Source organism: Lysobacter sp. yr284, from assembly GCF_900107375.1.
GTDB lineage: Bacteria > Pseudomonadota > Gammaproteobacteria > Xanthomonadales > Xanthomonadaceae > Lysobacter.
In genome coordinates, this window is sequence record NZ_FNPT01000022.1 from 1 (window position 1) to 54,645 (window position 54,645).

Here is a 54,645-nt window from a genome sequence, read left to right on the forward strand (position 1 = left end):
GGTCGGCGCGATTTCGGCCGAAACGGGGCAGATCAACCCCACTTTTCTCTCTCTTTTCTCAGGGCGTTGGTTTTTTAGTCCAACGCGCGACTCCGCGTTTTCTTTTTTTTCAATGACTTAGCGTTGGTACAAATAGGGCGGTTTGATGGCATATATGCCCCTCAGAATCGGGATCAAACCATCTGCCCATGCGTGCTTGCGAGATCCTCAGACCAGGACTATAAGTGCTGTGCCGGCTCGGCTGCGCGCCCCGGTGTTTTGCCTGCATTGCCAATCGGCTCCAGGTGCCTGCTCTTCCGCTATGGCGGAGACAGGATTGCCTACCTCACGGAGCCGCTATGCCCAACCTTCAAAGTCTTCGCGAACGTGCCTTCGTAGCCCAACAAGGCCGCTGCTGCTATTGCGGTCGTGCCATGTGGCTGCAATCTCCATCCGAACTTGATCTGCGGCCGTCCAGGGCGATGTCGCGGCGATGCACAGCGGAGCACTTGATCGCTCGTCACGAAGGCGGTCGTAACAGAAGGGAAAACATAGCTGCCGCTTGCTGGCTCTGCAATCAGCGTCGGCATCGAAGAAGACGCCCTCTTTCGCCCGATGCCTTTAAAGAACTGGTGGCGGAGAGAATGGCTAAAGGGCGCTGGTGCTAACCCGTAATATGACTCGTTACTCCTCAAGCCAGTCGGCGTACGGCCTCAGATCCTCGACGTAGGGGAACAGGTCGCCGACCTCGCACTCCAGCGCGATGGCGAACTTCACGAGCGTAATGATCGACGCGGCCGACTTGCCGTTCTCGATCAGTCCGACGTGCGCCCGGTCTATTGGAATCGAGTACGCCAAGTGGTCCTGGCTGTAGCCGCGTTCCTTCCTCACCTCTCGAATGCGCGCTCCGACCAGCTTGAGCAGCTCGGAAGGGGGCGACCGGCGCTTCTTCGACGGGGGCTTCGACTTGGCCCGCGGCAGTCGGCGTTTCGGAGGGGCTGGCGACTTCGGCATCGGGGCGGCGATCTTCCAAATTTCGAAGACCGTATGGCCAGTCGGCCGGCTCTACCTGTGGCTAATCACCCTCTGTCGGCATTCCTCGCACTATAAGCTATTGATCTGTATTGACTTGCCAGTGATCCGGAAGCCACATTGCGCGCCGATGCGACGCTACGACCACGTTTCGTTCAGCTACCAGCAGGCTAAAAATGCGCGAGCGCAGACGAACAAGAATCGGCCATCCCGCCGTCAGATCATTCGGATTCTGCTGTCGGAAAAATCTGACCCCCGCTGTTTTCCAGCGTTTCGCGAAAGGCTACGCGCGCTCAAGGCCAGCAGTTTTCTCGATGGTTTAGTCGAATCGGCGTGCTCGCTGTGCCACGAAGCACATTGTTGATAGAGCAAAGGCTCGGGCTTTTCTTCGATTTTTCGAAGCGACAAACGCCCCGAGATAGGGCAACACTATCCGTCCGGCAGGAAGCCAGGGGATAACAGATACGGGAAGCACGAATGAAGTACGTCGTAGCTGATGATCATTTTTCGGTACACATGGCTGTAAAGGCGATTTTGCAAACGCACTTCGGCGCATCGAGCGAGAGCATCGTCGATATCCATGATGGTGATGCGTTACTGGATCAGATCCGGAGAGGAGGGTTTACCAACGCACTGCTAGTCCTCGACCTTTCTATGCCGGGAAGGTTCAGGCGCCTTCTGCTGGTGGAAGCCCTGCTGACCATCGAGCCGTCGCTTCGCATCGTCGTCAATACCGCCGACACCAGCGCGCATCTGGCGAGAGACCTGTTGCAACAAGGGGTTGTGGCCTATGTCACCAAAAGCCGGAGTGAGCCGCTCATCCAGGGAATCGCTGCCGGCATCGCGGGAGATGTTTACGTGGACCCGGCTATCGATCTGGAAGGTGCGGCTCGCCATCCGTGGAGCAGGCTCACCCCCAGCCAGAAGGCCGTGGTGATCGACGTTTGCCGCGATCTCAGTAACGAGGAGATTGCCTACGCCCACGGGGTTACCACCAACACGGTATCCGCGCACAAGCGGCAAGCGATGGCCAAGCTGGGGGTTACGAAGGATTCGCTTCTGTCGCGATACCTCGTTGAAAACGGATTGACGTACTTGCTAGACGAGTAGGAGCAGCAGGACATGGACGCCAAGCGGAACAACGTCGTGCCCCTTCACCGGCACGGAATACCGCCGGAGGACGCCGACGCGATCGAGATGATCATGCTGGTCCACTCCGGCGAGGAAGTAGCGATTGGGGAGATGGAGGTCACGGATGAGCCCCTCGATTCGATCTGCCGCCGCATGAACGCCGAGTCCGGCGCGATCTTTAGCGAGTCGAAGGGTTGGTGTTTTCCCGTCGCAACCTGGAAGTACCACGAGACCGGCGGGCGCCATCTAGTGCTGACCGTCATCGACCAAGGCCGCCGCAGGGTGTTCAAGCACAGCGTCCGGCGTTGACCCCAAAACATCCGTTTCAACATTCACAACTGGAAGTGGAGTCGGTATGAGCAAGAGCAATCGTCTTCCCGCGTTGCCCGCCACGGTGCTCGTGGCGATCCTGGCTGGCTTCTCCCATCCGGCGGCGGCCATCGACATCGTGTTCGACCCCAAGAACACCGCCGAAAGCATGAAGCAGTTGCAGGAGATGAAGCGCTCCTACGACAAGCTCAACGATCAGTACAAGGAACTGCAGAAGCAGTACAACCAGCAGTTGGTCAACGGTCAGTCCTATTTCGGCCGCGATGGCGTTAAGGTCAAGCTCGACCGGCGGCCGCTCGGCTATGGCCTGCCCGAGCGCTGCACCGATATCAAGAACCCCGGTCCCAAGCAGAAGGAACTCTGCACGGCGCTTGTGCAGACCCAGAATCGGCAGTTCAACGCGATGGTGGACCTGCAGGAACTGACCGAAGCCCGGGAAGGCGAATTGAAGGACATCTACAAGGAGCGCTCGGAGATCAAGCCGGACGAAGCCGGGCGCCTGCAGGCGAACAACAACCGCCTGCTGTCCTTTCAGGCGCGAACGCAGGTGGACCTCCAGAATGCGCAGAACCTGCTGGAAGCCTATGGCGGGCAAGTGCGCGTTCTTGAACAAGAGCATTCGAAGGCCGCGCAGGCGGTGATCGAAGGCGAACACACCGGCAGCAAGATCGATCTCAAGAAGCTGGGCCAGGGCGGCATGCGAGCGGCAGCGCTCAAGGCTGCGTTCGAAGTGGCCAAGCGGCGCGAGCGCTGATCAGGAACCCGGCACCTAAACGGAATTTCGAGCATGCTTGACATCATTTCAGCCGGCCTGAGCGACAGCCTGCACCTGCTTCGTGCGGGGATTCCTGACGGAGTCGATAGCCTCGGCTTTTTCGCACTGTTCAAGGACTTCCTCGACGGCGAAATCGCCGAGTACTCCCGCAACCTATTGCGACGCGTCGGCACGTTGGTTGCCGTTGGCGTTACCCCGCTGGTAACCCTGTGGATCATCTACCAGGGTTATCTCAGGGTAACCGGGCAGTCGCATGGTTCGATGGCAGCGCTGAAAGTTGAGGCCACGAGGATCGTCTTGATCGTCACGATCGCTGGCGCGTCCGCCAATTTCCAGGATTCGATCTACAAGTCGATGACGGACGGTGTCGGTCAGGTCATCAACTACGCGATCAGCGGTGAAGACAAGGCCACTGTCTACGACAACATCGATCAGGCGCTGGCTCTGATGCAACTGGCAACCAGCAGCATCGACATGCTCGACGTGGGCGAAAACCAAGTCGCCCTCAAGAAGCGAGATCAAGCCAGTTTGGTTGCCGGGCTCGGGGTCGGGGGGCCGGCGGTGGTCGGCGGATGCCTCCTCATCCTGAACAAGTTCGTGATCGCCATGCTGCTCGGCGTCGGCCCGTTTTTCGTTCTCTGCCTAATCTTCAAGCAGACGGAGGGGCTGTTCAAGGGCTGGCTGAACTCGTTGCTGGGGTCTCTAATGGCTATGGCCTTCTTGAGCGTGGCGGTCACTCTTGCGATGGACGTCACGCTCGCACTCGCAGGAGGGTTTTGGGCAGCTGAGGGACTGTCCCGCCTGCTGGGCATGGGGACCGCTTCTGAAGGCATCAACAGCGTGGTCCAGATGCAGGGCATCTTGGGACTCGTCCTCACCACGTTCATCATGGGAGCGCCACCTGCGGCGGCGATGTTATTCAGGGGACTGCTGGCCAACTTCAACCCCCACTCCCAGTTCACCGGCGGCGGTGCCCGCAGCGGAGACCGCGCCCCGTCGGGATACCCTCAGCCTCCTGCATCCTCCCCCCCGCCGCCGCCCCCGTCAGGTCAGCAGCAAGTGGTTGTTCGCTAGTCCCAGCTCACTACTAGCAGGCACGAGCAGCCGACCTCAAAGGAAGCATCATGAACCTTCGCCACTTCACCCTGATTTGCACGCTTACGGCCATTTCGCCCCTTGCGATTGCTCAACGAGGATGCCCCGAGGGGTACTACGAACAAAACTCTACGGGTCTCAATTCCTGTATCCCGATCCCAACAGGCGTCGAAGCACAGCCAACAGGACCGAAATGGATCAAAACTTGGGGAGCAATCGCGGCCGAAGCTGGCAGCGGCAGAGTAGGCGTTGCTACCGGCAAGGATTCAAAGGCAGATGCCAAGCGAAGCGCCATGAAAGCCTGCCAAACGGGCGGGCGTAACTGCGAGGTCGTGCTGACCTACAACCATCAGTGCGCCGCAATTGCAGAAGTACCCGATTCCGACACCAGCAAAATGAAGAAGCGCGGATACGCGACCGGACCGGACGAAGCTTCGAGTACTCGTCAGGCGATGTCAGCTTGCGAGGGGGCGAACCCTGGCAGTGCCTGCAAGATCGCCTATTCCGATTGTTCAAAGCCGAAGTACAGCCCTTGATAATCCAGAATTTTCAAATCGGGACTGGTGCCTAGCTATGACGACTCGATACAACGTCAGCCGGGAGGGCGACAAGTTCATCCGCCCTGTTGCGATTGCGGTCATTGTGACGCAGCTCTTTCTGATGCTCGCGTTCTTGGCGGTCCTCGCATCCTGGGCGTTTGACTTGAATCTTTACGTCGCTGCCCGATTCATGTCCGCGCTGGCAGGCACGTCGGTGATGATCGTGGCAGCACAGATATGGAAGCTCTACTTCCAGACTCGGCGTAAGTTGGCGGGACTCCGAGACACCAAGATCGTATGGCTGGCTTCGGCGGTAACCGCTGCATGCGTGCTATCCACTGTCGTAGTCGCCGCCACGGTTCCTATCATGAGCGCTGACGTTTCCCAGGAAGCGGCAGCGGCGGTAATGGCCGCTCAGTTCATCACGGTATTGACGACGGGCCTCTTTGCCGCCAAATCGACTATGGCTTTCACCGCACTTTTCGAAGCACTTCGGGTTACCGAGAGAGCCCGACTCAACTAAGCCTTACGAGCGATCTATGAGCGATAGACAGCCAACCGCTATTCGCGTCTTAAGCATGGCTTTGATGATCGCCCTGCTTTCAGTCGCCGGTTGCTCCGGAAAATCAGGAGCAAAGATGCCCACCTACGACAAGAATCCCACCCCAAAGCAGCGATACGACGTAACGGTTGTGATCGAAAATGCGCCGGGTCCATTCGCAGTCGTGCATGGGGCGGTGCAGTACGACATTGCCAACATGGACTGCCTACCGCCGGCCGAGAGCTTCTCCGGTGCACAGACAACGCCAATCTCTACATTCGTGCCCATCGTCCTTAAGCGCGTCAACGACACGACTTTTGAAGGACAGTTTGCGCTGGATGAATTGGTCGATGGTGACTACTTCGGGCGAGGGATCTGCCACTTCAAGCCCATTGGCCCTTCTTTCTCCCTTAAGGCTAGTCAGGCAGCTGGCGACACCAAATTCGTCGCGAGCCGTTGGGCCAATGAGTTGGAGCAGGCGGACCAACTAACAACCTATTACTGGCGGGCCAGCTATCCCAGGCACGCCAAGATCGAGGACTACTCGGACCTCGGATCGAGCAGCCCCGACGAGTACAAGGAATCAGTTCGTAGCGAGTTGTTCAGTGTTTCTGTCAGGACCAGGAAGGTGCCGGAATGAGCATGACCACGCAGCAGTACGCGAACCTCGCGCAGGACGCTTACAGGTCGCCGGACATGAGCAGTCTCGACAGCCGCCGTACCGTGATCGACGGGGTCGAGTACACCATTCGCGCCCATGTAAGCAAGGAGTCCGGCTACCAAGGGACGATCTACCAGCGCAACGACACCAAAGAGATCATCGTCGCCCATCGCGGTAGTGAATTCGACACTCAGCCGTTCAAGGACGGCGTCTTCGCCGATGGTGGAATGGTTGCGCGACGCGTCAACGCGCAAGCTGCGGACGCACTTGAGTTCACTCGTAGCGCAATCGAAATGGCTCAGACTAGCCGCGATGCGCGTGGCATGGAGCCTCAAGTGACAGTCACGGGCCATTCGCTCGGCGGCTGTCTCGCCCAGATCACTGCTGCAAAGTTGAACCTCAACGGCGAGACCTTCAACCCGTATGGCGCGGTCAGCCTCGGCATGCGCATCCCCGAAGGCGGCAGCAACGTGGTTAACCACGTCATGGCCGGCGACGTGGTCAGCGCCGCCAGCAAGCACTTCGGCAAGGTGCAGATGTACGCCGAGCCGGTCGAACTGAACGTTTTGAAGGCGTCAGGCTACGAGGACAACGGCAGCCAGTGGGATATCCGCAATCCCGGTAAGGCCGCGGTGACCGGCGGCGACTCCCACCGGATGCACCACTTCCTCGATGTCGATGGGAACGGCCAGCCGGACCGATCGATCCTGTCGCAGCCCCAGGCACGCGACTTGGCCGAGAAGCACCGGCCGATGATCGACAAGTACCGGGGCGACATCGAGAACATGCGAGCCGGCGTGTCCATCGGCGTCGCTGTCGCCAACGGCGCCCAGGGGATTGCCGGGGAGATCGGCCGACATCTGCCCGAGAAGTCGGAAAGCCCCTTCAAGGACGCCAGCGGCGCCCTACCCCAGCGTACCGACTCGCCCAGCGTCGATCCACGTACCCCTCGCCATCCAGACAACCCCATGTACCTGCAGATCCGCGACGGCATCGGTGCGCTGCACGGGCGCGAGGGCCGCCCCTTCGATGAAACGGCCGAGCGCACGACCGCCAGCCTGCTGGTCGCGTCCAAAGCCAACGGCCTCAACCGAGTCGATCATGTCATCCCCGGCCAGGCCGCGCAGAACGATCAGAAGCTGTTCGCCGTACAGGGCGACTTGCTCGATCCCTCGCATCGTCGCGCCCAGGTGTCCGTCGCCCAAGCAGCGCAGACGCCCGTGGACGAGTCCTTCCGCAAGCTGGAGGCCGTGGGCCAGCGGCTGGCCCAAGCGCCCGCCCAGGACCAGGTGCAGGAACACAGTCGATCCGCTCCGACCCGATCCGCCTAAACCGTAACTCCTCTCCAACCCGACCTCAGCCACACCGCTCCTTCGGGAGCGGCTAGGAGGGCTTTGTGTCCCGAATTTCAACACCGGCGATGCAACGGATGCTGCCAGCTTGGTTCCGCCGGCTTTTTACTCCCGGCGCCCCCGACACCCACGCCGCGCTCAGCTACGAGGCGAAGCTCATGGCTGCCTACGCGCGCAGCGCGCTGTGGGGGTTAAGGCCGCCCTTGTTCCACCCCGCGCCAGTCCGGCTCGGGCCAGCGGCGACGCCGGCAGTTCACCGGCAACTGGCCTGCGCCCTTGGGCATCTGAGCGAGGACTTCGTCGCCGGACAACGGTTTGGCTTGACCTTGCTGATGCGCGACCTGTTGGTGCGTGAACTGCGTGCGCCGTTGATCTACACGCTGGGTTACGTCTACCAAGGCGGACAGCGGCTCTACCACACGCCCATCGAAGGGCTAGAGCAGATGCTGCGCACGGGCATCGCGCCGGGCGCGCGCGTCAGCCTGCATGCATGGTTGACCTTGCCCAGCCACGAGATTATCGACGCCACCTTCTGGGCCGCCTTCCCGGCGCTCGCTTGTCCCGAAGAACGCCAGCAGCGCGGGTTGTTCATGCATCCCGATCAGATGCCGGGGCGCAGTTACCACCCTCAGTGGACGAGCGAGGAGTTCGTAAAGCGGATCGGCGTGGTCAAGGAGTACGAAGGATGGTGACCCCACCCGGAGCCGTCTACGACGTCGTCAATCACGGTTCACTCGGTTGGCGGATACGCCTAAACGATGAGGACGAACCCAGGTACTTCCCGAACCGTGAAGGCTGCGTCGCCGAGGCCGCGGCGCGTGCGCGCCACCAACACGCGCTGACCGGCCAACCGACCGAAGTCTGGGCGCCAGGCTACGACGGTGTGCGCCAGTGCGTCGTCCGCTACATGAAACCTTCGGATCTGGACGAGCTCCTCCGGCGTGGTACGTCGCATTTCCAGTTGCTCGGAGTCAGCTACGCCGACGGCCCGTTGTTCCTCAACGCTCAGGGATAAATCCAATGCTGGTACTAACTCGCAGGCCTTACGAGGCCATCAAGATCGGAGACGACATCGAAGTGCGCGTGTTCCGTGTGCGGAACGGGAACGTGCGCTTCGCCCTAGCCGCCCCTCGCGACGTGCTGATCCTCCGCTCGGAACTAATGAACCACCCCCGTCCAGCGGAGATCCCGTGGCGTGCATCGCGAGGCAAGAAAGCCGCTTGCCGGTTCCCCCCTGGCCCGGTAGAGCGCTGACGGCGGCGCGGCAGGCGCCCGCCGGCCAATCGGGGCCGGCGGGCAGCGCTCAACTCGCGCATCCAACAGATGGGTCGGACCAGGACCATGCCCCTATCGAGCTCCTGATCTGCCACCACCAGGGGAACGCGAATTCGTGGATGTCAGCGCGAGAATGTTCGAGGCAATGGGCCGTGCTTGGAGATCAGGTGTCCACGAAATCCCGGTATCTCCAAATGCATACGCAAGCGCCCGAGCAAAATCAGAGTTTTCCTACAGAAGCTGGTTCGTTCTATGAATAGGCTGTCGCAGCCCTTGACTTCACCATGGCGCACAGGCCCCTGCGTCGCCAGCAAACTCAGGCAGGCGCCGGATATAGCGCGCGCCATATCGCAGGGTGAGATCGCTTTTGGTGAGACTAGTCTCCGCGGGATGCGCTGCTAATGATTAATGGCAGGGCCTGTTGGCCGATAAGGATGAGCAATGACTAAAAACCTGAACTACCCGCAGCGCGGGGTTGGAAGTGCTTCCCCTCGATGGCTGCACTGTGCGATTTGCGTGGCGTTGTGGCCCACGCTCGCATGGGGCCAGGGCAACAAGGCGCCGTGGGAAGAGTACGACAAGCTCATCCAGGGACGCGGCAAAGTCGTCGCGCTAACCGCGGACCTGTTCGGCGACTCAGTCGATCTCGCCAGCGGCGCGCTGAGTTTCTCCGCAACCGACGCCAGCGTTCCGGGCAATCAAGACGGCCTCAGCGTCGCCGTCTCGCGCTCGTTCTCGGTCGGCAACCGCAAGGGCTACGGGCCGAACGAGTTGGCGTTCGCCGACTGGGACATCGAGTTGCCGCGCCTGACCGGGGTGTTCGCCACCGGCACCGGATGGGGCAGCCCGTGCACGCACCAGGGCAATGGCCAGCCGCCGTTGATCCAGCAGCCCGCGTACTTCTATCCACACGAGTATTGGCAGGGCAACCGCATGATCCTGCCCGGGCGCGGCTCGCAGGACATGATGGTCGCCAACGGCACGGTGCCGGCGACGCCGTCAACGGGCGGCCCATATCCCTGGCTGACCGCCGACCTGACCTTCTTTTCCTGCCTGCCGAACCAGAAGAACGCAGGCGGCGAGGGCTTCCTGGCGTTGACGTCGGACGGCACCAAGTACTGGTTCGACTGGCAGGCTCAGTTGCTCGAACCGACCCTGGAAAAGACCACCGCCGGTGGCAGCAGCGCCAGCGGCAATGTCACCTACCTGGGCCGTCGGCAGGTGTCGTTGTACGCCTCGCGCGTCGAGGATCGCTTCGGCAACTGGGTCAGCTACACCTACACCAATGCGGCGACCGCGCCGGTACGGCTCACCCGGATCGATGCCAGCGACGGCCGCGCGCTGACCCTGGAGTACAACGCCGCCGGCCACATCGCCAAGGTCAATGAAGGCGCGCGCAGTTGGATCTACGAGTACAGTCGCCCCAGCAGCGTCGCGACCAGCTTGTCGGCGGTGGTCCTGCCGGACGGCTCGCGCTGGACCCTGGACATGGCCGCCCTGGCCAATGCCACGATCCTTTACGAGCAATCGACCCGCCCGGAGGACCTCGTCCGCAGCTGTGGCGATCCCGGCATCGTCGTCGGTCCGGGGGATCTGAGCGCGACCCTCACCCATCCCGCCGGCGCGCGCGGCGTGTTCACGGTCGGCGTGCAACGCATGGGGCGCTCCAACGTCCCGATGGTGTGCAGCAACTACAGCACGCCCAATAACAACCCCAACGACGACGTCGCCTACTACGCGCTGGCTTATGACGGCTTCGCGCTCAAGAAGAAGCAGTTGTCAGGCCCCGGCGTGACGGCGGTGGAATGGAACTATGCCTACGGCGCGCAGATCTCGTTCGCGCCCGGCACCGGCCCGGTCTGCACCAGCGGCGATTGCGGCCAACCGCGATGCACCTCCGACAGCTGCGCCGGCACCTCGACCACGGTCGTGCAGGGCCCGGAGTCGAGCTGGACCCGCTACACCTTCGGCAACAGCTACCGCTACAACGAGGGCAAGCTGCTGAAGATCGAGCGCGGCAGCAGCGCCAGCGCCATTGCGCGCACGGAGACGTTCCGCTACGCCTGGGCGCTGCCCGGCCAGCAGTTCGCGGCGCCGCTCGGCAGTACCCAGCAAACGCGTGGCGATGGATTCGGCTCCGAGTATCGACGCCCGGAGATCGGCCGCTCGGTGTCGCAGGACGGGGTGAACTTCGATCGCCAGGTCGCTACCGTGGATGCGTTCGCGCGCCCGACCCAGACCACCCGGTCCAGTTCGCTGGGTTTCAGTCGTACCGACCTGAGCGAGTATTACGACGACACCGCGCGCTGGGTGCTGGGCCAGAGCAAGCGCCAGATCAACCAGAACACCGGCCTGGTCGTGTCGCAGGTGGACTATCACGCCGCCAACGCCTTGCCGGCCAAGGTCTACGCATTCGGCCGCCTGCAACAGGAGTTGGCCTACAACCCCGACGGCACGGTGGCGAGCGTCAAGGACGGCAAAGGACAGGCGACGGTCTTGTCGCAATGGAAGCGAGGCATTCCGCAAGCCATCGGCTACGCCGACAGCACGAGCGAGTCAGCCAGCGTCGACGATCTCGGCCTGATCGCCTCGACTACCGACGAGAACGGCTATAGCGCCGGGTACCGCTACGACGCGATGGGGCGCTTGGCCGGGCTGACCTATCCGTCCGGCGACAGCGTCGCGTGGAATCCGATGTCGAGCGATTTCGCTGCCAGCGGCGCGGCCGCGTTCGGCCTGCCGGCAGGGCATTGGAGCCAGGTGCGTAGCGAAGGCAACAAGCGCGACCGGGTGTTCTTCGATGCCTATTGGCGTCCGGTGCTGGAGGAGACGTACGACGTCGCCGACCGTGCCGGCACCCTGAGCCAGGTGGTCAAGCGCTACGACGGTCTCGGTCGGCTCGTCTTCCAGTCCTATCCGCTGCGCAATGTCGCCGACATCGGCGCCGCGCTGCCCGGCGTGCGCACGCGCTACGACACCCTGGACCGACCGCTCGCCAGCGAACAGGACTCCGAGTTGGGCGTGCTGACCACCTCGGTCGAGTACCTGTCCGGCTTCCAGCGCCGCACCACCAACCCGCGCGGCTACGCGACCAACGAACGCTTCCAGGTCTTCGACGAACCTGATTTCGGCAGCCCGGTGCTGATCGAAGCGCCGGCCGGCGTATCGACCACGATCGCACGCGACATATTCGGCAAGCCGCTAGAACTGATCCGGTCTGGGCCGAACGGCTGAGCCGCGTCGATTCCGGTCGATTGATCAAGTTAGCCGCGTCCAGGCGTGGCGTGTGCAGCATAGGTAAAGGAGCTCCGGATGAGCCGGATCAGTAAGTGGTGGCTGGGTGTCGCGTCTTACCTGCTGTTCGCCATGGCGGCATCGGCGCAACAGCCCAATCCGTATATCCATGTGGCGTTCGATTACCCGGCCGAGGGCGCGCAGTACGTCGCGCCCGCGAACGTGGCGATCAAGGCCACGGCGACCGTCCTCGACGACAACGTGTTCGTCAGCTCGATCGTTCTCAACGGCGCCAGTGGGCAGTTGCACCAGGTGCAAGGGCCCGAGTTGCAGTACACCTTGTCGAACCTGCAGCCCGGCAACTACGCGGTGTCGGTGATCGCGCGCAACAATCTCAACCGTACCGCATCGGCCACGCGCAAGTTCACCGTCATCGCGCCGGGCGAGAAACCGCCGACCGTGACTTTGCGTGCGCCGACCGGCGCGCCGTTCATCAATCCCGCGCAGATCGGCCTGACAGCCGATGCGGCCGACCCCGATGGTCATGTCGTCAGTGTGGCGTACTACGTCAACGGCCAGTCGCTCGGCACCGCCACCGCCGCACCGTATCCCTTTACCTGGAACAACGTCGGTCCTGGCAACTACAGCTTCACCGCGGTAGCGACCGACAACAACGGCAAACAGGCCACCTCGGCGGCGGTTCCGGTGACCGTTGCGCAGACGACGGTTCGCGGCAACATCGACGGCGTACACCCGTCCGGCAACGGCGAGTACCGGGTCACCGGTTGGGCGTGCACCAGCGGCCGCAACGCGCCGATCGACGTGGAGTTTTACGTGGGCGGTGGCTGGCCGCAGGGGACTCGTGTCAGCGGGCACACCGCTTCGCTGCCCAGCGATTCAGGCATCGCCGCGGCGTGCCAAGCGCAAGGCACGGCCTACCGATTCTCGATCCCGATCACGCCGGCGCAGCAACAGGCTTACGCCAACCAGGGCATTTTTATCCATGGCGTATCGCCGATTGGTGCGGGCAACCTGCTGATCGGCAACTCGGGCACTTACAAGATCCCGGCGCCGCTGCGGATCTCGCGTCGCTACGTCTACGACCAGAGCCAGCAACTGTGCAAGACCATCGAGCCGGAGACCGGCGCGACGGTGATGGAGTACGACGCCGCCGGCAATCTGCTGTGGTCCGCCGCCGGCCTGGACTTACCCGATCCGACCCAGTGCAATCGGGCCGAAGCCGCCGCCTCCGGCCGCGTCGTGGCCCGCACGTACGATGCGCGTAACCGGCTCAAGACCCTGCGCTTCCCAGACGGGCGCGGCAACCAGACTTGGAATTACACCCCCGATGGCCTGATCAAGGATGTCGTCACCGACAACGACGGCGCGAATCAGGGCGCGGTGGTCAATACCTATGAGTACAACCGGCGCCGTCTGCTCACCGGCGAGGCGGTGAGCCAAGCTGGGCTGTACTCATGGAGTCTGGGCTACGGCTACGACGCTAACGGGCATTTGACCACCCAGGCCTATCCCTCCGGCCTGGTCGTGCGTTACACCCCCAACGCCCTGGGCCAACCCAGCGGGGTTTGGGACAACGTGACTGGCGCGGTGTTCGCCAGCGGCAACCGCTACGCTGCCAACGGCGCCTTGCAGCAATTCAGCTACGGCAACGGCATCGTTCACACGATGCAGCAGAACGCCCGCCAGCTGCCAACGCGTAGCACCGATGCGGGCGTGATCGATCTGGAAACCGGCTACGACCCCAATGGTAACGTCGATCACATCCTGGATCGTCAGCGCGGCGATTCGTACAGCCGCTGGATGAGCTACGACGGCCTGGATCGGCTGACCACGGCCGGTTCCTGCAGCTTCGGCGGCGATTGCTGGCATCGTTTCAGCTATGACGCGGTCGACAATCTTCGCGGTTGGTCGTTGGGCAGCGTCAAGAACCATCGCTACGTCTACGACACTAAAAACCGCCTGACCAACATCCTCGATGGCGACGCCGGACCGAGCGTGATCGGCCTGGGTTACGACGACCAGGGCAATCTGTTCAACAAGAACGGGCAGGAGTACCACTTCGATTACGGCAACCGGCTGCGTCGGGTCGTCGGGAAGGAGGTGTACCGTTACGATGCCCATGGTCGGCGCACCTGGACTCAACGAATCTCCGACAGTCTGGCCGATAGCGGTATCTACAGCCAATCGGGACAGCTGCTGTACGAATCGAAGGGCCGCACGGGCGAGCGCAACGAGTACCTGTATCTGGGCGGCAGCTTGCTGGCGACGCGGACGAGGTCGGCCAGTGACACGGTGACGATCAAGTACCAGCATACCGATGCGCTGGGCAGTCCCGTTGCAATGACCAATGCAACGGGCCAAGTGGTAGAACGAACCGAATGGGAGCCGTACGGCAGCGCTATCGGTAAACCGAGCTACAACGGCATTGGTTACAGTGGGCATCCGATGGACGGGGCGACTGGCCTAACCTACATGCAGCAGCGCTACTACGACTCGACCGTCGGGCGCTTCCTGAGCGTCGATCCGGTCACGGCTAACGCGGTCACGGGAGGGAACTTCAATCGATACAAGTACACAGCTAACAATCCGTACCGATTCGTTGATCCCGATGGACGTATGGATCGTGACACCAAACGGCGGATTTCCGAAGACCATCGGCTGCAAAAAAAAGAATTCGAAAAAAACATTCCAATTGCAAATACTGTCAAGCCCATTAAGCTGTTGGGGCAGGTGCCTCAAGCAATTACTCTGGCCGGCCCAATCGACGCCTCGGCCGCAAAAGACGCTAAGCTGGCAGCGGAGAAATTTGAGAAGGATTCCGGACTACCCGGATCACACAATGGACCAGCAGATGCATTCAGGCACTGCACTGCAGCGTGCCTTATGGCATCTGCAATGCCCGAGGAGGATGCTCATCAGATTTTAGATAATCATGAGGCATGGGTCCCCAATCCTGCCGATGAAAATCAAATGGATCTTTTCAACAATCGTGCTGGCCGCGCCTTATCTAAAGAATATTGCCCGACTGGATGCCGCAATGCGCTCGATAATGGCGACCTAATTGTCTTGCCGAAAGATAGATGGAGTAAGGATAAATGAAGACTGGCCCTGCTTTGATTGCAGCTGCCCTAGGGTTGACGGCGTGCGCAGGATCCTCGAGCGATGTTGAAGTTCAAAATAGATCAAAATTTCCCGCTCGGGAGGTGTCCATTTCCGTTGGAGGGAATGATTTGCATATAAGCGAGATCGGCCCCGGGGAAAAGGCCAGCGTCTCTTACGTACCTAAGGCGGACTCTTCGATTTCAGCATCGTTTCGGGAGGGGGATGGCTCACTTATGAAGACGTGTGCGGCAGATGTCTATGTGACTAGCCCATCACGGGATCATTTTCTTCTGGTGATTGATGATGAGGGATGCGCAGTGCGACGAAAGTCCGGCGGGAGCTGAAAAGTGAATCGCCCAGGATTCCATAGATCTCTCGCAGCTATTCTTTAGGGCCCCGGCAACGGGGCCTTTCTTTTTGGACGACTGCTACAGCACTGACCGCCGCTGCTCCCACAGTTGCCGGCCGAGCGAGCGCATTCTCGTATCACCGAGCGCACCGGCGACGGCGCTGGCACTGATGCCCATGCGCCCGAGCCTCGCCACTTCATCCTGCAGGTCCTAGGCCATGTCGGCCAAGCCGTTCGCTTCTGCCATTGGTTCGCGCCCCACGAAGAAGGGAGGAGCGATGCCCCTCTCTCTTTTATTGATCCGTGCAGTAACTGATGCCGTCTAGTGTTAGCCATGCAACCTGCGCGCTAGGCGGAAGCCCCACGAACACCTCCCCGTTCGCTCGAACATCAATACGAGTAGGTGCTGCTACATCGCTCAGCGTCGTCATGATCAACTGCGCGGAGGGGCGCAATGCTGCAGGTAGAACGAACACCACCGTCCCGCCTGCTCCACTCTTGACCACGCCCCGTAACTGCACACGGTTACCATCCTTTCGATAGCCGACCGCGGCGAACAAATCGCCGAAGTTCGTCCAAGGCGCGTTGAGCGTCGGCGCTACCCACGCGCCCCTACGCGCATCGGCCAGCGCCGCGGCGGTACTTCGCCGGGTCTGCCCGCCTTGCACCACCGGGACGATTTCATCGCCGGCCAGCGCGCTCGCCACCGGCAGCTGGGACAGTTTCAGGTTTGCCATTTCATTCCATCAGCAGGTAGTCGCCCGCTTCGGTCACCAGCTCGTCGCTGGTCTCCGACCGCAGCAGGCCGTTCTTGAAGTCGAAGGTGTGCGCGGCCTTCTGCCAGCTCGCCAGACCGTCGCGCGTCGCGCCGATCTCGGCCCGCACGCGGTAGACGCCCTTGAGCGTGGCGGCGTAGCTGGTGCCGGCGATCGGCGCCGGGCTGTCGAGGACCGTGCCGGCAATGGCGTCCAGCAAGCGCAGCACGTAGGCGGTGCCGGCCTCCGGGCCGACCGATCCCTGGCTATGGTCGACCAGTTGGTCGCTCTGCAGGCGCCGGTCGCGATGCGCCCAGCCCACCACCAGGTCGCCGTCGACGGCGTCCGGATAGCGGGCGCCCGCCAGTTTCAGATCGCCGGGCGGGTACGGCCGCGCCTGGCGCTGCGTCAGCCTAACGCTGTCCACCGGCGCCAGCGCCGGGTCCAACTGCGCGCTCGACGTTCGCGTCAGCAGCTTAGCCTCAACGGTCTCGCCGACGCTGTAATCCGTGGAGTCGGCCGCGGCGAAGTCGTCGTAGAACCAGACCCGGACGCCCTCGGCGTGGGGCACCGGGACGGTGTCCGCGCAGCCGCGCGCCAGCGTCGCGGTCTGGGCCTGCGGGTCGATCGCCACGACGCGGACCAGCTCGTCCTCGATCCAGGCCGCGGTGCCGACCGCCACCTGATCCAGCGCGCGCCCGGCCGCCAGTAGGACGGCCGTTGTCGTCGCCGACAGCGCGCCTGCCAGGATCGCGGTCGGGCACCAATCGCCGGTGCCCGCCTCGGCGTAGGCAGCGCCGCCCACTCGCGTGGTCAGGATGTAGTTCAGTGCCAGCCCGCCCGGCTGTTCGCCCACGGCCAGCGCCACGCCCGCGTCCGCCGGCAGCGCCGCCAGCGCGGCCGGGTCGAGCGTGGTGGCCAGATCCCGGTAACCGGCCTCGAACAATCGACGCGTCGGCGCCGGCTGCGGGGTTCGGTCCGGCGGCGTCCACACGGGCGGCTGCGGTTGCAGATAGCTCGTCGCCGGCAGGCCGAACACGTCCTGCACCGCCGAGACCAGGATGGCGCCCTCGGCTAGCCGGCCGTCATCGAACGTGCCGGCGCGCAGCACCAGGGTGCCGATCTCGCGGAACGGATCGCGGATACAGAACACGCTACCAGGCGCGAGAACGCCGCCGCGGCGGTCGAGCCGGACCTTGAATCGCTTCAAGGCCGAGCAGGCGATCGACAGATCGCGAGTGCCGACCCGCGCCGCCAGCTCGGCGGTCGGCAGTCCTCTGTACTCGGTGGTGGTCGAGGCCACGCCACCGGTCGCTTGGATGCCGGCCAGATCCTGCACCCGGATCTGCCGTTCTTCATCCTTGATCGGGTCGTACCAGGTCACGATGACCTGATTGACCGCGCCGTCCTGCGCGCCGCCTTCGTCTTCCTCGATCGCCAGCAAGCCGGACTCGTAGTCGAACACCGGCAGGTCTTCGACGCGGTAGTCGTCGCGCAGCAGGCGCAGCGTCGAGCGGCCGGTGCTGCGGTCGGTGTACTGCGCGGCACCGATATGGTCGATGACGACCTGCATGAAATCGCTGATCGAGGTCTGCCGCGCCCAGCGCAGGCACAGGCCAAAGCCTTCGGCATGCAGCGTATCGGCGGCCCGGCGATAGCTGGCCTCGTCCAGCAGGCCACGGTCCAGACCGCGCCCCCAATCCCGGTTCGTCAGACACTCGACCAGGATGTGCGCCGGGTTCATCGCCCGGATGGCGCCGTCGGCGAGCCAGATCACCGCCTTCTCGGGATACCAGGGCGCGCCGTCCCACCCGGCCAGCGCGCGGCGCGCGCGCTCCTTCCACGGCTTGGGGTACGGGTTGTTCGCCGCGATCTGGCCGTCGAAGTATTGCGTGGTGCTGCCGCGGAAGGCAGGCGTGGGCGTGCCGTGCAGCGCGGCCAATGCCGGCAGCACCGCTTGGTCGGCGTCGCCCATCAGCACGTCGAGTGTGCCCTTGATGCCGCCCTCGCCCTTGTCGCCGCCGAACAGGTCGGGCTTGTTGATCAGGATGCGTCCGCTCTTGGTGATCGAGCCCTTCCAGGCTTCACGATCACCGACCCGGATCTCGACAATCTCGTCCAGCGGCCCTCGTGCGAGGCCCATGTGCAATCCGAACAGGTAGCGATGGCCGACCGTTTGCTTCTTGCGACTACCCACGTGCGGCCTCCGCGCGCGCGAACGCGGCCAGGTGCAGGCCCAGCGCATCGCCGGTCGCCTCCAGCGTCTCAGCCTGGATACCGTCGCGCACGAATGCGCTCCAGTCCAAGCCGTAGTAGGCGAACCATTCGCGCCCGCCTTGGGCGCAGAACCCCGGCCGCGCACCAAAGCCCGGCGCGCGACGAAGATGGTCCAGGGTCACGATCACTTCTTGCCACCCTTTTGCTTGATTGCCTGCGTGCGGTACTGGCCGACGCCTAGCACCATCCAATCCGAGATCCACACATCGCCGAAGATCACCGCCTGCGGCGTACCTTCGGTGGCCTGCGGGAACTGGAAGTCCCCGAAGGCCGCGGGCTTGGGCTGCGGCGGTTTCGGCCGTGCGGCCGCCGAGACGAAATAGCTGACCAGCCAGATCGCGAGCTGGACCCAAACATTCATGAGGAATCCGAAAGTCAGAAGACGGGCGTGCCGTCAAAAGGGGATTTGCCGGGCAGCCCCGGCACGCCGCCGTAGTTCGGCGCGTTGGCGAACTTGCTATGGCAGATTGCAATCGTTCGGGCGCAGCCCGGATAGGCGACGACGGCCTGGCCGACACGCAGACCATCGCCGGCGCCGAGCAAGATCAACCGCTCGCCTTCATGGAATCGGATGCCGCGCCGCTCTATCCCAGCCTCGCCCAGATCCCAGGCCAGAAATCCACCGGCCAACCAGCCATCAGGGTGCAGGCCGAAAGCGCCCGCGGTGACGACGTTGCCGGCGACCGTCGCCAGCAGCGCCGGCAGCCGATGCGCCTCGGGGTTCACCCGGCAGTTGCGGTCGTAGAGCGTGTGCGGGCAGCCGCGCGTCCAGGCCAACCGCAATCCGGGCTGACCGAGCGCGGCGTCGAGTGACTGGCAGCGCACCTCGCTCGTTTCCAGCCTGGGCCGGTTGACGCCAGCAATGCGGCCGACCCACGACACGCGGGCCTCGGTATCGCCTTCGTGGATGTCGCGGACGACCACCGCGACCTCGGTCGACGGCGGCAAGCCGCGATAGAGCCGGGCGACATCAAAGTCGCCCGGCGCGGTGATCGTCAGCACATCGCTGGCGACGTGGCCGGACTGGCGGATGCCGTCGTCGCTGATCGCGACGGCGCGGAAGGTCTGGGTATCGAGTTGGAAATCGCGGTCGCCGCCCGTGTACCGCCAGCGCTGGCCGCCGCGGACGAACTCGTACAGCCGCCGTGGATTGCCCGCGGCGGTCGAGCGCTCGTATTGGTCGAAACTCATGCCGGGGCGGGTCCATCGTCTTGGTCGGGATCGCGTACCGCGCGCAACACGGTGGCCGCGTCGGCGGCGCCGTCGCTGTCGGTGTGGTGCTCGATTTCGGTTTCGTCGCTGTCCGCGCGCGAGAGCGCCATGAAGCTGATCCGCCTCACATCGCGCGGCCGGACTTCCGCGCCCAGCGCCGCGTTGAACGTGATCCGGTCCACGGCTTCGTCCAGGCTGACCGCGGCGGTGATGCGTCGATGGAAGGCGCGACCGTCGCGCAGCTCAATGCGCAGATCGCGGCGCCCCGACCGCAGACCGCCGAACCGGGCCAGGCCGACGTTGGCCACGTCCGCCGCCGTCGCGGTGCCGGCGACGGTGGCCAGCAAGGCCAGGTCGTCGGCGTGGGTCGGCCGCCACACGGCGCGCTGGCGGCCCCGCAGGGCGTAGAGCCAGGACCGGACGCGCGCGCGCTCGGCCCGTCCATGCATGCGCCAGCGGTGCGATTGGGTCACGGCCGCCCAGTCCGCCGGGTCCAGCACGAACGGGGCGCCGAACTCGTTGTCCAGGGACAGCAAGGCGCGCTGCCATCCGGCCGACAGCGATTCGGACTCGTCCGGGCGATCGGCCAGGACGGGATGCCCGCGGTAGACGGGCGCATCGATCAGCGTCGGCCAGTCGCAGGGTTCGACCACGTCGAAGCGCACTGTGATCGACGCCGCCTGATCGGTCAGGCGTGTGACCTTGGGCGCCTCGGCGAGGCGGGCGGTCCGGACGGGGTACAAGCGGGCGCCGCGCGGCCACGCGCGCGTCGTCGGATGCCGCAGGACGATGCGGTCGGCGCCGATGCTCTCGATCTCGGCGACCTCGGTGTCGAACGCGGCCGATCCGCGCAGCAACACCAGGCCGCCCGGTCGGAAATCGCGATGGGCTGGATCGCAGGCCAGGACGCGGACCCCGAGCGCATGCTCTGCGCCCAGCCATTGCCCGTCCGGCCAGACCGGCAGCGCCCAGGTCCGTCCGCCCCAGCCGAACACGGCCAGATCCAACAGCACCCGCTCGCGGCCGTCCACGATCAGCGTCGCTTCGAACGACCGCCGCGGCGTCGAGCGCAGGCCGCGGCGTTGTTCGACCTGCAGCAGGCTGGTCAAGATGTCGGTGCGCCAGGCCAGCCGTTCCAGCACGCCGCGCGACCAGTCCGGCACGAACGCGAAGGCGACGATGCGCTGACCGGTGATGACGACCGCCAGTTCGGGGAACCCGTCGAACCGGAATGCCAGGGTGGCGCCGATCACCGGCGGGCCATCGGTGCCGACCGCGACCTGCCACGTTCGTTCCGACAGCGGGGCGAACGGCAGCGGCGGCGAACCCGGCGCGGTCAGCACTATGCCCTCGCCGCCCGACAGCGTCGCGTCGGTTAACGTCAGTGCTCGGCTGCGGAACGCATTCCACACGCGCGTCGCTCGGCGCTGCACGCTGCTGACGTTGCCGAGGTTCAGCAGCCACGGCTCCACGTGGATGCGGTCGAAAAAGTCATCGCCGAACAGCGGTTGCAGCGCACCGCGGCGTTGATCGCCGATGTACTGGGGCACCTCCACCATGCGCCGGCCATGGGCGGGCTCTGCCCCCAGCGCGCCAGAGGCGCGGCCGTCCCAGAACGGGGGAGATCGGAAGTAATCGCCCTGACCGCTGAAGGTCAGCGGCCACAGGCCATGCCACATACGATGTCCGCTAGTTACTCGGTGATGCGATAGGCATAGCCGTAGACCCCGCTGTTCGGGGTGCCGACCGGACCGTTCTTGCGGTGGACCGGAAACATCTTCCAGCGGTCGCTGCCCAGCACCAGCTCCTCGCCGGGGGCGTAGCTGTCCAGACGAATGAAGCGCAGATCGGGCGGATGGCCGACATCGGTGCTCAGGTCGCCCCCGCGCGGAACCGCGCACCACAGCGGCTGGCCGGGCGCTCGGCCGGTCAAGGTACTGTGCCCGAACTCCTTCAATAGATTGATCGGGGCTGCACGGCGGCGCCAGCCGCAGTACAGCGCGCGCGGATCACTGCCCGTATCCGAGACCGCATGCCAGCGCGGTGCCATGCCGTCGTAGTCGGCGCGAACACGTGTCGCGGTGGTGAGGTAGTTGGTAAAGCTGTCATCGAACGCGATCGCGTGGCGGCCATCGTCCGGGCTGTTGACGTAGCTGTCGTCGTAGTACCACTGGCTGCCGTAGACGTACTGGCCGGTGTTCACGATCCCGCGGGTCACCAACCGGCCCGTGCCGAAGTGCTTGAACGTGCCAGCCTGCGTTTCCAGCACCACATGCAGGTACGGCTGCGGCGCGGTTCGACCGAAGAAGTGAACCGCGCTGTAGGGGCCTTGCGCGTAGTTGGCCCAGACCGGACCGCTGGCCTCCGCTTGGACATCCGCGTTGGCATGGGTGGCGTAACCGGTATGCCCAAACGCACCGACGAACGGGCCGGGCCGCGCGCTGTCGCCTGCGGCCAGCTCCGACAGGAAGGTGACGAAAAGGGAATCCGCGTGCACGCTCAACGCCTTGCCGGCCTTCACGGTCCGGTCGCGCCAACCATCGACGCTCCAGCCGTTGCCTTGCGCAAACACGCGCAGCTTGTCCAGCAACTCGTTGGGATCGCTCGCGATCGCGGTCGTGTAAGCCATCAATCCAGCTTCAAAGCGAAGTAGTTGTCGGGGGAAATGCGAAAGGCGTTCTGGAACGTCATCCAGGCCGCGCCGTCGTGGTCGATGCGCGATTCCGAAGCGGTGCTGAAGCCCGTCGTCCAGCCGCAGCCATCGAACTCGCCCAGCGTGTGCCGTGGAGAGGTATTTCCCAGGATCAGCGGCAGCACCGGCGAAGAACCATCGAGGTTGTCGCGCAGCGTGGCGCGGTCGCCCCCGGTGGACATCGCGCTGGGGTAGACCTTGCCGGGCGTTTCGGTATCGCCGGTATCGCTCGATCCAGAGGAGTACCGGTTGGCATGTACCCGCCACACGTTGTCCGGGTAGTTCACCGCCAAGCCATAGCGCCCCGGGTCGAAGAAGCAGCGGAAGCTGGCATCGGTCGCATCCGGGGTCAGCGTCTCGACGGAGCCGCAGGCGCCGATAGCGAGGGGGTACTCGTGGATCGAGGGTGGCTCGTAGGCGTTGATGAAGCCCAGGTACGCGCTCAGGTAGACCGTGCCGACGCGCGCCACGATCACTACGCGCTGGCCGTTGATCGCCAGCCAGTAGGCGAAAGGGCCGTTGCGCAACGGCAATCCGCGTACGCCACTGGCGTTGGTCTGCGTCCGCACGCCGCGCAGCGGGTTGTGCGAGCGGAAGCCGTACCAGTTGAGGTTGTAGGCGGCGCGCGCGCTGTCCTCGTACAGCTCGGCGCCGATGAAGATCGCCTTCTGCCCGTCCAGTCCCGGCGCCTGCACGATCCATTGCGCCCGGTCTTCGAGTTCGAAATCGGCGTTCAGATCGGTGTGGAAGCTGACATCGTTGACGTCGAGCGGGTCGGCGCCGGCCGTGGCGGTGATCAGGACACGCCAGAACCGCGCCGGCGCGGACGCGCCGATGATCGAATACGTCCGACGCATGCGCGCGGTGGGCCAGACCTGGCCGCCCCAGGCTTGAACCCGCGACCAGGCCGAGCCGTCGTCGGAGCGCTGCAGTTCGAAAGCTGCCGGGCCGCGCGCGCCGCTGTCGCCGATACCCAGGGTAATCGCCTTGATGACCGCCGGACCGATCATCTCGATACTGGCGTGGGCCGGCAGACTGGCGACGGGCAAGCCGCCCCATGTGTCGGTTCGGTTGTCGAACACCGCAGCGGGATTGCTCAGGTTCGTGGTGCGAGCGCTGGCGTTGCGGCAGCCGGTGCGGCGCACCCGCGTCCAGGCCGGCGACGTGTTCAGGGTGAAGCGGTCGCCCGCCACAAATGGAACCGAGCCTGCGTTGATGCGGAATCGCAGCCGCTCGGAATCGAACGGCTGGCCGACCTGCGCGATGCCCAGATCGCCCGCGACCGCACCGGCCACCTGGAACCGCTCGGCATCGAGCGCGGTGAGGGTGAAGCCCTCGGCAACGCTGGCGCTACCACCACAGTAACCGCCGGTGGCGCCGTCCGGTCCGGTCAGCGTGCCGTTGCCGGCGCCGGCATAAAGCTGACCCCAGGCGTGGCCTTCGGCACAAAGCGTGGTTTCCAGGCGATTGAGGAAATCGTAGTAGTCGGAAGCAACGCCGGTGCGGAGAGTCATAGGCAAATAAAAACGCTCCCGGCCTGAGGGGCCGGGAGCGTTTGACGGTTGAGAACAAGGGGATCTAACCGTCGGCAAGAATTCTACCGAGGGTGGCCGCAAAACCTGAAACGAGGTTCGCGGCTCGAAAAACAAATGCGGCGTCGACATTGCGCACCACTCTTCGCGACGCGCGCCTGCCGGGATGGCTATTCTGCCTTCGGCAAAGCCTTCGCCGCTTTGGATCGCGATTGCCTTGCGGGCTTCTTTCGAACCGGGTGATAGACGTCGAGCTCCGCCGTCAGACGATGCGCCGTGGCAAGCTTCGCGGAGAACCAAGCAAACATTGGACCGATGACAGGAAACACGAGCATCATCGCGATCAATATCACCTGCGCCCAGTTCGGAAGATACAACACAAAGGCGAGGCCGCTCCATAATACAAAGAAGTACGCCACAACAATTCCAAGCGCGATGTTCGCCTGAGTTTTGAACGATTTACCCAACTGCTCGGGCCGGGCAACGAACGCTCCATCTTTCGGCAGGATGTACTGGCGCGAACGTATATACCAGCGGATCAACCCGAGAGGGTTTTCCCGCTCCATCGCCATTTCGAGAACCCTGTTGTCTACCTCGACACCAAAGGCTATCGCCGCATCAAGTTGCAATGCAATGGGCTTCTCCTTCATCTTCTCCCGAAATCTTTTGGTTCTCTGCAGCGACAGTCGTAAGCGCCCACCAGAGAACTTCTGCCAAGCAATCACGCCACCGATAACGAAAACTAATGGCAGAACTGTCGGTGCAAGCCAGGGGTAGGCTGCGAGCAATTCAGATATACCTTTGAACGGCATGGGTCACCTCCGGTGTGGGCTTTCTTCCACTATGACGCAGATCACCGGACATCCAAGGCACGTTTGTGATCCGCTAACCGAGATCCTGTCTGACTGTAGGCGCGTTCGCACGGATTGTGGACAAAATCACCTGCCGCCCGGCCTGCGATCCAATGACGTTGACGATCTCGCGCGGGTCCAGATAGAGAACGTTGGTGATTTGCGAGGATCGCGAACCGGACGCGCTGGCCGCCGATCGCTCCGAGACGGACCTACGCACGGGCGCACGGGTCGTCGGCGCTGGTAACACGAAGCCCCCGCCGGCAAACCCGCGCAGCCCATCCAATGCGGCCATGCCTACGCGGTTGAAACGCTCCAAGAAGGACCGCGCACCCGGCTGTCGCACGACCTCCCGGCGATTTACGAATTCGCCGCGATGGACGATGCCGGCCGGCGCGTACTTCGGACCGATGCCGGTGAAACCGCCCGCCGCGAAGAACCCGCTCGCTCCCTTAGTCGCATTCGCTGCGGCCAACGTCGCCGCCGCGGCCTGCATAGCGCCGGCCGCCTTGAGCACCACGCCGCCGGCCACGCCCAGTGCGACCGACGCACCCGCGATCGGGGTGGCGTAGGCAGCGCCTGCGGCCGCCGCTTGGACCGGGTCCGGCTGGGCGAGATCGGGCGTTTTATCCCCGCCCGCGATCTTGCCTACCAACGACATCAGCTTGGCGGTCGCCAGCGCCGCCAGTTGCTGCGATGCCAGCTGCGCCAAGGACCGGGCCATGTCCTGCACCAGCCCCGTAAGGGCTTGCCGGAGCGTCAACGTGCCGGTCGCCAATCCTTCTAGGGCGCTACCCAAGCCCGTCTCGAAGCCATTGGTCAGCGTCACCACTAATTCGTTCGACTGCGTCTTGAGCGCGGCGACCTGTGCCGTCAGATCCTTGACTCGCTCGATCGCTTCGGGCGAGCCGGTCTTGGCGGCCAGCGCATCCATCTTCGGCAGCAACTGGTCGACCTCGGCGGCGGTGCGGCCATGCAGATCCAGCAGTTCCCGGCGCGCGCCGATCTCGGTCAGCAGCCTCGCCTGCTGGCGGGTCTGGATCGACTGTTCCTGGCGCGACTGATCGCCGAACACCCGCTCGATCTTCGCTTCCAACTCTTGCAGTTGTGCCTGCGCCGACTCGGTGTCGATGTGCAGGCGGAGTGTCGATTCACCAGCGACGCCCAGCCGCTTCATATCCGCCAGCAGCGGCGCGTACTGCGCCGTCAGCTCCCGTTCGCGCGCCTCCCGCTCCTTGCCCTGCACACGCAGCAACGCGTTCTCGGCTGCAGCGACCGCCTCGGCCAATTCCTTTCGACGCTCGCCATCCTTCCGTGCTTGGTCGTCCCGATCCTTCTTATCCTTGGCGCCCTGCTTTGCGGCGTCCTTGCTGTCTCCTGACTTGATCTTGCCCGCGCCGTTGGCGATGGTTTTGGCGTTCGCCGCAAAATCCTGGGCGGGCTTCGGGTCGGCGCTGGTCGTCCACAGCAGTCCCAACTGCGTGTTGGCTTTGCCGATCTCGTCGGCCATATCCTCGCCGGCCGCGCGCCACGCCTCCGCGGTCTGCCGCGCCAGGCCCTTGGCCTCTTGGAGGGCCTGCTGCTGAGTGGCGAAGAACTGATCGGGTGCCGAAAAGTCGAACTGCGCAATCTTTCGCAACCCTTCGACGTAGGCGACCACCACCTGTCCGTTGAGGATGAGATAGCGCCCAAAATTCTCGACGCTGACCATCAGCGCCGCGATGACCCGGCCAATGATCTGGAAGCCGACCTTCAATCCGATCAATGCGGTGCCCACCACTCGAACGATGGAAACCAGGGCGTTGAGCTTCTGTCCTGCCATATCCGTCGTACCACCCGCAGCGACCAGGGCAGCGTTGTAGTTGGAGATGAAGGTCGCGAGCGACGACAGCTCGGTGGAGAAGGCGCCGGCCGCGCCGGTCGCGCGCTCGGTGTCGCCGATGGTGATGGTGAACGCATTGCTCAGCTGCGTCAGTGCGCCGCCGATAGTCACGGGCAGCTTCGCGAACTCCTCGGAGATCGACTTGCCCTGGCTCTGGATCGCCTGAAGCACCACCGCCGTGGTCAGCTTGCCCTCGGCCGCAAGCTTCTTGAGATTGTCCGCGCCCTCGACGCCCAGGTCTTTCAGACCCGCTTTCAGCGCCTCGGCCAACCGCGGCGTCTGTTCGAGAACCGAATTCAGTTCTTCGCCGCCCAGCCGCCCCGTCGACAAGCCTTGCCCCAACTGCATCAACGCGGCCTCGCCAGAGGCTGCGGAGGTGAAGCTCAGCGCCACCGCCTGGGAGATCGTCTGCGTCAGGCCGAGCAGTTGATCCTGGCTCAGCTTGAGCGCTTGCGTGCTGCGCTCGACGCGGGCATAGAGATCGACTGTGGCCGCCAACGGCTGACGGGTCGCCTGCGCGATCTGCTGGACACCGCTGTACGCGGTGTTGAATTCCTCCTGGCTCTTGGTCGCCAGTTTCAGGCGCCCCTGCAGGGTGATCGCTTCGTCGGCCACGCGCGCGAGCGCCTGGACGGATCGCAGCGACAGATAGCCGGCGGCGACTCCCCGAATCTCGGACTGCAAGCCCGCCAGGCTGGCCTGCGCCTTGCGCCCCGCGGCCTGGGACTCGTTCGCGAACGAGCGCACGCGGGCGCCGGCCTGTTGGAGCGCAGCATTCAGCGCCGCTGCGTTACCTCGCAGCAGCAGCGTAATCGTGGTATCGCGATTGGCCATTCAGAATGCACAGGGCGACGCCGGCCCTGCCGCACTGCGGCCGGACACTCAGGCTGGGAAAGGGAATAGGCGGCGTGGGCCGCAGAAAGCACCTCCGCCTATGCGGCGGAGGGATGCCGAGTTACCGAACGGTTCGGCGGAACGAGAAGGAGATTGAGCAGCGCAGTCAGACCGCCAAGTGGCTGGGAGCCGACGCAGTCGGCGCCTTCGCCGTGTCGCCGGGGGGCAGCAGATTGGGCGGCTTGCAGCCGGCGCAGGCGAGCAGAACCAGGGCCAGAACGATAGTGGCGCGTGCTTTCATGACGGAATCCTCTGTTGGGCGACATGCGGTCCCGGCCCGCCCGACCTTGGGCTGGCCACCGCATCCCAATGTAGCCCCGGCGGGCTAACCCGCTTCAGAGGACGGAGCGGAGAGCTTGATCCCACTCACAGATCGAGCTGGCCGACCCCTTCGATATCCTGGCCACCGCCATAACCGGTGACCCGGGCCCGGCCCGCCGCCTTGCTCCGGTAGAGCGCCTCATCGGCCCGACGCAGCAATGTCTCGGAGGAGTCCCCCGGCCGAAGGTCCGCGACACCCATCGACAGTCCCAGCGGCACGGTGGCGCCGTCGATGGCCAGCGGATTCCGACTGACAGTCTCGCGGAGCGCGCCCGCCAAGACCAACGCCTCGGACTGATTCAGTCCGATCAGCACCAGCAGCATTTCGTCGCCACCGTAGCGCGCGACCAAATGGCCCGTGGGCAGCCAGTTGCGTATCCGAAGCGCAACTATGCGCAGCGCTTCGTCACCCGCGGAATGGCCGTACAGGTCGTTGATGGATTTGAAGTGGTCGATGTCGACAAACACCACCGACAACGGCGAGCCGGCGGCGTGCGCTTTCTCGATGTTGATCCGTAGCATGTCCTCGACCGCGTCGCGCGTGATCACGCCGGTGAGCTTGTCGTAAGTCCACCGGCGCTGGGCGGCATCCCGGTCCACACGCAACTGCTCCAGCCGCGCCGTGAGGCCGAGCATCAAGCCCAAGCCGCTGGTTGCCAAGCCAATCGGGAACCCATCGATGGCCCAACCGGGCATCGCCCACCAATTTTGGTAGCCGCCGACCATCGCCACCAAGACCACCATAACCGGCGCCCATGCGAGCAGCAGATACATCGCGTCCAGTTGGCGGCGGCGCAGCGCTCGGACGATCGCAACGGCGATCCCGCCAAAGGCGATGAGCATCACGGTGTTGCCGAAGTAGGCACTGAACGTGGTTACATGAATCACCGAGACCAGCAACAGGCCGCCGAGCAGCGTGCTGCACACGTTCAGCAGTTGCGCGACACGTGGCTGCTGGACCTGCAGCTGCAGGAAGAACATGAGGAAGCGAATGCCCGTCAGGACCGCCGCTGTATTGATGACGATGTTGGTCCGCCGGTCCATCGCGAACTCGGCCAGCGCGGGGAATACGCGGATCTCGCCACCTTCGATCATTAGGTTGGCGAGCTGGGCCAGCAGCGTGATGCCGAGATAGGCGTACCCGTGTTCGCGCAAAGCGGCGAAGTAACCGAACGAAATCAGCGCGACAATGAAAAGGGCGACGAGCACGGAGGCACGGAATCGCGCGTACTGGACATCGCCAGCATGCACCGTTGCCATCGGCTCGACCGACAACTCCGAGCCAATCAAATTCGGCGAGGTAATTCGTAGGTACAGCACATCGCCCGGCTTAAGGCCCGCGTTCAACGGGACCACCAGCGCGCGAGCGGAGTGCAGCAACTCGGACTCGGGGCCGAAGGCGGTGCGGCTCGCCGGGGCACGTTCGCCGGGCTGCCACACTTCCAAGCGCTTCTGATTCGGGGGCGAAAGGACGAGCTGGGGTAGCGCCCGATCTGCGGGCAGGTCGCCCAGCACAACCCGCCACCACTGGGGCGCCGGGCGCGGGATCACGATGCTGGTGCCTTCGACCTTACGGAACTCCCGATCATAGGCGCCGGCCAGCACTTCGTCCGGCTGCGCGCCCTGGCGATCCAACCGTTCCAGCCGAAGCGGCGCCGCATGAGCACTGCCGACAAGCAGCGCTAGTAGCAGGAGCAGCAGGCTGGACCAGCATTGGGACGCAACCGTCCGCATCGAGCTCCCTCCCTGAGTGTTTCGCGAGAATAGCGGCGCCGCAGGGAGGGCTAGGTGCGCCGGGTCACGGTTCCTCGTCGGGCCAAGACGAAACCGGCGTTGACTAGCGAATGCCGTCACTTTCTTCGATTTTTCGAAGACGTTTCGCCGGCCGGCCCATCGTCATGCGACTTGGCCCCCTGCCCTTTGGTAGACCACCAGCAGAGCTTCCAGCGGCAACTCCCGCTGGCCGTAGCCGGCGTTCGGCAGCGACGCCCAGGTCTTGCGGGACTTTCGGACCGCCGAACTGATCCAGCCCTTCTTGATGTCGGCCAGCGACCCGTTCTCGCGCAGCAGTTCGATGGCGGCACAGTCCTGCGACGCCGGGCCGAAGTCCGGCAGTTTCAGCCGGATTTGAAGGCTGTTCCAGGTCCGCCATAGGAACTGATAACGGCCGGCAGCGGTGGAGCGGATTCGGTACTTCGGCAGCCAGACCTTGATGCGTGGATGGTGGGCGAAGTCCGTAAACCGATCGCCGCCCACCAGCACGTCGTACCCGCCGATGACGCTGAACCGCTCGACGCCCTCGGCGTGCGCGATCGTATCCAGGAAGGCCACGACATTCTGGCCACCCGCCTGCTCAGCGATCAGACGTGCCATCGGCGCCTCGCTGCTGGAACAGACGGCCAAACAAGCCCAGCACCAGAACGCCTGCGGTTACATACGTGGCGACCCGATCCGGTACATGCACGCGCAGGTCGTCGGGGATGTTCAGCCAGACGCCCTGCACCGCCAGCGCCAAGCTCATCGCCTGCACGCTCAAGAAGCGCCACGCATGGCGCCAGTTCTCGATCAACTTCATAAGGGTTCCCGAAGGGATTGAATAAGGGCGGTGACGTCAGCTCCGCCAGCGAAACCGGCGTTTACGTCCTCGATGCGCTCGGCGCGCAGCGCGCGTTCGCGCTGAATCGCGGCGCGATAGAACAAGGCGAGTTGGCGCGCGGTCGCGCACTCGATCCAGGACCAGTCGTGGCCGTGATCGATCAGGGTGGCGAGGACGCTGGGCCAGTCGCTGCCGGGGCCACCCGCCGCAGTTCCACCGCCGCCAGCACGCGCTGCAGAAAAAAATCCGCATTGACCGCCCAGAACGTCAGCAGCAATAGATCGCCCTGCGCGCCGGGCAGTGCCTGCACCCACTCGGCGGGCTGATCGCAGGCTTGTGCGAGCAGCGTGATCGTGGCGGTCGGATGCGCGGCGCAGACCCGGTGCAGCCGCCCCAGATCGACATTGCCGTCGTCCGTGTGTTCGACCAGGTCGGCGACCAGCGCCGCGATCTCGGCATGCAGTCGCAGGCTTTCGAAGAAGCCGATTTCGCGTACGGTGACGTTGTGCCCGCCGATAGGCAGCGTGCGATTCGGCTCCAAAATCGTCAGGTCGTCGGCCGCTGGCGCCCGACGCTTCACCTTGCGCGCCATCAGTCGGCCACCAGCTCGATCCGGCCGAAACCACCCAGCTCGGGGTCCAGCGCGCGGGATTCATCGAACAGCGCGGCGCCGGAGAGTTGCAGGCTGCCCCACTCCTCCGAGATCAACGCCAACTGCTCGATGGGATTGAACGTCAGGCGGTACAGGGTCACCTTGGCGCGTTGGCCGGTGACGGTGTTGATGCCGTCGAGGAACAGCATCCGCTCCGGCGGCGGGGTCGTGAACAGGGCGATGTTGACCGTCGCGCCGTACTGGTAGGTCGCCTTGTAGGGCTGGGTGAAGCCATCGACCTTCCGCAGCCCGATCACGCCGGCCGTCGGCGACTCGGTCCACCAGTTTGCCGGAGGGATCGTCCCCGGGGGATTGGCGCTGTCCGTCAACGACAACTCGCTGATGTGGCCGCGGTCGAGCGCGATCAGGTCGCCCGCCTTGAGGCCCGCCGGCAGCAGTTCGTTGCTGACCGCGCCGGCCTGCACCGTCGCCGGCAAGGCGTACAAGCCCTCGGCCAAGTTCTCCGGCGTCGCTTCGTCCAGCGTCAGGTTGACGTTGGCGGTCTTGGATTGGACGAGCCGGCCATACAGCAAGCGATTGCCGCTGAAGGATTCGAACTTGTCCGAGTTTTGGACTTCCAGGGCGAGTTCCAGCTGCGGGGCGTTGCCGACCCAGCGCAGCGGACCGGGCTTGCCCGTGGACTGGCGCTGGGCGAGGTAGACCTTGCCTTGGAACGAAAACAGATTCGGCGCGGCCATCGGGTCGCGTGCTCCTATATATAAGATGTCGAAGGCCGCCAGCCGGCGGCCCATTCAGCGGCGCAGCGAGCGCAGGAGTTGCCGATCCAGCTCTGCAGTGATGACGTCCAGACCCGCTTGAGCTATGCGGGCCGGGCGATCGCCCTTGCGCAGCATCTGAGCCAGCGACGGGCCGAACAGGGGTTCGATGGGGTAGCGCGGCACCCGCCGCGTCCCGCCGCTGCCGGCCAGGGACTCGCGCTCCCAGGCCTTGGCGATGCCTTGCCCCCGCCGCGCACGCACGAATCCATGGGGTTCGTGGCCTGGCCGGTTCTGGAAGATGCGGTAACGCAGGCCCGTTGGCGTCCCACGTCCGGCGAAGTTCAGCAGGCCAATACCGCGCACGCGGCCGACCAGCTCAATGCCGTCCCGGGTGATGCGCACGCTCAGGCCGTCGCGAATCCGGGCCGCCGATATTGCGTACTCGGTTTGGATGTCGCGGCGCGCGATGACCGGCCAGCGGCGACGCAGTGTGCCCAGCGCCCGGCGCTGGGCCAGCAACACGCTCGCTGGCAACGCGCTGATGACCTTGGCCGCGTTCAGCGCGCCATCGGCGTCGATGGAAACCCGCATCAGCGTCGATACCGAACCGTCAAGGTCAGCTGCACCGCGACCACCGCCAAGCCCTCGGGCCGATCGAGGAATACGATGTCCTCGACCTGCAACGGCAGCGCCTGCGGCAGCGGAATCCACGCATCGAGCGCATCCTCGACATCGGCGGCGATGGCGTGTGCTTGGGCGTGTGCGTCGTTGAGGTGGGCCGGCACCGTGGCTTCGACAATCGCCTGCAGGAGCCGATGTTGGCCGTGTGGCTTTTGGGTATCGCGCTGCACGCCTAGCGCCGCCAGGGTCAGTCCCGGCACATCGGGCTCGGCATGCTGCGCCGGCTCCAACGCAACATCGGCACCGATGTCGGTTCGATAGCCGCGGTCGGATCTAATCTCCGCTAAGCGGGCGGCGATACGCTCCAGCAGCGCCCAGGTCGGGGCCGGCTCAGCCATGCAGGACGGCCTCGTTGACCAAGCCGTCGTCGCGAACGATCGTTTCCACCGGCTGGGCGCGCCCTTCGAGGATCACCACGTCGCCGCGGCGGAAGACCCAGTCGGCATTGCGCGCCACGACATGGCGCGCCCGACCAATGACCTGCTGGAAATCCCCCAGACGCTCGACACCGTCGCGCACGACAAGGTGGATCGACGCCGAGGAGTTAGGTGGGCGTTGAACCTGCGCGACGGCGCCGAGCGCGTCGAAGATTACGGTATCTGCCGTGGAGAACTCGTCCACGCTTACGCCTTCAGCTTCACGAGCAATGCCGGGCGATGGCACATCGGTAGCGGATTCGACTGCGTATGCAGGTCGGTACCGCGGTCGAACTTACGTGGCGCCTGCTTGCTGTAGAGCAACTGGCCCAGGGTATTAACCGTCTCGTTGAAATCGGCCGGCGCAACATACGTGGAGAAGGTGTCGAGGGTGCCCAGGGGAAATGCATGGCCCTCACCGGGCTCGATGAACTTCCTCACGTTCGCGTCAGCGTCGCTCGCCTCGCCCGTGTACTCTTCGAAGCGAACGCCGGCAAAGCGGAAGTCCGTGCGCATGTCGTCTCGCAGCGCCGCGCCCTCCTGCCAGCGGTTGTAGGCGTCCTGGACCTTCTTGTGACCAGTGAGCGCGTCGAAGAAGTCGGACGACACCAGCACATGAATCGCACTCATGCGTTCGCCCAGCAGTGCCTTGCTCATGTAGCGCTTCAGATCGAGGCATTTCTTCCGAACGTCGGTGTCCGGATTGCTGAGTTGGAAATCGAACGTCTGCGGGCGGATTCCGAAGATGTCGAACAGGTTCGCGATTTCGGAGCCGTCCGAGTCCAAGATCACGCCCTTCAAAGCGCCCATCCGCAGATGCTCCAGCGTGATCGCGTGCTTGTTGCGCATGGTCTGCAGATGATCGGCCATGACGCCGGCAACGCTTTCAAGCTCGGTCTCCGTGCCGAAGGCGCGAACGCCGACCACCTCTTCCGGCAGTACGACATCATCGTGCGGGATGTGCGGAATCACGAACGCTCGCGCAGTTCGCTTTCCTCGCTTGCCCACCGTGCCCGGCGAGCCGACCGGTTGGGTCGGCAGCAGCGAGAGCACGCCGTTCTTCTCTTCGATCGTGACCTGCCGCGTGCGGACCGGCTTGATCGGGAACAGATTCAGCTCGTCCAGGCGCCCGTACTGATTCGGCAGTAGGTTGATGGCGGCGGTCAGCGCGCTAACCGAGAATGCGGGGTTGTGGAACGGATTGTTCATCGACATGGATCAGATTCCTTGACGCACAAGCACGCCGATGCCCCGCAGTTGCTGGATGCAGGCTGTGCGCTGTTCGGGGGTGATGGCCTTCGGCCAGACCAAGGCGTGGTCGGCGACGGTGGCGTGGCGTGCAACGATCAGCCCGTCCGGACTGGGCGTGTCGGCGGTGATGATCGGAACGATGACGACACCAGCGGCCTGTTCACGGCCGTCGGTCGCGGCCGGGTCGAGCGCGACCACGTGACCGGTTGCGGTGACGCGACCCACCACATGGCCCAGTTGCAGCGCCTGCTGCGCGGCCACGGTCACGCGATCGCGCGAGTACAGGTTGTCGGCTTCGAACTTGAGCAAATCGCCCAAGTTGTTCGGCTCAGACTGGGGCGGATAGACGGTGATGCCCATCTCAGCGCTCCTTCTTCGCACGCGCAACCCGCGCCTTGACGGCGTGGATCAGCGGGTTGTCGTCCAGCGATTGCGGAGCGGCGGCAGGTGCCACGGCCGGCGACAGGTGGCTGGTGATCTCGGGCGACTCGGCTCGCAGACCGAGCAGCTTGCGGCGAACGTCGGCGGTACTGAGCCGTTCGCCCAGGAACACCGCGGTCAGATCGGGACGGCCGGCGAGCGTGCACAGCTCGGCGATCGCCAGGGCATCGCCGTGCGCCTGTGCGCGCACGGCGTCAACGTCGACGGCGGGCGCCGTCGATTCGGGGGTGGACATCGTGGGGGACTCCAGGGAAAGGGGACGCGCGGTGGCGTCCAGTTCGGTGCGCATTTGCTGCACGGCGTCGCTGAGCGTGCCGATGCGATCAGCCAGACCGGCATCGAGCGCGTCCTGACCGAAGAACAAACCGGCTTCGGTGGCGCGTACAGCGTCCGCCGCGGCGCCGCGTTGCTCGGCTACGGTCAAGACGAACAACTCGTAGAGGCGGTCGACCTCGGTTTGAATCGCCGCGCGCGCCTCAGGCGTCAGCGGCTGATAGGGGCTGCCGTCATTCTTCCGGGCGCCAGCCAAGATCGGCGTGTAGCTCATGCCGGCGTTGGCATCGCGGCGCGATTGGTCAACGTGCAGGGCGATCACGCCGATGGAGCCGACACCGGCCGTGCGGGTGACGAAGATCCGCGTAGCGGCACTGGCCAGGGCGTAGGCGGCGGAGAACGCGGCATCGTTCGCGGCCGCCCAGACGGGTTTCGTCTGCCGGGCCGCGTGGATCTTGTCGGCCAGGTCGAACACGCCCGCGGCTTCGCCGCCGGGGCTGTCGATGTCGAGCACGATGCCCCGCACCACAGGGTCGGCCAGTGCGGCATCGAACTGCTGCGCGATCACCTGATAGCTCGTCAGGCCCGATAGTGCTTCGAGACCGGCCGTCCGCTGCACCAAGGTGCCGTGGATGGGGATGACCGCGATGCCGCGGTGATCCACGAACCGCGGTGCCGGCGGCATAGGCGGCGCCATTTGCGGCGGGGGCAGGGTCTGGAGCTCGAACTTCGGTTCGAGCACGCTCAGGATGACGTCCAGCTTGGCGCGCTGGATCAGCAGCGGCGTGTTGAACACGCGCGCCGCCAGGTAAGGCAGTCCGGTCATTCGATGGTTTCGGGTTCGGTCGGCGCCGGCTCAGCCGGCGCGGATTGGAAGGCGCCGTTGCGGGCGACGCGGCGCGGGTCGGTGTCGAACACCAGGCCCAAGCGGTCGGCGCGCTCGGCGTCGGCCGCGATCTCGCGATCGATGGTCTCGGCGTCGTAGCCCGAGCTCGCGATGGCTTCCGCGCGCGACAGCAGGCCGGCGCGGATCGCCAGGATCATGGCGTTGAACTCTTTCTCGGGGTCGACCCAGTTCCAGCCCTGCGGCACCCACTTGCAGGCGCGGTATTGGCGCTTGCGGCGGCGATAGCCCGGTAGCTCGATGGCATCGGCCAGGACGGCCGCGTCTACGAAAGCCGCCCAGATCGGCCGGCACATCTGATAGACCAGGACCGAGTGCTGGACCTGCTCGCAGCGGCGCCGGAACTCCAGCAGGCCGGCGCGGATGGACGAATAGTTGACCCCGGTCAGGTCGCCGGTCAGTTGCTCGTAGGTAACCCCCATCGCCGCGGCGACCGCGCGGAACTGCGAGCGCAGGAACGCCTCGTAGCTGGCGCCCACGTCGGCCGGCTGGGCAAAAGCGACGTTCTCGCCCGGCTCCAGGATTTGCAGACTGCCCGGCTCCAGCCCGAGCGGCGCATTGCCGTGCTCGTCGGGCGGGGCATCGCCCGGCAGCGGGTCATCTGGGCCGTCGCGCGTGATGAAGCCGGCGAACATCGCCGCGGTCTTCTTGCGGACGAGTTCGGCGTCGTCGTACTGGTCGAGCTCGTTGAGCTTGACCAGCGCGCGCGCGAGCCAGGGCTCGCCACGGATCTGTCCTGGGCGCAGCGGCCGGAACAGGTGCAACACCTCCGACGCCGGCACGCGGATGGTATCGAGGCCACCGTGCCGCGTCATCGGCGCCATCGCCCCGTCCTGCGGGTGCGAGAGGTACAAGTGGTAGGCAACCCTTCGGCCCAAGCGATCGAACTCGATGCCGGCGCGGATCAAGTTGCCGTTCGGCTCTTCCCGGTTCAGGGTGATCGGCAGGTGCTCGGGCTCAAGGACCTGCAGTTGCAGCGGCACCGCCAGGCCATCCTCGGGACGGCGCGGGCGCAGGCGGATCAGGCACTCGCCGCCCTCCAGCAGCGCGCGGCAGGCCAGGGCTTGCAGGCCATAGAGATCGGTCAAGCCGGCGGCGTCGGCTTCGTCCACGAAGTCCCGCCACAGCGCCTGAAGTGCCTCGCGCTGCATGGTGTCCACGATCAGCGATTGCGGCTTAATGCCGGTACCGACCGCGTTGGCGACAAACGCCTCGATCGCGGCGTTGGCCCAGGCATTGCGCCGCACCAGGTCGCGCGAGCGCACGCGCAGCGCGTCGCCGGTCGCCAGCAGCGCCGCGACCGCACCTGGATTGCTGGGCTGCCAGGCGGTCGACCGCCGGCCGTGGCCCGCAACCTCGTGCACGGGCGAGCCGCCGAACATCGCGGCTTTGAGCTTTCCCCACCACCCCATGCTCAGAAACCCTTCGAGGTGGTGGTCAGCAGCCGGCGCACCTTGCGCGGGCGCCCTTCGGTGCCCGCCAGCGCGGCTTCGATCTCGCGGATCGCGGCCAGCAACTCATCGACCGAGCGGTACTCGACCAGGCGATCGCCGAAGCTGACGCGGCGTTCGCCGCGCGCGAGCGCGGAGCGCAGCGCCTGCAATTGCTCGTGGGTGTAAGGAAGGTCGCTCATCGCATGAAACGGCTGGAGATCACCCGGCGACGGCCGGAAACGGAAAGGCCGCCCGGAGAGGCGGCCTTTGACGGAGTGGGTAGCAGTGGCTCGGTTGGATCAGGCGGGCGCGGCGGCTGCACGCCCAGCAATCGCTCGAGCTCACGCCAGTGGCGTTCTTCGAAACGATCGACGCCGGCCTGCATCGCGGCGGCGCGCGCCATGACATAGCAGTCGAGTGCTTCGTTGCGGTCTCGGCGCTTTTCCCACACGCGCTGCGGATAACCGTGCCGGTCACGACGGGTGATCAGGTGTTCGGCCGTCAGCTGCTGGAGGAACTCGCCATCGATCTTCGGCAGATGGACGTAGCCCCCTGGGAACGTCGACTGTCCATCCGGCCCGATCTCGATCGACAAGCGCAGGGCGTTGTACAGCTCCAGCTTCGCGATGCCGCCGGCCACGACGAACAGCTTCAGGCCGCGCCGCAGACGCTTGCCCGGAATGCTCACGTCGACGGCGGTCGGGATGCCGATCAAGGCAGCGCCGCTACCGACGCCCTTCATCGGCAGCAGGCGCGGATCGTGCACATCGCGCGCGAATGCATACGCTTCCTGCGTGGCGTAGCCAGTGTCTAGGCCCAACCGGGTCAGCGGCAACAACGCGCCGGAGGCGTGGGTCCACTGCTCGCGGAGCAGCCCCGCCAGTTCAGCCCAGACCGCGCTGCGGGCGGTGTCGCCCATGAGCACCCGGTGCTCGACGAGCCAGGTCTCGCGCTCGCGGCCGAACGCCCAGACCGAGACCTCGATCCGGTCTTTCTGCACGTCGGCGCCAGCCACCAGGAGCAGGCCGCCCGTCGGCACGCTGCCGATGCGGTAATCCTCGCGCCGTTCCAGCAGGCGTTCCCAGTCGGGGGCCTCGCCCTCTTCCTCCCAGGTCTCGCCCAGTTCGGTGTTCTTGAACGCCTTAAGCGCAGTGGCCGAGTCCTGCGCCGCCTCCCAGGCCGCGGCAATGTCGGCCCAGCTGCGCCAGCCCACTGGGGAGTACAACGATGACAGGTGGTAGCCGGCGGTCTTGCCGCGGTTCTGCGGCGCCGTCGCGATCCACTGGCCGGCGGCGAGCATCGCGGTCTTGTGATGTTCCCCGATGGGGTGCTCGCAGGACTCGCAGATGTAGCGCGCCGAACGCGCATCGCCCCAGGTCCAGCGCAGTTGCTCGAACCGCAGCCATTGCGCGTGGGCGCAGTGCGGGCACGGCACAAAGAACCGACGCTGGTCCGAGGCCAGATACTCGCGCTCGATGGTCGAAGCACCAGCAATCGTCGGCGTCGAGACCAGCAGGATCTTTCGGCGGGTGAAGGTCCGGGTGCGGGCCTCGGCCAACGCGACCGCGTCGCCTTCGCCCTCCACGTCGCGCGGATAGCCGTCCACTTCGTCCAGGAACAAATAGCGCACCGGCATCGAGCGCAGGCCGACCGCGCTGTTGGCGCCGGTCAGGACCAGGACACCGCCGCGGAACTCCTTGGCGAGGATCGTGTTGCCCGAGTCCCGTGCGCGCGAGGGCGCGATGCGCTCGCGTAGCGTTGGCGACTCCTCGATCAGCGGATCGACACGCTGCTTCGAATTGCGCTTGGCCATCTCGACCGTCGGCGCCACGGCCATCATCGGCCCCGGCGCGCACGCGATGACGTAGCCGATCCAGTTGTTGCCGCACTCGGTCCCGCCAACCTGCGCGCCCTTCATGAACACGACGCGCTCGGTCGCCGAGGCCGGCGACAGGTCGTTCATGATGTCGCGCAGGTACGGCGTGCGCGCGGTGCGCCAGCGGCCGGGCTCGGACGACGACGTGCTCGACAGCACCCGGTCGCGGTCCGCCCAATCGGACACATCCAAGAACGGATCGGGCGTCAGACCGTCGCGCCAGGCGCGCGCCACGTCGTCAAAGCCGTCGTACAACGATCACTCCAGGCGGGCGACGAAGTCCCCCAGTTCGGACAGGTGCTGCCGCACCTCGCGCTCCAGCGCGACGTGCATGGCATGCGGGTCGATCCCAAGCTCCGCCGCCAGCATCGAGCTGATGCGCGCGGGCCAGTTCAACCAGGCATCGCGTTCGGCGCGCGCCAGGGCGAAGACTTGGCCGACCGCCTGCTGGCGGTCGATCAGTTCCCCGCGCAGCTGCGCGATGCGCAGCTTGTGGTGCTGGGCCTTGAGGACTTCGTTGGCGGTCCGGGCTTGGGCGTAGCTGTTGCCTCCGCTCGGGCCACTGGCCGGGCCGGGGCCCGCGTCCTCTATGGTCATAGGTGCAGCGCGCGAGCGCGCCGCAGGGCGCGGCACCGGCGCCTGCGCCGACGTCGTGTTCGCCGCCCACTCGACGTCGGCGCGCGCGGCGTCGATGGTGCCGTCCGGCAGCGCGGTGATGCGGCCGGTCGTGATGGCTTTACGTACAGCGGTGTCCGAGACGCCGCGATGGCGCCCGTAGGCGCGGATGCTGATTCCCACAGGCGGTCACTGGCAGATTCGGGCCTCCGCGACCGCCGGCCATCGGCGCAGATTGAAGGATTGGAAGAGGGAACACCCCAGCCCCCATCGGGGGCTGGGGTATGCGCTCTCAGGGTCAGTTGCGCAGCGCGCCCGTCGCCGCGAGGATCGCGTTTTCCAACTGGCAGATCGCCTTTCGCAGGCTGGGCACGTAGGCGGCGTCGGCCACGTCCCACACCAGCATCAAGCGGGCCTCGCGAACGGCGCGGTCAAGCTGGTGGGCCGGCAGGGCGGCGAACTCCGGCTCCAGCCCGTCGAAGTATCGCTGGAGGCCGGCGAGCAACCACCGCAGCGTCATCTCGTCCTCGTTGATCTGGCTCGGCACCTCGCGCGTACCCGACCAGCCCTTCGCCTGATCGATGGCGCGCTCGATGGGCGCCAGCTCCTCGCGGCATCCCACGACGAACTGCTCGACAAGCGAGGGCGGCAGCGCGCGGGTGCGAAACGTCTTCGTGCGGTCGGCAAGAACGTTGGCAAGGCGGTGGCAGACAACCAACGTCAAGCCTCCCGCCTCGGGCACCGGCGCGCTGGACAGCAGTATCCGCTCCACGGTGTCGCGCAAGCTGCGCAGTTCCGTCCGGGCCATCATGATCTCGTCGTCCATGGGTTCGTCCTAGTCAGGCCGCGTTGTTGCGGCAGCGACATGAACGCTTCATCCGACGGGCCTCGCAAGCACTTCGTTCGCTGCGCCGCACCGTGGACAGCGCTGAGACAGCTTCGCCGGCTGCTGGAAGAACGAACACCCCAGCCCCTTTTAGGGGCTGGGGACTTCACTCTCCCTCAGCGGTATACGTACTCGCGCAAGATCGTCTCCCAGTCTGGCTCGCGCGGCAGGTCGACGTTGGCCTGATCACAGAGCATCTTGGTGATGGCCCAAGCGCTGCGCACCACCTCGAAGACCGCCGCCCGGTCCTCATCCGCAAGGGTCGCATCCTCCTCCTGTCGCAGCAGGTCGTGCAGGTAAAACTCTGCCCAGGCGATGGGCTGCCTGGCTTGTGAAAATTCACGGCCGGGTACTCGGTGCATGTCCTTCTCCTGTTCGCCACGTCGTTGCGGCACGGACATGAACGCTTCCTTCTCGGCCTTCATCGAGCGAAACAGCGGCAGTGCGATAGCGCAGACACGAAGTAGACAGGGAGCGGAAGAGGGAACACCCCAGCGCCGTTCCGGCGCTGGGGTCTGTCCTCTCCCCGCTTAGCGTCGGGGCAAGCTGTCGATCACACTTCGCATCAAAACCCGCGCTTCCTGGTGTTGATCCAGATCCACGCCCGCGTGCTCGCAGAGCAGCGTCAGGATGTCGAAACATTGCTCCGCCAGAGCCTCGGCGGCACGCGCCTCGTCGTGGCTGAGGACGAACACTTCGTCCTCGTCCCCCGCGACCATCTCTTCGATGGTGTTTCGGCAGTCGATCAGGTCGATTAGCGTGTTGTGGAACTTGCAGTAAGACATATTGCTCATGTCGATCTTCCCGTAGTCACCGCGTCGTTGCGGCAACGACATGAACGCTTCCTTCCGCGTGGAAGCCAAGCAGAACAAGCAGCGTTCGCGTTCGCAGACAGGGTTCTGACAGCTTCGGCCTACGCCGCGCCTACTCCGGCAGTTGCCCGAGCGCTTGCTCCAACCCGCTGACCGCGAAGCTGATGCCGTGCTGGTACTCGGAGTCACGGGGCCGCAGCACGGACAGCCTTTCAACCATGGAGAGCGCTTGCGCGACCCACTGGCGCGGCGTCAACTCCCGGCGACACTGCAAGTAGTCTTCAATTTGCTGCGCTGCGGTCGCCAGCGTCGCCGCGACGGTCTCGTTCCTCCGCTTCGGCTTGCGCTTGCGGCGGTTGTAGTCGCCACGCACCCGCCGATGCCAGCTGTCCAGCTCCGCACTCGCCGCCGCAACGCGCGCGCGCAGTTCGACGCCGTCGATTCGGCGCGCGCGGTCAATCCGCGTCCAAGGCACCAGAAATCGGGTCAAGGCGGCACATCCGTCCACGGGGCAGTTGCCGTACTCCCAGACCGGCTCCAGATCCGTGGGCGCTGTCAGCAGCCACCGTATCGTCCCCGGCAGCGCGCCAAGGGTACGTAGATCGTGTTCGACGTCCATCGCGGGTTTTCCTCCGTTGCCGCCCAGCGCGGCGAACGCATGAACACCTCTTCCGCCGCCGAAGCCAAGCGCCGTCGCGATTCCAGGCGGTGTTCGGACAGGCAACGGACAGCGTTCAACGCACACGCGGCGCGTTTTCTTTGCGCCGACGACGAAGCTGTCCGACGCCTGTCCGTGAACGAGAACGAGCGTTCTTCAACGCGAAAACCGCTTGGCTTCCTCGGCGAACGAAGCGTTCATGCGTCCACACCAACGCGGCCACGGAGGCCACCACGATGAAGCAGAACGACGTGTTCAAAGAATGCCTGACCCAACTCCCCGCATCGGTACTCGCGGACTTCGGCCCCCTGACCGGCGGCGTCCTCAGCACGCTGGCGCAACAGGAATTGCAGCGCCGCGCCGCGCTCGCCCTGCAGAGCATCCCCGGGGATTACGTGGTCGACCTGCTGCTGGGCCACGCGTACCCGAGCAAGACCGTCGCCGATGTCCTCGCCGAGTGACGCGGACCTCTGGTTCCTGAAGGCAACGGCGGCGACGGTCCTCGTCGCCGCCGCCAACGGAACCCTCGACCTCAACCAACGGGCACGCGACGAACTGATCCGTCGCGGCCTGGACCCCGAAGGCGAATGGGTGGGCCCCAGCCGCGCGCGGGAACTGCACCACCCCAACCCCTAACTAGGAGAACACCCATGAGCAACGTCGAACTCACCGTCAACCAGCGCGCTGTCTTGGAACTGGCCGTGGCCACCGAAGGCCGCATCGAACGCTACCCCGCCGGCTTGCTTGGCGGCGCCCGCACCAGCGTCGTGCGCGGCCTGCTGCGCAACGAGCTGGTCGAGCCACACGACGCCGGCTACCGCCTGACTGCGGACGGCTACGCGGCCGTCGGCGTCGAAGCGCCGGCTGACGACGGACGGGGCGACGAGGGCGCCAGCGGCCACGACGCGCCCAGCGAACCTGCGGGCGATGCGGACACCGGCCAGAACGATGGCGCCGCCGCCGCGCCGGCCGACAGCGTGTCGGCGGCAACCACGCCGCCGGCGAAGCCCAAGCGCACGGCGCGCGGCGACACCAAGATCGCCAAGGTCATCGGCCTGCTGATGCGGTCGGACGGCGCTACCATCGCGCAGATCATGGCCGAGACCGACTGGCAGCAGCACTCGGTGCGCGGATTCCTCGCCGGCACGGTCAAGAAGAAGGGTTACACGCTGACCAACCGCAAGGAAGGCGACGGCGAGCGGGTCTACCGCATCGTGACCGAAGGTACCGCTTCGCACCGCGACGAGGAAGAGTGAAGCACGCAGCGAGCCGGGCGAACGCCCGGCTCGCTGTCTCGTAACTGTCCAGCAATGCGCCGCATCGAAGAACGTCGCGCGTTGCGCTTGATGTTCCTTCGAATGGAAGCGTTCATGGCCTCCCAACCACGGAGACCCACGATGAAGAACGCTAACCCCCACGCCGGTCCGGACGAACTGCTCGCAACGCTTGACGCGTGCATCCTCGATATCGTCGAAGGCACCTTGTCGAACGACGAGGGCTCGACGGACGCCGAGATAGCGCAGTACCTGATGGACCTCGGCCTGAGCGAGGCACAGGCCAAGCGCGCGATCTGCTACCGCGCGCTGTACACCCTCAACCTCTGGGTGGGCGATTACACGCCAATTCGGTCGAGCGTCGCCCTTCGCTACAACGGCGAGACCGGCCAGTTTGAAATCGCCTAACCGGTATGCCCCGCGCGCTGCGCGGCGGCATACCTGTCCGACCGCTGAGCGGCGCCCGAAAAGCCAGGCAGATTCCCTTGGCTTCCAGCTGGATGGAAGCGTTCATGGACTCCCTACCGCAGGAGGCCAACCATGACCACCACGCTGCTCCCGCCCTACCAGCTCCGCATTCGGTTTAGTCGCAAGCCGGCGAACTATCGCGCCATGATGCGCGAGCTAAGCGGCTACTACGTAGAACCCGAGTTGATCTGGGTTATCGAGCGCAAGACGATGACCCAATCCGAGTATCGCGCGTTCGAGCGCGACTTCGCCAAGCCGCAGTCTTGGATCTGGGAACTCAACAGCCGACCCGGCCATTGCATCATGGTCGTCGCGCCTCGGATGCCGACGCTGTATGTCCGGGCCGAAGGGACCGACCATGCCTGCTACGTCGGGCTGCCGGCGGACGAAGAGTAAGCCTCGCCCTGGCGCCGCGCTGCGCGGCGTCAGGGACGCAACGCCCTCAAGATTTCGGCGGCGACCTGCGGGACGATCGCGTTGCCGGCGGCGCGCAGGCGAGGAATTCTTCCGGGTATCCCATGAGCCAGAAGACGAATTCCGGGTTCAGGAATCCGCCGACCGGCGAGGGTTCGACCTGTCGCCCAAGCATCCCATTGACCGGCGCGCTGCCAACGCTCGATGCGTCCTTGTGGTCTCGCGTCGTCGGCGTCGCCCACACGGCCTGCGCCGGGAGCGGCTGGGTCGCGCCACTGCCGAAGCTCTGATTCGGTCCGCCCTTCTCCCCGTCGCTGGCGCGCGGGGTGCTCCAGACCGCCTTCGCCACGCCCGGCAGGCCATTGCGCCGCTCGGCCGCAAAGTTGCCGCGCTTCTCCGGGTCGTTCGCCGTCGCCGTCGGCCAGACGGCCTTCGCTGCGACTTGCAAGCTGGTGATCGCCTTGCGTGGGCCGTCCGGCATCCGGCGCTTCATCGCCAGGTGCGCCTCCGGAGACTTGTTGTCGTCGTTCGCCACCGCGGTCGGCCAGACGCTGCCCGACGATCCAGACGCGGTCGCGCCGGTGCGGGGCGTTGACGGCGCAAGCTGGAACAACAATCGCCCGGCTGGCGTAGCCTTCGCCTTCCAGGTCAGCAAGAACTCCGTCGAGCCCCAGCGCGATGAGGCCAGCAACGTTCTCGCCCAGGAATAGAGCGGGTCGCGCTTGTGCAATAAGGCGACGCAGTTCCGGCCAGAGGTGGCGGTCGTCGGCTTGCGCGCGCTGGTTGCCGGCGACGCTGAACGGCTGGCAGGGGAAGCCGCCGGTCCACAGTGGCGCGTCGTCCGGCCAGGCCGCGAGTCGGGCGGCGTAGGCGAACCCGCCGACCCCGGCGAAGAAGTGGCACTGGGCGTAGCCGCGGACATCGTTTGCGGAAACAGATCGGATGTCGCGGTCATCGACGTCGCCGGCCGGGATCAGGCCCGCCGCCATCAAGTTCTTCAGCCACTGGCACAGGTACGGATCGATTTCATTGTAATAGACCGACACTAGGCAGCGTCCTCGGCCTCCACGTCGGCCGCGATGAACGCGACGCCGTCGGAAGCGCGGATCGCCTGCTGGCCGGTGTAGTCCTGCCAGCGCCGGACGATGACATCGACGTACTTCGGGTCCAGTTCGATGAGGCGCGCGCGGCGGCCGGTCTTCTCGCAGGCAATCATGGTCGTTCCCGATCCGCCGAAGGGATCGAGCACCAGGTCGCGGGTCTTGCTGCTGTTGCGGATCGCTCGTTCGACCAGCGCGACCGGCTTCATCGTCGGGTGTAACTGGCTGCGGGCCGGCCGGTCGATGAACCAGACATCACCCTGATCTCGCGCGCCACACCAGAAGCGGTCATTGCCGTCGCGCCAACCGTAGAGGATCGCCTCGTACTGGCGCTGGTAGTCGGCCCGGCCCATCACGAAGTGGTTCTTCGCCCAGATGATGAAATCCGACCAACGACCGCCCGCAGCGCGGAACGCTACCTGCAGGCGGTCCAGCTCGGACGAAGACATCGCGACGTACACCGCGCCCTTCGTGACCTCCAGGATTTTGCGGCAGGCGCTCTCCAAGAACGAACCGAAGTCCGTACCGAGATTGTCGTTCAGGATTTCGCGCTGGGTTCCCCGGATCTTGTCGCGGGGGTTGTTCCCGTAATCGACGTTATACGGCGGGTCGGTGAATGCCATGTCCACCAGCTCGTCGCCCAGCAGCGCAACGTAGTCGTCGGCCAACGTGGCGTCGCCGCAGATAACGCGATGTGTTCCGCAGATCCAAACATCGCCGTGCCTAGAGACCGGCTCGGCTTCGGGCTCGGGTGCGGCATCCTCGTCGGTCAGACCCGCTTCTTCGCCGAGGCCGAGCAGCTCATCGATCTCTTCATCCGAGAAGCCGAGCAGGTCCAGATCGAAATCGGCGTCACGCAGCTCGGCCAGCTCCAGCGCCAGCAGTTCGTCGTCCCAGCCCGCGTTCTCGGCCAAGCGGTTGTCGGCCAGAATGTAGGCGCGCTTTTGCGCGCTGGTCAGATGCGCCAGCTCGATCACCGGCACGGTGTCCAGGCCCAGCTGGCGCGCAGCAAGCAAGCGACCGTGTCCGGCGATCACGCCGTTGGCGGCGTCGACCAGGATCGGATTCGTCCAGCCGAACTCCACGATGCTCGCAGCGATCTGCGCAACCTGCGCGTCGGAGTGCGTGCGCGCGTTGCGCGCATACGGAATGAGCGCCCCGATGGGTCGCTGCTCGATCTGGAGGGTCAAGGGCAATACCGTGCGAACCCAGGTTTGCAGACGCTGCAAACCTGGAAGGAAGACTTGACACTAGCGGGGTTTTGCGGCTACGCCCCCCGCTCGTCCTGACCGCCAGGAAGGACCCTGGCGAATTTTTGACCACTCGCCGCATCGCCCCAACGGCGGCCGCGGTAGGCCGCGTGTCGGCCTGGGACCCGCGGCGCTAGGGTCGGCGCGGCACGTCGGCAGAGGCCGACACACGCGCGCACGCCGCGAAGAAAGGCGGGCCAGCCCGGAGCGGAGGAGGCGGCGGAGGCACTCCGGGCTGGCCCTAGTGGTCGCGCTGCATTCATGGCACAGCGCGCTCAGCATGGGGATCAGACTAGGCCAAAGATCGACTTTTTGGGACAGGGATGTTTGTTGCCCGAGCACTGTTTATCTGCGTTTACCCGCGTCTGCCGAAAAGAGGTTCTATGTGTCGGGCGAAACGATGCGCGGGAGCGCGCCGTTGAGATGGACAGTGACCAGGTTGAGCGCGTGCTGCCATCGACGCCATGCGGTCTTTCGGACCAAGCCGGTGCGTGTGCAGACCTCGCGCCACGGAACGTACTGCGCGCGCAGCCAGATCAACCGACGCTGTTCTTCGCCCAGCCATTGCAGCCAACGCACGGTTTCGCCAAAGCGGTCGATCGCACCGGGCGATGCCGCGAAGCGCAGTACGATCCGCTCGTCCGCATAGCCCTCCCAGGCTTGGCGGTTGATGTCCGGCCAGAAGGCAGCGTAGCCCTGCACCCGAGCCGGTGGCAGGCGGCGCGCGGTAACCGCCGCCTCGTGGAAGCGATCAGTCACCCGCTGCACAGTCCAGATCTCGCTCATGCGTTCGCGCCCTGCGCCAACGCCCAGTGCAGCAAAGCGAGCGCGTCGGCCTCGTTGTCGTCGCTTGGCGCATGGCCGCGCCGCTCCATCGCCGCGATCATGGCGGCCTTCTTCGCGTTGCCCTTGCCCGTGGCGTGTCGCTTGATCGTAGCGACTGGAACGCCTTGGTACGGAATTCCATTCTGCTCGCACCACGCGGTCAACTGGCCTAGAAAACCGCCATAGGCGTGCGCAGCGTCCACGCCGAGATGCCGCCGCACTTCCTCGAAGTAGACCGCCTCGATCTTGCCGACGAACCCCAACGCTTCGTCCAACCAACGCCCGAAACGCAGATATCGCATTCCGCCGCCTTCGAAGCGGCCTGGTCGGAACGTTTGGGTACCGCTGGTGATCTGGCCGGGGCGCGCCAGTGCCCAGCCCATCGTCGTGCCCAGATCGAGGGCGAGGAGCGTGCTCATGCATCGTCTCCGTTTTGGGTGAGTCCATCGTTGAGAAAGACGAAGCAAATTTCGCCATCCGCGCCGCGGCAGGGAATGTATCCCCTCTCGATCAAAATCCTGATGTACTGGCTCACGTCGCCTGTGTCGCTCTCGTTCCGCTCTGCAGCGCGTCTGAAATTCTCGATAAGCTCTTCCGGGCTACTGACCGTAGGCAGTCGGCCGAACCTTTCTTCGAACCTAGCCACGAGAATTTTCAATACGTCTTCGCTGTCCATGATCCTTTCCTGGGTGGGCTGACACATCTGACGCGGTTTCCGGTTGTTCCCTATGTGTGCGCGTGTGCGCGCACGTGTGGGGGGTAACTAGCAACCGTGTCAGATGTGACAAGTCGTTGATTTTTCAGAGCACGAATTCAGACGCGCGGCGTCCTGCGCGGCAGCAGACGAAAGCCGATCAGGCCGCGTTGGCCCGTGGAGTTGCGATGCGGTTTGAGGCCACGGACCGCCAGCGCGGCGATCAGCCGCTTGATCGACCCGACGTATTCGCCGTTCTCCTCCGCCCAGACCTTCCAGCTTCCGTACAGGTCGCTGCTGAGCGCGAAAGCGTTGGGATCGAGGGCGCCGGCCACGGCCATCCACTGGCCGTGCGCATCCTCGTTTTCGAAGTAGTCCTGCGTGGCATCGCTGACGCTCGCGGGCGGTTCCAGCCCGTGCTGCTGCCAGTCGAGGCAGCCGTCGACCGCCCAGCGCAAGATGCCGTCGCGCTCGCCCAGCAGCTTCTGCGCCAGTTCGGGGTCGCGGCGTGCCGAAGGCACGGTCACCGTGAACGGGATCAAGTGCAGGCGACGCTTCATCGCCTCGTCCACGTTGCGGATGGCCGGCTTGTGGTTACCGGCGATGACGAGCTTGAACTGCGGGATGTACTCGAAGAAATCTTGTCGCATGAACCGCGCCATGATCTTGTCGCCGCCGGTGATCGCCTTGAGCTTGGATTCGTTCCAGCGTCGGCCCTCCTCCGTCTCCACGGCGGACACGAAGCGTGCGCCGCGCAGTCCGGCCAGTTCGGTCGGGTGCCGTTCGCCGCGGCTCTCCATGAACGTGTCCATCGGCGCGCTCGTGGCGTAGTCGCCGAGGATCGAAGTCAGCGTGTTCACGAACACGGACTTGCCGTTGGCGCCGGTGCCGTACAGAAAGAACAGCGCATGCTCGGTCGTGACGCCGGTCAGGCAGTAGCCGGCCATCCGCTGCAGGTAGGTCTGCATCTGCGCATCGCCGCCGGTGACGTCGGCAAGGAAGCGGCGCCACAGGGGGCTATCGCGCCCCATGCCTGCCGTCGCCATCCGGGTCAGCCGATCCGCACGCGCGTGCCGGCGCATCGTTCCGGTGCGCAGATCCACAGTGCCGATGGGCGTGTTGAGCGCCCAGACATCGCTGTCCCATTCCTGCGCCGACGACGAGTGTCGCGGGTCGCTGCGCGCCAAGCGCTCGACGCCCGCTACCGTCGAGGATGAGGCTAGCTTGGATCGCTGCGAGGGCCGCTCGGCCAGCGCGGAAGCCGCTCGGCAGACGCCGCGCACGAGATGCTGCACGACCAGGGTGCGGTCGGGATTCCATCGCGAGCCGGTCCAGCTCAACCACTGGCCCCATGCGGCGCAGTAACGCCAATCCTCGGCGTAGCGCCGGCTGAAGGCCAAGCCCAGGCCATCGTCGCTGGTCCAATCCAGCCCTTCGAAGTCCACGCTCGGAGGCGCCTCGTCGGTGCCCGCCGACAAGAACGTCCGCTCGCCGGCGCGGATGAAGCCCTCGATGTCGAAGCCGTCCGCGGCAGCGTCGGCGGCGTCCCAGCCTTGCGGCTTATCCTCCGGCAGATGCAGCACGGCCACCGAATCGGCGCCGGCCCGGAATGCCGCTTGCGCCGCCAGCATGGCGTACTCCCAGCCAGGCCGGTCTTTGTCCGGCCAGATCAGGACGTGCTTGCCGGCCAGCGGCAGCCAATCGGTTTTGTCGATCGGCGCGTTGGCGCCGTTCATCGCGGTTGTGGCGCAGAAGCCACGCTCGATGAGGGCGTCGGCGGACTTCTCCCCCTCGACTAGGACCGCCTCGACCGCAGCGGCGAGTCCAGGCTGGTTATAGAGCGGCCGCGGCGTCGGCGCCTGGTGCTTACGGCGCTTGGCGTCCCAAGGGCGATACTGCTTCCCCTCGGGCGGATCGTATCGGTACACACAGGCGATCAGCTCGCCATCGGCGTCGAGATAGTCCCAGCGCGCGGTTGCCGGCCCCAACTCGTCCATCGCCGGTTCGGCGCGACGGCGTTGCCGCGTTGCCGGCGCCGGCAGCGGGACACGCCCCAGCAGTTGGACGGCACGGTCCAGGACGGCAGGAAAGTCGCGCCGAGCGTCCAGACCGAAATGCTGCGCTATCAGGTCGAAAACGTCGCCGCCCTCGCCAGTGGCGTGATCGTTCCACAGCCCAGCCTTGTCGCCGGCCAGCGCCACTTCAAGGCTGTCCCCGGTGGTGCCATGGATATCGCCGATCGTGAACTTGCCGCGGTGTGCTTTACCTTTCGGATACAGGTCTTGCAGCACGCCCTGTAAGCGCAGCAGCAGTTCGCTGCGCACGGCGTCGCGCTGCGATGCGGGTGGTGCCGGCGCCGATGCGGCCTCGGCGTCGTTGAAGTCGTTCCAGGTGCTCAATGAGGCAGGCTCCAGCATCGGTCCTGCCAGGGGCAGGATCGGCAGGTGTAGTGGGTGGGGGTCGTGCTGATGCGGGGGAGCGCCTCGCCGGCATCGCAGGCACGCAAGATCTCGACGGCGCGGTCGGACGCGCGCTGCGCCAGCCCTCGGTCGAAGACCACGCGCTCGGCGTAGATGGCCATGTCGTCGGCGCAGACCGCGGTGAAGAGCGCCGGATGTTCGTGCAGGTCCAGATAGGCTTGGTAGAGCGCGACCTGCGCAGCGTAGACCGGACGGCTCGCGGCCAGCCGTTTCTTCTGTAGGTCGCGGAAGGTCTTGAGCCCAACCGCCTTGTTTTCCCAAAGCATGGGATAGCGGAAGCTGGCGGGGCCGGCGACGATGATGCCGTCCGCGTGACCGGCCACCCGCCCATCGGCGGCTTTGAATCCGAACTGGCCTCCGGCTTCGGTGTGCGTGCGTAGTTCGAAGCCGGCCAGGCGCAACCATTCGGCCATCCAGTCTTCCATGCGGTGTCCGCGCTTGAAGACGCGGAGAACGCGACCGGGGATATGCCGCCCGATGTCCTTGGGCGTGTCGAAGAATTGGAACTGCAGGCGGCGAGAACATTCCTCGCCCAGACTGGAAGCGCCAAGGTAAGGACGCGCCGGTTCCGCAGCGGCGCTACGCTCCAGCGCCACGTCGATCAGCGATCCCAGGTGCTCGGACACGTCGTGGGAGTTGAAATCGAGCATGGCGCTGACGTGGTCTAGAAGGGGATCGGGTCGTCGAATGGAGCGTCGTCGGAAACACGTGGGTTGGAGCGCTGGCGTATCGATGCTTCATACGCGCAGGTGACCGCTTCAACTACTTGGGTCGCCTGCGCTTGCGTGTACTGCGCGAGCGGGACATCGAATCCCACGCGGTCGGCAACCGACGCCAGCGCTTGCAGGCAGGCGCGCTGTGCCTGATGGGATAACGGCTGAGTCACGGGCAAAAGATCCTCCACCGACGCCGGATCGCTCCGGTATCGAGATGAGTAGAGTTGGTGGAACGCGTTCTGGCAGGTCGCCGAGCAGAAAGCCCAGCGATACGGCGCGCGCTGCGGATCAGTAACGGGGCGGCGGAGATCCAGATGGCCGAACCCGCGCGCGGGTCGGCCACAGCCCCAGCATGGCCTCATCGGCCATGACGCGACTTATCGAACACCCGGTCGCGGTACGCGATCAGGGCTTGAACGTGTTCCTCGTGCTGCACCGCCAGTTCCTGAAGCACCCGGATCTGAGCGTCCAGGTCGGCGGCGGTCAGCTCCCGCAGCTTCGTGTAGATGCCATCGCGATTCGGGTATCGGTCTTGCAAGATGATTCGTCGTCGCATGGTGCGCTCCAACTATTGCGCCCATGCCGGACGGCCGGACGGGGTCGTCGCAGCCGTCGTCGCCTGAGCGATGTGCGCCGGCATGTCGCGACTAATGGCCGGAGACTCCCCGCTCATGCACTCTCGGTACTGCGGATGGTCCGGCATGATCGGCATCTTGATCACCGCCTTGTCTTCGCCGTAGCTGTCCTTCTCCCAATCCACCTTGCCGGCGAACAGGACGCCGTCGAGGTCGCCGAAGCTCTCGATGCACCGGCCCTGCTGCGCCGCGGCGCTCATGTCGTCCGGATGCAGCGCGTGCGCGGAGTTGAGGACGCCCTTGATAAAGCTGCGGCCCATCTGGCCCCAGGTCGGACCCTTCGGGCTGTGCAGCCCGATCAGGGTCCACAGCTTGCGGCGCGCGTACTTGCCTTCGACCACGACGAACTCGGCGTTGAGATAGACCGCGCCGGTGTCGCCGCGCGTCGCCCATCCGTGCATCCAGCCGTTGGCCGGATCGTTGTAGCCGCCCGGCTTGATGGTCATGCGGACCTTGACCAGCGATCCCTTCGGGATCAGCGCAAAGGACGGGCTCTCGGCATCGTTGAAATTGTTCCAAGCGGAGGACATGGTTGACCTTCTTCTAGTGAGTGGACGATGGGCTCGGCGCCGCAGCCTCGGGCGCGCCGAGCTTGGTCATGAGCAGACCCAGGTTCGGGGGCTCAACGACGTCCAGGCGACCGGATCGGTCTTTGGCGGGGAAGCCCCAGGGGTTGGCGGTTTGGCAGACGAAGGCGCGGTACGGCTTGCCCTCCGCCGCCGGGATCTCGGCCAGGGTGATCACCTCATCGACAATGCCGGGCAGTTCCAGTCCGGTCTTGGAGCCGTCGATCTGGAGTTCGTAGTACCGGCGGTTGAAGTCGTCGGTCCGCTCATCGAGGATGCCGACGAACCAGACGTGGCGACCGCGCGCATGCTGGATGTGCGTCAGCCAAGCGACCATCTCCTGTCCGAGCAGTCCGTACGCGCCGCGCATGTCCGGCTTGTTGGTTCGCTCTGAGAACGCTTGCGGTTGTCCCTTGCACCACTGCAGGCACAGGCGCCCAGCCACCGTGATCGAGTCGATGAACAAGGTGCGGTAGCGATCGAGCACCTTCGGATCGCCATACTTCAAGCACGCCTGGTCGTAATGCCATTGGCTGAAGTACTGGCCGTCGCGCAACGCCGGGTTCGGTCCACCCAGGAAGACGGCCAGATCCCGGCAGTCGTCCCAGGTGCGCGGGCGCAGACTGTCACCCGGCCAATTCTTGACGGCCAGGTCGCCGGCCTCGATGTCCACGAACAACGTCGTGGCCGGGTCCAGCGTCCACAGCTGGTACGTTTTGCCCAGCCCCCAGCGCCCGACCAGCACGCCTTTGACGCCGCGCGCCTCGGCGAGGCGTTGGTCCGCGGTGATGATGGGCAAGGTCATCAGCGTCCTCCCAAAAGAGAACGCAGCAGTTCGTCCCAGGGATCGGAACCCGTGCTCGGCTTGCGCGGCTTCGTGGTCATGGCGCGGCTCGGCGCCGGTGCCGGGCGCGGCGGTGCCGCGCGCCGGATCAGCCACGACTCCTTGCCGGCGGCGGTTTCGACGGAAAGCAGAATCCAGTCGCCCCAACTCAAAATTGTGATTTTCATCACGATTCACTCTCCGTCAGCGACAGGCGGAAGTTGGGCTCGCCGGTCTTGAGCGTCCGGGCCGGATCGAAGGAAGCGCGCATCGGCGTCGGCCACGAGTTGTACTTCGTCTCGCTGACGCGGTAGCTGATCTCTACGAACTCGGTCGGATCGTCGCCAGCTGCGCGGATGCGCTCCACGATGCGACGCAGCTTGCCCTGGTCCCATTCGACCTTCTTCGGCAGCTCGCAGGCGATGCGCACAACGCCGTCGTTGAAGGAGACGGTCCCCGCATCCTTTCCGGCGGCGACGCGATGCACCGCGGCAATGCGGCTGTATCGCAGATCGAGCGCGCGGTCGACCAGCTCCGCGTTCGCTTTGGCGCGTGCGAGCGCGTCGTGCGCCTGCTTCTTCAGGTCGAGCAGCTGATCCGGTGGATAGGCGGCCAGTTCCGATGCGGGCCGACCGACGCAACGTTCCAATAGCGTCATGCGGCCACCTCCGCGGCGCCCGCAGCGCTGGTCGTGCTCGATCGCAACGACCGATTCTCGTAAGCTACGATGTCCTCCAGACGGTAGCGGATGCGCCGCTCCACCTTGAAGAATCGAGGGCCGACCTTCTCGCAGCGCCACCGCTGCAGGGTCTCCGGCTTGATGTCCCAGCGCTCTGCGAGCTGCTCGGGGGTCAGGTTGTTGCTGCTCACTGCCGACTCTCCTCTCGTCCACGGCACTCATGCCGGTGGTGAGAGCGTCCTCGGAAGTCCGCTAGAACTTAAAGCCAAGCTAGCTACAAGCTTGATAGAAGTTCGCTCTACTCTTGATAGAACTTTTCCGCGAAAAAGTCGCCAGTTCTAACGAAAGATGAATATTTTCGGCCCTAGGGCGCCGATCTTAAGCAAAAGTCAAGGTCTCATCTTGCGGCGCGTTCATCGCGTGATATAGGCTGCGGCGAAATCAAGCACCACCTGAAGTGGTCATTCGTGGACTGCCTATGAACAACAAAGGATTGTTGCACCACTCGCAGCGCTGCGACGCCCGTCGCCGCGCAACTGCACCGCCGCCGCATTCGTCGCCGATACGCATCGGCGATTCCAGCGGCTGTGTGCAACACCTGGTGCTATCCAGGTATCGCAGAGATCGTTCGATCTCTCGGTTGTAACTGCTTCCCAATCGGTGAATAGCTTTACTC

64 protein-coding genes are annotated in these 54,645 nt (G+C 65.1%); 19 read left to right on the plus strand and 45 right to left on the minus strand.

What is annotated here, in order from left to right:
* Positions 1-461: 461 nt before the first annotated feature.
* Complete coding sequence (locus BLV01_RS26975; RefSeq protein WP_231783998.1) at positions 462-647, plus strand: HNH endonuclease; 186 nt, start codon at positions 462-464, stop codon at positions 645-647.
* A gap of 16 nt (positions 648-663) precedes the next feature.
* On the opposite strand, the gene BLV01_RS21430 is transcribed toward BLV01_RS26975, so the two are convergent.
* Positions 664-993 (minus strand): helix-turn-helix transcriptional regulator, encoded by a 330-nt coding sequence (locus tag BLV01_RS21430; protein WP_082644223.1) that lies wholly within the window; start codon positions 991-993, stop codon positions 664-666.
* 495 nt (positions 994-1,488) lie between these two features.
* Here BLV01_RS21430 and BLV01_RS21435 point away from each other — a divergent pair, with 495 nt between their 5' ends.
* The 13 genes from BLV01_RS21435 (at position 1,489) to BLV01_RS21495 (ending at position 15,064) form a co-directional block, all read left to right on the plus strand.
* Positions 1,489-2,121: a response regulator gene (locus BLV01_RS21435; protein WP_057945759.1), complete on the plus strand. Its 633-nt coding sequence runs from the start codon at positions 1,489-1,491 to the stop codon at positions 2,119-2,121.
* Between the two features lie 12 nt (positions 2,122-2,133).
* Positions 2,134-2,451, plus strand: a complete 318-nt coding sequence (locus tag BLV01_RS21440) for a hypothetical protein (RefSeq protein WP_057945758.1) — start codon at positions 2,134-2,136, stop codon at positions 2,449-2,451.
* Between the two features lie 46 nt (positions 2,452-2,497).
* Complete coding sequence (locus tag BLV01_RS21445) at positions 2,498-3,226, plus strand: TrbJ/VirB5 family protein (protein WP_057945757.1); 729 nt, start codon at positions 2,498-2,500, stop codon at positions 3,224-3,226.
* A 33-nt stretch (positions 3,227-3,259) separates the two neighbouring features.
* A complete protein-coding gene (locus tag BLV01_RS21450; protein WP_091804961.1) occupies positions 3,260-4,321 on the plus strand; it encodes a TrbL/VirB6 family protein in 1,062 nt (353 codons plus the stop codon).
* Between the two features lie 50 nt (positions 4,322-4,371).
* A complete protein-coding gene (locus tag BLV01_RS21455; RefSeq protein WP_082644222.1) occupies positions 4,372-4,878 on the plus strand; it encodes a DUF4189 domain-containing protein in 507 nt (168 codons plus the stop codon).
* Positions 4,879-4,915: 37 nt separating this feature from the next.
* The gene (locus BLV01_RS21460; protein ID WP_091804964.1) at positions 4,916-5,404 is read left to right on the plus strand and encodes a hypothetical protein; all 489 of its coding nucleotides are present in this window, start codon (positions 4,916-4,918) and stop codon (positions 5,402-5,404) included.
* 64 nt (positions 5,405-5,468) lie between these two features.
* Positions 5,469-6,062 carry a hypothetical protein gene (locus tag BLV01_RS21465; RefSeq protein WP_139179011.1) on the plus strand — a complete coding sequence of 198 codons (594 nt, stop codon included), beginning with the start codon at positions 5,469-5,471 and terminating at the stop codon, positions 6,060-6,062.
* Positions 6,059-7,414 (plus strand): XVIPCD domain-containing protein, encoded by a 1,356-nt coding sequence (locus BLV01_RS21470; protein ID WP_057945753.1) that lies wholly within the window; start codon positions 6,059-6,061, stop codon positions 7,412-7,414. Before BLV01_RS21465 ends, BLV01_RS21470 begins: the two co-directional genes overlap by 4 nt.
* Before the next feature lie 65 nt (positions 7,415-7,479).
* Entirely contained in the window at positions 7,480-8,127 is a 648-nt protein-coding gene (locus tag BLV01_RS21475; protein ID WP_139179014.1) for a hypothetical protein, read from the plus strand.
* Positions 8,121-8,450: a hypothetical protein gene (locus tag BLV01_RS25830; RefSeq protein ID WP_057945751.1), complete on the plus strand. Its 330-nt coding sequence runs from the start codon at positions 8,121-8,123 to the stop codon at positions 8,448-8,450. Before BLV01_RS21475 ends, BLV01_RS25830 begins: the two co-directional genes overlap by 7 nt.
* A gap of 5 nt (positions 8,451-8,455) precedes the next feature.
* A complete protein-coding gene (locus tag BLV01_RS21485; RefSeq protein ID WP_082644221.1) occupies positions 8,456-8,689 on the plus strand; it encodes a carbon storage regulator in 234 nt (77 codons plus the stop codon).
* A 462-nt stretch (positions 8,690-9,151) separates the two neighbouring features.
* Positions 9,152-11,944 carry an RHS repeat protein gene (locus BLV01_RS21490; protein ID WP_091804972.1) on the plus strand — a complete coding sequence of 931 codons (2,793 nt, stop codon included), beginning with the start codon at positions 9,152-9,154 and terminating at the stop codon, positions 11,942-11,944.
* Positions 11,945-12,022: 78 nt separating this feature from the next.
* On the plus strand, positions 12,023-15,064 hold the full coding sequence (locus BLV01_RS21495; protein ID WP_091804974.1) for an RHS repeat domain-containing protein: 3,042 nt from the start codon (positions 12,023-12,025) through the stop codon (positions 15,062-15,064).
* 645 nt (positions 15,065-15,709) lie between these two features.
* Here BLV01_RS21495 and BLV01_RS25835 read toward each other — a convergent pair.
* From BLV01_RS25835 to BLV01_RS21635, 30 genes are all read right to left on the minus strand, one after another.
* The gene (locus BLV01_RS25835; protein ID WP_138884522.1) at positions 15,710-16,153 is read right to left on the minus strand and encodes a hypothetical protein; all 444 of its coding nucleotides are present in this window, start codon (positions 16,151-16,153) and stop codon (positions 15,710-15,712) included.
* A gap of 1 nt (position 16,154) precedes the next feature.
* Positions 16,155-18,368 (minus strand): phage tail protein, encoded by a 2,214-nt coding sequence (locus BLV01_RS21500; RefSeq protein ID WP_091805088.1) that lies wholly within the window; start codon positions 18,366-18,368, stop codon positions 16,155-16,157.
* Positions 18,361-18,570 (minus strand): hypothetical protein, encoded by a 210-nt coding sequence (locus BLV01_RS21505; RefSeq protein WP_343123596.1) that lies wholly within the window; start codon positions 18,568-18,570, stop codon positions 18,361-18,363. The genes BLV01_RS21500 and BLV01_RS21505 overlap by 8 nt, the downstream gene beginning before the upstream one ends.
* Positions 18,571-18,572: 2 nt before the next feature.
* Entirely contained in the window at positions 18,573-18,809 is a 237-nt protein-coding gene (locus BLV01_RS21510; RefSeq protein WP_057945746.1) for a hypothetical protein, read from the minus strand.
* 14 nt (positions 18,810-18,823) lie between these two features.
* Positions 18,824-19,639: a phage BR0599 family protein gene (locus BLV01_RS21515; RefSeq protein WP_057945745.1), complete on the minus strand. Its 816-nt coding sequence runs from the start codon at positions 19,637-19,639 to the stop codon at positions 18,824-18,826.
* Complete coding sequence (locus BLV01_RS21520) at positions 19,636-21,339, minus strand: hypothetical protein (RefSeq protein WP_138884521.1); 1,704 nt, start codon at positions 21,337-21,339, stop codon at positions 19,636-19,638. The genes BLV01_RS21515 and BLV01_RS21520 overlap by 4 nt, the downstream gene beginning before the upstream one ends.
* A 14-nt stretch (positions 21,340-21,353) precedes the next feature.
* On the minus strand, positions 21,354-22,289 hold the full coding sequence (locus BLV01_RS21525) for a hypothetical protein (RefSeq protein ID WP_057945743.1): 936 nt from the start codon (positions 22,287-22,289) through the stop codon (positions 21,354-21,356).
* A complete protein-coding gene (locus tag BLV01_RS21530; protein ID WP_091804976.1) occupies positions 22,289-23,866 on the minus strand; it encodes a hypothetical protein in 1,578 nt (525 codons plus the stop codon). Before BLV01_RS21530 ends, BLV01_RS21525 begins: the two co-directional genes overlap by 1 nt.
* A gap of 188 nt (positions 23,867-24,054) precedes the next feature.
* Positions 24,055-24,696: a hypothetical protein gene (locus BLV01_RS21535; protein WP_138884520.1), complete on the minus strand. Its 642-nt coding sequence runs from the start codon at positions 24,694-24,696 to the stop codon at positions 24,055-24,057.
* 73 nt (positions 24,697-24,769) lie between these two features.
* Positions 24,770-27,451, minus strand: a complete 2,682-nt coding sequence (locus BLV01_RS21540; RefSeq protein WP_091804980.1) for a tape measure protein — start codon at positions 27,449-27,451, stop codon at positions 24,770-24,772.
* A gap of 166 nt (positions 27,452-27,617) precedes the next feature.
* On the minus strand, positions 27,618-27,752 hold the full coding sequence (locus BLV01_RS27070; protein WP_256375630.1) for a hypothetical protein: 135 nt from the start codon (positions 27,750-27,752) through the stop codon (positions 27,618-27,620).
* Between the two features lie 125 nt (positions 27,753-27,877).
* Positions 27,878-29,566 (minus strand): sensor domain-containing diguanylate cyclase, encoded by a 1,689-nt coding sequence (locus BLV01_RS21545; protein WP_091804982.1) that lies wholly within the window; start codon positions 29,564-29,566, stop codon positions 27,878-27,880.
* A 162-nt stretch (positions 29,567-29,728) separates the two neighbouring features.
* Positions 29,729-30,205, minus strand: coding sequence for a glycoside hydrolase family 24 protein (locus BLV01_RS21550; protein WP_091804984.1), 477 nt, complete (start codon positions 30,203-30,205; stop codon positions 29,729-29,731).
* The gene (locus BLV01_RS21555) at positions 30,186-30,407 is read right to left on the minus strand and encodes a DUF7940 domain-containing protein (RefSeq protein WP_091804986.1); all 222 of its coding nucleotides are present in this window, start codon (positions 30,405-30,407) and stop codon (positions 30,186-30,188) included. The genes BLV01_RS21550 and BLV01_RS21555 overlap by 20 nt, the downstream gene beginning before the upstream one ends.
* Before the next feature lie 181 nt (positions 30,408-30,588).
* Positions 30,589-31,020: a DUF6631 family protein gene (locus BLV01_RS21560; RefSeq protein ID WP_091804988.1), complete on the minus strand. Its 432-nt coding sequence runs from the start codon at positions 31,018-31,020 to the stop codon at positions 30,589-30,591.
* On the minus strand, positions 31,020-31,778 hold the full coding sequence (locus BLV01_RS21565; RefSeq protein ID WP_091804990.1) for a phage tail tube protein: 759 nt from the start codon (positions 31,776-31,778) through the stop codon (positions 31,020-31,022). The genes BLV01_RS21560 and BLV01_RS21565 overlap by 1 nt, the downstream gene beginning before the upstream one ends.
* Before the next feature lie 54 nt (positions 31,779-31,832).
* Positions 31,833-32,390, minus strand: a complete 558-nt coding sequence (locus BLV01_RS21570; RefSeq protein ID WP_091804992.1) for a hypothetical protein — start codon at positions 32,388-32,390, stop codon at positions 31,833-31,835.
* Entirely contained in the window at positions 32,390-32,818 is a 429-nt protein-coding gene (locus tag BLV01_RS21575) for a hypothetical protein (protein ID WP_091804994.1), read from the minus strand. Before BLV01_RS21575 ends, BLV01_RS21570 begins: the two co-directional genes overlap by 1 nt.
* Positions 32,811-33,101: a hypothetical protein gene (locus tag BLV01_RS21580; protein ID WP_091804996.1), complete on the minus strand. Its 291-nt coding sequence runs from the start codon at positions 33,099-33,101 to the stop codon at positions 32,811-32,813. Before BLV01_RS21580 ends, BLV01_RS21575 begins: the two co-directional genes overlap by 8 nt.
* A 2-nt stretch (positions 33,102-33,103) precedes the next feature.
* Positions 33,104-34,111 (minus strand): major capsid protein, encoded by a 1,008-nt coding sequence (locus BLV01_RS21585; protein WP_254782724.1) that lies wholly within the window; start codon positions 34,109-34,111, stop codon positions 33,104-33,106.
* 3 nt (positions 34,112-34,114) lie between these two features.
* On the minus strand, positions 34,115-34,507 hold the full coding sequence (locus BLV01_RS21590; RefSeq protein ID WP_091804998.1) for a head decoration protein: 393 nt from the start codon (positions 34,505-34,507) through the stop codon (positions 34,115-34,117).
* A 1-nt stretch (position 34,508) separates the two neighbouring features.
* Positions 34,509-35,687, minus strand: a complete 1,179-nt coding sequence (locus BLV01_RS21595) for a S49 family peptidase (RefSeq protein WP_091805000.1) — start codon at positions 35,685-35,687, stop codon at positions 34,509-34,511.
* Positions 35,684-37,147 carry a phage portal protein gene (locus tag BLV01_RS21600; RefSeq protein WP_254782725.1) on the minus strand — a complete coding sequence of 488 codons (1,464 nt, stop codon included), beginning with the start codon at positions 37,145-37,147 and terminating at the stop codon, positions 35,684-35,686. Before BLV01_RS21600 ends, BLV01_RS21595 begins: the two co-directional genes overlap by 4 nt.
* 32 nt (positions 37,148-37,179) lie before the next feature.
* Positions 37,180-37,398 (minus strand): phage head-tail joining protein, encoded by a 219-nt coding sequence (locus tag BLV01_RS21605; protein ID WP_091805005.1) that lies wholly within the window; start codon positions 37,396-37,398, stop codon positions 37,180-37,182.
* Positions 37,395-39,329: a phage terminase large subunit family protein gene (locus tag BLV01_RS21610; protein WP_091805007.1), complete on the minus strand. Its 1,935-nt coding sequence runs from the start codon at positions 39,327-39,329 to the stop codon at positions 37,395-37,397. Before BLV01_RS21610 ends, BLV01_RS21605 begins: the two co-directional genes overlap by 4 nt.
* A 3-nt stretch (positions 39,330-39,332) precedes the next feature.
* Complete coding sequence (locus BLV01_RS21615; protein ID WP_091805009.1) at positions 39,333-39,872, minus strand: elements of external origin; 540 nt, start codon at positions 39,870-39,872, stop codon at positions 39,333-39,335.
* A gap of 115 nt (positions 39,873-39,987) precedes the next feature.
* Positions 39,988-40,515: a hypothetical protein gene (locus BLV01_RS21620; protein ID WP_091805011.1), complete on the minus strand. Its 528-nt coding sequence runs from the start codon at positions 40,513-40,515 to the stop codon at positions 39,988-39,990.
* 176 nt (positions 40,516-40,691) lie between these two features.
* Entirely contained in the window at positions 40,692-40,976 is a 285-nt protein-coding gene (locus BLV01_RS21625; RefSeq protein ID WP_139179017.1) for a hypothetical protein, read from the minus strand.
* Between the two features lie 129 nt (positions 40,977-41,105).
* Positions 41,106-41,411 (minus strand): hypothetical protein, encoded by a 306-nt coding sequence (locus BLV01_RS21630; RefSeq protein WP_091805015.1) that lies wholly within the window; start codon positions 41,409-41,411, stop codon positions 41,106-41,108.
* Positions 41,412-41,499: 88 nt separating this feature from the next.
* Positions 41,500-42,006 carry a hypothetical protein gene (locus tag BLV01_RS21635; protein ID WP_091805017.1) on the minus strand — a complete coding sequence of 169 codons (507 nt, stop codon included), beginning with the start codon at positions 42,004-42,006 and terminating at the stop codon, positions 41,500-41,502.
* Positions 42,007-42,281: 275 nt separating this feature from the next.
* On the opposite strand from BLV01_RS21635, the gene BLV01_RS21640 reads away from it, so the two are divergent.
* The 5 genes from BLV01_RS21640 to BLV01_RS21655 all read left to right on the plus strand — a co-directional run bounded on the left by BLV01_RS21640 (position 42,282) and on the right by BLV01_RS21655 (position 44,183).
* Complete coding sequence (locus tag BLV01_RS21640; protein ID WP_091805019.1) at positions 42,282-42,506, plus strand: hypothetical protein; 225 nt, start codon at positions 42,282-42,284, stop codon at positions 42,504-42,506.
* On the plus strand, positions 42,490-42,681 hold the full coding sequence (locus BLV01_RS25845; RefSeq protein WP_139179020.1) for a hypothetical protein: 192 nt from the start codon (positions 42,490-42,492) through the stop codon (positions 42,679-42,681). The genes BLV01_RS21640 and BLV01_RS25845 overlap by 17 nt, the downstream gene beginning before the upstream one ends.
* Positions 42,682-42,695: 14 nt before the next feature.
* Entirely contained in the window at positions 42,696-43,301 is a 606-nt protein-coding gene (locus BLV01_RS21645; RefSeq protein ID WP_175486191.1) for a DUF3489 domain-containing protein, read from the plus strand.
* A gap of 141 nt (positions 43,302-43,442) precedes the next feature.
* Positions 43,443-43,727, plus strand: coding sequence for a hypothetical protein (locus BLV01_RS21650; protein ID WP_139179023.1), 285 nt, complete (start codon positions 43,443-43,445; stop codon positions 43,725-43,727).
* Between the two features lie 132 nt (positions 43,728-43,859).
* A complete protein-coding gene (locus tag BLV01_RS21655; protein WP_091805025.1) occupies positions 43,860-44,183 on the plus strand; it encodes a hypothetical protein in 324 nt (107 codons plus the stop codon).
* Between the two features lie 29 nt (positions 44,184-44,212).
* On the opposite strand, the gene BLV01_RS25850 is transcribed toward BLV01_RS21655, so the two are convergent.
* The 14 genes from BLV01_RS25850 to BLV01_RS21715 form a co-directional block, all read right to left on the minus strand.
* The gene (locus BLV01_RS25850) at positions 44,213-45,247 is read right to left on the minus strand and encodes a DNA cytosine methyltransferase (RefSeq protein ID WP_139179026.1); all 1,035 of its coding nucleotides are present in this window, start codon (positions 45,245-45,247) and stop codon (positions 44,213-44,215) included.
* Positions 45,247-46,491 carry a site-specific DNA-methyltransferase gene (locus tag BLV01_RS21670; protein WP_254782726.1) on the minus strand — a complete coding sequence of 415 codons (1,245 nt, stop codon included), beginning with the start codon at positions 46,489-46,491 and terminating at the stop codon, positions 45,247-45,249. Before BLV01_RS21670 ends, BLV01_RS25850 begins: the two co-directional genes overlap by 1 nt.
* Positions 46,492-46,932: 441 nt before the next feature.
* Positions 46,933-47,337, minus strand: a complete 405-nt coding sequence (locus BLV01_RS21675; RefSeq protein WP_091805029.1) for a DUF6362 family protein — start codon at positions 47,335-47,337, stop codon at positions 46,933-46,935.
* The gene (locus BLV01_RS21680) at positions 47,334-47,795 is read right to left on the minus strand and encodes a hypothetical protein (RefSeq protein ID WP_091805032.1); all 462 of its coding nucleotides are present in this window, start codon (positions 47,793-47,795) and stop codon (positions 47,334-47,336) included. Before BLV01_RS21680 ends, BLV01_RS21675 begins: the two co-directional genes overlap by 4 nt.
* Entirely contained in the window at positions 47,792-48,052 is a 261-nt protein-coding gene (locus BLV01_RS25855; RefSeq protein WP_139179029.1) for a hypothetical protein, read from the minus strand. The genes BLV01_RS21680 and BLV01_RS25855 overlap by 4 nt, the downstream gene beginning before the upstream one ends.
* A gap of 137 nt (positions 48,053-48,189) precedes the next feature.
* A complete protein-coding gene (locus BLV01_RS21685; protein ID WP_254782727.1) occupies positions 48,190-50,469 on the minus strand; it encodes a phage/plasmid primase, P4 family in 2,280 nt (759 codons plus the stop codon).
* Positions 50,466-51,200: a hypothetical protein gene (locus tag BLV01_RS21690; protein WP_091805037.1), complete on the minus strand. Its 735-nt coding sequence runs from the start codon at positions 51,198-51,200 to the stop codon at positions 50,466-50,468. Before BLV01_RS21690 ends, BLV01_RS21685 begins: the two co-directional genes overlap by 4 nt.
* Positions 51,201-51,214: 14 nt before the next feature.
* Positions 51,215-51,436, minus strand: coding sequence for a DUF6511 domain-containing protein (locus BLV01_RS25860; protein WP_139179032.1), 222 nt, complete (start codon positions 51,434-51,436; stop codon positions 51,215-51,217).
* Between the two features lie 188 nt (positions 51,437-51,624).
* Positions 51,625-51,822 (minus strand): hypothetical protein, encoded by a 198-nt coding sequence (locus BLV01_RS21695; protein ID WP_057945739.1) that lies wholly within the window; start codon positions 51,820-51,822, stop codon positions 51,625-51,627.
* Positions 51,823-51,834: 12 nt separating this feature from the next.
* Positions 51,835-52,431 (minus strand): hypothetical protein, encoded by a 597-nt coding sequence (locus BLV01_RS21700; RefSeq protein WP_091805043.1) that lies wholly within the window; start codon positions 52,429-52,431, stop codon positions 51,835-51,837.
* 13 nt (positions 52,432-52,444) lie between these two features.
* Positions 52,445-53,272 carry an ATP-binding protein gene (locus tag BLV01_RS21705; RefSeq protein ID WP_057945737.1) on the minus strand — a complete coding sequence of 276 codons (828 nt, stop codon included), beginning with the start codon at positions 53,270-53,272 and terminating at the stop codon, positions 52,445-52,447.
* Positions 53,272-53,478, minus strand: coding sequence for a hypothetical protein (locus BLV01_RS25865; protein ID WP_139179035.1), 207 nt, complete (start codon positions 53,476-53,478; stop codon positions 53,272-53,274). Before BLV01_RS25865 ends, BLV01_RS21705 begins: the two co-directional genes overlap by 1 nt.
* Positions 53,478-53,948: a hypothetical protein gene (locus tag BLV01_RS21710; RefSeq protein ID WP_057945736.1), complete on the minus strand. Its 471-nt coding sequence runs from the start codon at positions 53,946-53,948 to the stop codon at positions 53,478-53,480. The genes BLV01_RS25865 and BLV01_RS21710 overlap by 1 nt, the downstream gene beginning before the upstream one ends.
* Positions 53,945-54,160 (minus strand): helix-turn-helix domain-containing protein, encoded by a 216-nt coding sequence (locus BLV01_RS21715; RefSeq protein WP_057945735.1) that lies wholly within the window; start codon positions 54,158-54,160, stop codon positions 53,945-53,947. The genes BLV01_RS21710 and BLV01_RS21715 overlap by 4 nt, the downstream gene beginning before the upstream one ends.
* Between the last annotated feature and the right edge of the window lie 485 nt (positions 54,161-54,645).

Bases quoted from the DNA above. Each gene is read 5' to 3' on its own strand.
- BLV01_RS21550 (WP_091804984.1), bottom strand. From the start codon at position 30,205: ATGGCACGTCTGATCGCTGAGCAGGCGGGTGGCCAGAATGTCGTGGCC.
- BLV01_RS21440 (WP_057945758.1), top strand. From the start codon at position 2,134: ATGGACGCCAAGCGGAACAACGTCGTGCCCCTTCACCGGCACGGAATA.
- BLV01_RS21565 (WP_091804990.1), bottom strand. From the start codon at position 31,778: ATGGCCGCGCCGAATCTGTTTTCGTTCCAAGGCAAGGTCTACCTCGCC.
- BLV01_RS21650 (WP_139179023.1), top strand. From the start codon at position 43,443: ATGAAGAACGCTAACCCCCACGCCGGTCCGGACGAACTGCTCGCAACG.
- BLV01_RS21620 (WP_091805011.1), bottom strand. From the start codon at position 40,515: ATGGACGACGAGATCATGATGGCCCGGACGGAACTGCGCAGCTTGCGC.
- BLV01_RS21470 (WP_057945753.1), top strand. From the start codon at position 6,059: ATGAGCATGACCACGCAGCAGTACGCGAACCTCGCGCAGGACGCTTAC.
- BLV01_RS21605 (WP_091805005.1), bottom strand. From the start codon at position 37,398: ATGAGCGACCTTCCTTACACCCACGAGCAATTGCAGGCGCTGCGCTCC.
- BLV01_RS25835 (WP_138884522.1), bottom strand. From the start codon at position 16,153: ATGGCAAACCTGAAACTGTCCCAGCTGCCGGTGGCGAGCGCGCTGGCC.
- BLV01_RS21625 (WP_139179017.1), bottom strand. From the start codon at position 40,976: ATGTCCGTGCCGCAACGACGTGGCGAACAGGAGAAGGACATGCACCGA.
- BLV01_RS21630 (WP_091805015.1), bottom strand. From the start codon at position 41,411: ATGTCGTTGCCGCAACGACGCGGTGACTACGGGAAGATCGACATGAGC.
- BLV01_RS21545 (WP_091804982.1), bottom strand. From the start codon at position 29,566: ATGCGGACGGTTGCGTCCCAATGCTGGTCCAGCCTGCTGCTCCTGCTA.
- BLV01_RS21455 (WP_082644222.1), top strand. From the start codon at position 4,372: ATGAACCTTCGCCACTTCACCCTGATTTGCACGCTTACGGCCATTTCG.
- BLV01_RS21710 (WP_057945736.1), bottom strand. From the start codon at position 53,948: ATGACGCTATTGGAACGTTGCGTCGGTCGGCCCGCATCGGAACTGGCC.
- BLV01_RS21445 (WP_057945757.1), top strand. From the start codon at position 2,498: ATGAGCAAGAGCAATCGTCTTCCCGCGTTGCCCGCCACGGTGCTCGTG.
- BLV01_RS21695 (WP_057945739.1), bottom strand. From the start codon at position 51,822: ATGCGACGACGAATCATCTTGCAAGACCGATACCCGAATCGCGATGGC.
- BLV01_RS21535 (WP_138884520.1), bottom strand. From the start codon at position 24,696: ATGCCGTTCAAAGGTATATCTGAATTGCTCGCAGCCTACCCCTGGCTT.
- BLV01_RS21575 (WP_091804994.1), bottom strand. From the start codon at position 32,818: ATGGCTGAGCCGGCCCCGACCTGGGCGCTGCTGGAGCGTATCGCCGCC.
- BLV01_RS21435 (WP_057945759.1), top strand. From the start codon at position 1,489: ATGAAGTACGTCGTAGCTGATGATCATTTTTCGGTACACATGGCTGTA.
- BLV01_RS27070 (WP_256375630.1), bottom strand. From the start codon at position 27,752: ATGAAAGCACGCGCCACTATCGTTCTGGCCCTGGTTCTGCTCGCCTGC.
- BLV01_RS21490 (WP_091804972.1), top strand. From the start codon at position 9,152: ATGACTAAAAACCTGAACTACCCGCAGCGCGGGGTTGGAAGTGCTTCC.
- BLV01_RS21460 (WP_091804964.1), top strand. From the start codon at position 4,916: ATGACGACTCGATACAACGTCAGCCGGGAGGGCGACAAGTTCATCCGC.
- BLV01_RS21655 (WP_091805025.1), top strand. From the start codon at position 43,860: ATGACCACCACGCTGCTCCCGCCCTACCAGCTCCGCATTCGGTTTAGT.
- BLV01_RS25845 (WP_139179020.1), top strand. From the start codon at position 42,490: ATGTCCTCGCCGAGTGACGCGGACCTCTGGTTCCTGAAGGCAACGGCG.
- BLV01_RS26975 (WP_231783998.1), top strand. From the start codon at position 462: ATGTCGCGGCGATGCACAGCGGAGCACTTGATCGCTCGTCACGAAGGC.
- BLV01_RS25830 (WP_057945751.1), top strand. From the start codon at position 8,121: ATGGTGACCCCACCCGGAGCCGTCTACGACGTCGTCAATCACGGTTCA.
- BLV01_RS21560 (WP_091804988.1), bottom strand. From the start codon at position 31,020: ATGGCGCGCAAGGTGAAGCGTCGGGCGCCAGCGGCCGACGACCTGACG.
- BLV01_RS21585 (WP_254782724.1), bottom strand. From the start codon at position 34,111: ATGTCGATGAACAATCCGTTCCACAACCCCGCATTCTCGGTTAGCGCG.
- BLV01_RS21700 (WP_091805043.1), bottom strand. From the start codon at position 52,431: ATGTCCTCCGCTTGGAACAATTTCAACGATGCCGAGAGCCCGTCCTTT.
- BLV01_RS21540 (WP_091804980.1), bottom strand. From the start codon at position 27,451: ATGGCCAATCGCGATACCACGATTACGCTGCTGCTGCGAGGTAACGCA.
- BLV01_RS21515 (WP_057945745.1), bottom strand. From the start codon at position 19,639: ATGAGTTTCGACCAATACGAGCGCTCGACCGCCGCGGGCAATCCACGG.
- BLV01_RS21600 (WP_254782725.1), bottom strand. From the start codon at position 37,147: ATGTTCGGCGGCTCGCCCGTGCACGAGGTTGCGGGCCACGGCCGGCGG.
- BLV01_RS21595 (WP_091805000.1), bottom strand. From the start codon at position 35,687: ATGACCGGACTGCCTTACCTGGCGGCGCGCGTGTTCAACACGCCGCTG.
- BLV01_RS21570 (WP_091804992.1), bottom strand. From the start codon at position 32,390: ATGCGGGTTTCCATCGACGCCGATGGCGCGCTGAACGCGGCCAAGGTC.
- BLV01_RS21525 (WP_057945743.1), bottom strand. From the start codon at position 22,289: ATGGCTTACACGACCGCGATCGCGAGCGATCCCAACGAGTTGCTGGAC.
- BLV01_RS21450 (WP_091804961.1), top strand. From the start codon at position 3,260: ATGCTTGACATCATTTCAGCCGGCCTGAGCGACAGCCTGCACCTGCTT.
- BLV01_RS21465 (WP_139179011.1), top strand. From the start codon at position 5,469: ATGATCGCCCTGCTTTCAGTCGCCGGTTGCTCCGGAAAATCAGGAGCA.
- BLV01_RS21645 (WP_175486191.1), top strand. From the start codon at position 42,696: ATGAGCAACGTCGAACTCACCGTCAACCAGCGCGCTGTCTTGGAACTG.
- BLV01_RS21590 (WP_091804998.1), bottom strand. From the start codon at position 34,507: ATGGGCATCACCGTCTATCCGCCCCAGTCTGAGCCGAACAACTTGGGC.
- BLV01_RS21690 (WP_091805037.1), bottom strand. From the start codon at position 51,200: ATGCTCGATTTCAACTCCCACGACGTGTCCGAGCACCTGGGATCGCTG.
- BLV01_RS25865 (WP_139179035.1), bottom strand. From the start codon at position 53,478: ATGAAAATCACAATTTTGAGTTGGGGCGACTGGATTCTGCTTTCCGTC.
- BLV01_RS21510 (WP_057945746.1), bottom strand. From the start codon at position 18,809: ATGAATGTTTGGGTCCAGCTCGCGATCTGGCTGGTCAGCTATTTCGTC.
- BLV01_RS21430 (WP_082644223.1), bottom strand. From the start codon at position 993: ATGCCGAAGTCGCCAGCCCCTCCGAAACGCCGACTGCCGCGGGCCAAG.
- BLV01_RS21635 (WP_091805017.1), bottom strand. From the start codon at position 42,006: ATGGACGTCGAACACGATCTACGTACCCTTGGCGCGCTGCCGGGGACG.
- BLV01_RS21675 (WP_091805029.1), bottom strand. From the start codon at position 47,337: ATGAGCGAGATCTGGACTGTGCAGCGGGTGACTGATCGCTTCCACGAG.
- BLV01_RS21530 (WP_091804976.1), bottom strand. From the start codon at position 23,866: ATGACTCTCCGCACCGGCGTTGCTTCCGACTACTACGATTTCCTCAAT.
- BLV01_RS21640 (WP_091805019.1), top strand. From the start codon at position 42,282: ATGAAGCAGAACGACGTGTTCAAAGAATGCCTGACCCAACTCCCCGCA.
- BLV01_RS21705 (WP_057945737.1), bottom strand. From the start codon at position 53,272: ATGACCTTGCCCATCATCACCGCGGACCAACGCCTCGCCGAGGCGCGC.
- BLV01_RS21680 (WP_091805032.1), bottom strand. From the start codon at position 47,795: ATGAGCACGCTCCTCGCCCTCGATCTGGGCACGACGATGGGCTGGGCA.
- BLV01_RS21495 (WP_091804974.1), top strand. From the start codon at position 12,023: ATGAGCCGGATCAGTAAGTGGTGGCTGGGTGTCGCGTCTTACCTGCTG.
- BLV01_RS21555 (WP_091804986.1), bottom strand. From the start codon at position 30,407: ATGAAGTTGATCGAGAACTGGCGCCATGCGTGGCGCTTCTTGAGCGTG.
- BLV01_RS21520 (WP_138884521.1), bottom strand. From the start codon at position 21,339: ATGTGGCATGGCCTGTGGCCGCTGACCTTCAGCGGTCAGGGCGATTAC.
- BLV01_RS25855 (WP_139179029.1), bottom strand. From the start codon at position 48,052: ATGGACAGCGAAGACGTATTGAAAATTCTCGTGGCTAGGTTCGAAGAA.
- BLV01_RS21485 (WP_082644221.1), top strand. From the start codon at position 8,456: ATGCTGGTACTAACTCGCAGGCCTTACGAGGCCATCAAGATCGGAGAC.